Origin of the sequence: Cohnella soli (assembly GCF_042655525.1) — a bacterium.
Classification (GTDB): Bacteria; Bacillota; Bacilli; order Paenibacillales; family Paenibacillaceae; genus Cohnella; species Cohnella soli.
This window is the reverse complement of record NZ_JBHSMI010000001.1, coordinates 1-57671: the sequence shown is the minus strand read 5'-3', so window position 1 is coordinate 57671 and position 57671 is coordinate 1. Positions and strand designations below refer to the sequence as shown.

Here is a 57671-nt window from a genome sequence, read left to right as displayed (position 1 = left end):
ACATTGATAAACAAAAAAGCGGTTATCTAGTGTATGGGTATTCGCATTTGACCAATTTTTTGATTAAATGAATTCAAGCCAAAGTGGAACCATCAACAAGCCACCCGTGCAAAGTCGCGGGTGGCCTTGATTTCTTTGGCGTGGTGGAAATGTAGATACTTACAACTCCTCGACTGATAACAGTGTGTCAGCAATATGTAGAGAAATAAAAACTCCAAATTGGAGGATTTCCATGAGAGATGAAACAGTAAAAACATATACGATCGCCGTAGGATGGAAGGCATTGATCTTTGGTGGAGTTCTCCTGTTTATTGCGTTGTCCGTATATATAGGCTGCGTGCCCTTTCTGGATCATCTTAAAATCGTACCGACGGTTTTGTGTCTTCTGGTTTCTACTGCATTATTGATTTTATTTATATTCGCGATGGTGTATTTGTTTAAATACAAAGTCACCATATGCGAAGACGCCTTGGTTATTAGGAAACTACGTGGGGAATTGCGCGTGAGTTTGGCATCGATCACAGGATACCGGTATGTATACAAGAGCGGTTATTGGATTTATTTAACGGAACGCAAGAAAAAGATTGTGATTACGGAGTATTTGAGCAAACTGGACAATTTTGAGCAATGGCTTGCTGTTGGATACAAAAACTTGGATTATGAGGAGGCGAAGGTGGAGTCAGAAAAATTTCTACAAGGGCTCGAGGGTACACAGGACCGCGATTATACATTGCATTTCATTCATAAAGTAAAATCCTTTTCCAAAGTGCTCAATATCCTTGGTGTGATATCTTTTACATGGATCTTTATCTATCCAATTTATTATGAAATGGCTATATGCATTAATGCTATTATCGTTTTATTTGCAATACTAACTGCCCTTATATATTACAGATATATTGATATTGATTCTAAATCTAATAGCTTCGTAAAATCTAACGTTGCGCTGGCACTTATTTTTCCTTCCCTAGGTTTAGCTATTAGATCGCTTCTAGACTACAATCTTATCTACTCGCCAAATGTTTGGATTTACGCGGCTACTCCAACTATGGTTGTGATCATATTGTTTTTTGTCAGAAGCAAAGAAGGCATTAAGAACAAACTTCAATTGCTTTTATTTGTTCCAGTCTTTTTCGCTTACAGTTATGGAGTTGTGATTCAAGCGAATTGCTTACTGGATCGTGCCGAACCCGAGCAGTACTCTGTGGTTGTCATCGATAAGAGGATTAGTTCCGCCAAAGTAACGGAATATTACTTAAAGGTCGGGCCGTGGGGACCTTTTACGAAGGATAATGAGATAAGCGTAAGTAGGGATGTGTACGATAGTGTTGAAGCAAACGAGCAAGTCGGAACGTACATCATGCCTGGACGACTAAAAATTCCATGGTTCGGTACGTGGTGAAGACGAGACAGCTAAAAAAGGCAGCTAAGCGGGTAAGCGCTAGCTGCCTTCTTCAATATGTTTTATTTGATGCCGAGTGTCTGCAGCGTTCTCCCGAATTGCGCGCGTGTTGTTAGGCCTTTCGGGTCGAATGCATTCGTGGCGTTACCGGTCATGATTCAGAGCTTGACCATCAACCGAAACTCCTCGAGATAAGCGTAATGGATGTCTGCGAGGTCCCCATAGCTCTATCGACACATAGCTCCAACACAGCGTTGACATAAAGGGCCTTCAAAATTATAATTTATTACACACTGTGTGTAATTAATAAACTCGATGTAACATAAAATGAATGAGAAAGGATGCCGAACCGTATGACGACCTCGGAACAGCCTACAGCTCGCCCATGGATAAAGTGGGTGGTCATGCCTATATTTGTGCTGCTTATGTATGTGCTTAAATTACGCGAGCGGTTATACCGCTATCGACCGGAGCCGCTGGAGCGGTTGTATCGCGAATCGGGGCCTTACCGAAGCGCCAGCGTTGTCGTTCATGACGAACAGGGACGCCCGCTCTATCGGATCGATTATCCGGAAGATCGGATGGATGCCTGTCCGGTTGTCATATGGGGCAACGGCTCGGATGCTCAGCCGGAGAATTATGGAGATTTGCTGGCTCATCTTGCGACGTGGGGGTTTGTCATTGTCGGCAATTATTGCCGCAATACGGGAACCGGCAAGGAGATTGCGGACACCATCGGTTATGTGTTGCGTGAGAATGACAAGCCGACAAGTCTGTTCTACGGCAAGATCCGGACGGATCGAATGGGCGCGGTTGGTCAATCTCAAGGCGCGACAGGGGTTCTGAACGCCGACAAATATTTGGAGAAGCCGCTTCAGACGGTGGTTACGATTGCTCTGCCGGCGCTGAAATGGTGCGATGCGAAGGATGTGTATGACATCGAGAGCCAGTCTGCCGACTTGTTCTTCATGGCCGGAACGCACGATTTCATTATTTCTCCGACAGCATCCAATTCGGAAGCCTATCATGCGGCTCGTCCGGGGCAAGCGGCAGCGATGGCGATGACGAAATGCGCAGACCATCTGGAAAGCATGGGGGACGGGGGCATGCATAGAGGCTATCTGACCGCGTGGCTGCGTTATCGATTGGCAGAGGACGGGCAAGCCGCTGCAGCCTTTGCGGGCAAGAGCCCCGAGATCCATCGCAATAAAGGCTGGAAGCATGTTCGCACGCAGAATCTGAAGGGGGAATCGACCAATGAAAACGATTAAGCGCGTTCTATTTTATTCCATTGTCTCCGCTTTGCTGTCCATTGTGTACTTTAACCGCAAAGTTCTCAAGAGACCGAGCAGCAAAACCAGCTTTGAGCAGACGAAGCCCGGCAAGTGGAATAAAGTGAAGCTGGGCGACGCAACAACGGCAGCCGACGGCTCGAAGTATTTTTTGTACACGCGCAAAGGCACTAGCCGCAATTTGATGGTTTATTTTTGCGGAGGCGGATGCTGCTGGGACGGAGAGACGGCGCATATTCCGTTGTCCCTGCGCTCTTATCTTAAGCATGGTCAATTCGGCTATTACTTCGCGCAAATTCCTTTCTATATCCTTAGCATGCATAAGGGAATTTTCGACCAACGTCCCGACAATCCGTTCTCGGAATGGAACGTCGTGTTTATTCCTTATGCATCCGGCGATTTTCATATCGGCCAGACGACGGCCCGTTATGAGAGCCCGAACGGCTCGAAATCCCGAACGGTCAGGCATAACGGTAGAAATAACGTAAAGGAAGCGTTACAGTGGATTTACCGGAATTTCGAAACGCCGGATAAGCTGCTTATCGCAGGCTCTAGCGCCGGAGGCTTCGGTTCCGCCTTCTGGGCGAGCGAAATCGCGAATCATTACGCAAGTGCCGAAATCTATCATCTTTCGGACAGTTCTTTTCTCGTTACCGAGCAGTGGACGACGATTGTCGACAACAGTTGGAAGGCCGACTTCCAGCGGACGTTCTCCTATCCGATGGAAGCGGATATGATTGGAGCCGCATTCCGACATAACGGTACGGCTATGCCTGCGCATTCGGTCCTGCTTCATGCCTGTACCGTCCACGATAAAGTGCTGACTTCGTTTCAGAATAGGCTGAACGGCAGAGGGGACGAAATCAATCGGCAAAGCACGGAGGAATGGAGCCGTCAATTCCGGGCGACCACTCGTCGGCTTGACGAGCAATTGCCGAATTTCTACTATTTTCTCACCGACCATGAATACGATGCGGCAACGCATACAACTCCGCATACGCTGCTGCCTATGAAAGCTTTCTACGAGGCGGAGGAAGAAGGCACGAAATTAGTCGCGTGGCTAGACGGCGTGATTCACAAAAACAATCGCGTCTCGCTCGGCTCCCGCTTTCTTCACAACAAGGAAGCCGACCCTACGGATGCGGAGAAACCAAGAATGCAAGCCTAGAATTAGGGGGATGCGTAATGAGGCTTAGAGAGAAGCAGCTTCAGCTTACGAGGGAAATGATCAAGGAGGCTGCGTTGGCAACGTTCTGCGAGAAGGGGATCGAAGGCTCGGATCTCGTTCTCGTCGCTGCCCGATCAGGGACGTCCAGACGAACGCTGTATCACCACTTCAAGGACAAGGAGCAGCTTGCGACCGAGGTGTACGTGGACAATCTTAAAACCATGTTCGGGAGGCTGCTCCTCGAATTCGACTTCCAATCGCCTCGCGCTTCGATAGAGGCCATTCTGAATAAATATTTGTTCCTGAGGGAGAACCACCCGGATTTGCTGTATTACGATTCGCTCTTCAGCGTGTATTTTGCCAGCATGGGCAAAAATCCGGCGGAGCTGCCGGCATTCAAAGAGCTGATTAACGAGGAAACTCATCTATCCATGAGCGCGTTCTCGCTGGACGTGCAAACGGAGGAAACGGGGCAGAAGCTCGTGTGGATCGAGCGCACGCGGATGGTGACGCATCTTTACTTCATTTATTTGCAGAAGTCCGTGTTAATTTCCCGCCAGAATCAAGATGCGACGAAAGCCGAAGAAATCGAGCAAAACATTCGTTATAAGGAATTTCTGCTCAGCTTGTGGGACAGGCAATGATTGGGGTCCGCCGTCGTGGGCTAAGGCACACGATGCGCTTCAAACTGGCGGCGGGCGTAGCCGCGATTCTCGTGCCGCTGATCGCCCTGCTTAATTTCAACCAGTATTATGCCGCGCAAGTCGTCCGAAAGCAGGTCGCCGAGAGCAATCAAACTTATATTTCGCTTTATATGAATCAAATAGACGGCATTTTGGAAGAGATCGACAGCTTCCTCATCGGCATGATCGTCTCCGATTCGAGTTTGCCGTTGCTCGATAAGCTGCAGTCCGAGGAAGAGGCGGCCCTGCTAAAGGTGCAGCTCTCCAAGCAGCTGACTAACGAAATCGTCCGTTACGGAACGATGGACGAGTTTTTTATTTATTCGGCTATCGACAACAGTCTGATTGAATCGTTTAGCTTGCATCCGTCTTACTCCGAGCGAGTTGCGGTAGGAGAAGAAATCGTCCGCTTGCTAAGCTTATCTTCCACGAAGTCCCCGCTTAAGGAAAGAAATTGGATCATTCGCGAGATCGATGGCAGCTACTATATTATGCGGCTGCTTCAAGCGGAACGAAACACCTACGTCGGCGCTTGGGTGAAGGCGGACAGCCTGCTTGTTCCGCTTAAGCTGATCGACTTGGGAGAAAGCGGTCTTTCCTTGTTCGCCACGACAGAAGGAAAGCCGATGATGCATACCGCATTCATTCGCGACAATGAAATCGATCTTAGCTTCGCCGATGGAGGCTACAGCTTATCCGGGAAGCCAGAACGTTATTTAACCGTAGGGGCATTATCGAAGCATGGAGATTTTCGCCTCGCGGCGCTTATACCGGAGCAAAAAATCTTAAAAGGCTTGTTTAATCTCCGGGAATGGAACACGGTCGTTTCGGTCGGCTCGATTCTGCTGTTGCCGCTGAGCCTGCTGCTGCTTCGCCGTACGATTCTGCTGCCGATCCGGAGGCTTCTCGCCGCGATGAAGCGAATCGGGGAAGGCCATATGCAAGGCATTCCCGAATCCAGCTCCTCGACGGAAGAGTTCCGCGTGGTGAACGACAACTTTAACCACATGCTTTCCCAGATTAGAGAGCTGAAAATCCATGTGTACGAGGAACAGTTAAGCAAGCAACAAGCGGAGCTGAGACAGCTCCAAACGACGATTAACCCTCACTTTTATTTGAACTCCTTGAACATTATGCACAGCCTGGCCACCGTTGGCGACTATGAGCTGATTCAGGAAATGTCCCGCTGTCTGGCGGACTATTTCCGGTATATTTTTCGCAGCAGCGCTTCATTCGTCTCCCTCGGAGATGAGCTTATGCATACGCGGAATTACATTCGAATTCAAGAGCTGCGGTTTCCCGGCCAACTGAGCAGCGAGATCGAGGTCCCGTCTTATTTGTTAGAACTGGCCGTTCCATCGCTCGTTATTCAAACGTTCGTGGAGAATGCCGTCAAGCACGCCTTTTCGTTGGAAAAGCCTTTCCGTCTGACTCTTAGAGGAAAGCTGGAATCGGATGGAAGCGAGCCCCGGTTGGTTCTCGTTATTGAGGATACAGGGAGCGGTTTCCCCCAAGAGGTGCTGGAAAGTCTGGCAGAGGGGAGGAGCTTGGAGCGCAAGGACGGAAGCAGGCATGGCTTGTGGAATGCGCGGCGCAGGTTGGAGCTGCTGTATGAAAGGCATGCCGACTTGAAGTTAGCTAACCGGGATTCAGGAGGAGCAAGGGTTGAGATTCGTCTGCCGATAAAGCCGTTCCCCAAAGGAGAGGACGACAACGATGCTGAACGTGTTAATCGTCGATGACGAGATTCATTTTGTGGAAGCGGTTAAGCGTATGGTAGATTGGGCGGGGTTAGACGTAGCCAACGTTTATGTCGCTTATAGTTCATCTGCCGCAGAGCAGGCTTTTCAGGCACATGACATTCATGTGCTTCTTTGCGATATTGAAATGCCGCAGAGGACCGGGCTGGAACTGCTGGAGTGGATGAGGCAGAAGAAACTGCGGACGGTGCCGGTTCTCATGACCTGCCACGCCGATTTTCGGTTCGCGCAGGAAGCCGTCCGTCTGGGCTGCTCCGATTATTTGCTCAAGCCGCTGTCCAAGGAGGAACTGGAGACGGCTATCCATAAAGCGGCTCAAACCGCGATTCGGGAGCAAGAGAGGATGGAGGCGCAGCGAAATAAGCTGTTGTGGTCGCATCAGCAGATCTTGAATCTGGAGAGATTTTGGACGGATCTGCTCAGCGAGGCGATTCCGGCTAATCGTGGAGATTTTCTTCGCGAAGCGGCTGCACGGCAAATCTCAGCTTGCAGGGATGCCGAAGTGCTCCCGATATTAATGGTCGTTCGACATTGGCATCAGGATTTTCGGGTTAGAGATAGAAAGCTGTTGGAGTACGCGCTGAAAAATGCGGGCAAAGAGCTGATCGGAAGGCTTAAGCCGGGGAGTGTATTCGTGCCGGTTGACAGCGAGGCTTGGTTGCTCATGATGTCCGTTGATCCTGATCAGCGCATAGGGGAGAACGAACTTGCGATCATGTGCCGTCGCTTGGTCGAATTTTGCCAAACCAACCTCTATTGCGATTTAACTTGTTACGGGGGGCAAGCGATACCCGGACACGAGGTTTCATCGATGCTGCGTAGATTGCTGAGATTGGATCGGAACAACGTGAATGGGGTCGGATATGTCAGCCTTGCCGCGGAGAACCGTTCCGTCGATGCTTCAATGGCTTTGCCCGATATGAGCGGGTGGGCGGCGTTGCTCCGGCAGGGCGTTAAGGAAAGACTGCTGGAGGAAGCGGCAGCATTCATTGGCAAGCTGAGGCATCGGCCGGACGTCGATAGCCGGTATTTGCTCGCATTCAAAGAGAATTTCCTGCAGATGACGCACGCGGTGTTGCAGCAGCAAGGCGTCCAGGCGCATCTTATGTTTTGCGATGAGGGCAGCGTGCGTCTGGCGGAAGCGGCGTCGCGATCTTTGGCTGACCTTGAGCGCTGGCTTGCGCATGTCATTGCGAACGCCGCCGGGTATGCGCAGGCGTCATCCATGGGAGATGTCGTCGAACGCGCAACCCGTTTCATTTTGTCCAATCTGGACCAGAACCTGTCCAGGGAGGCGATAGCCGGTCACGTTTATTTGCATCCGGATTATTTGACGCGCTTATTCAAGAAGGAGCTCGGCTGCACGATTCCGGAGTTTATTATGGGCGAACGAATAAAGCTGGCCAAGCAGCTGCTTACCCATTCGGAGCTTCCCGTAAGCGCCGTATCGATGGCCATCGGCTATGCGAACTTCTCCCATTTTTCCAAACTCTTCAAGCAGCAGACGGGCTTGACCCCGGTAGAATTTCGGCAAAGCGAGCGCGGAGGCGCAAATGGCAAAGTCGAAATCACGTCAGGCTAAGGTCGAAGCTGAAGCAGAGGAAAGCGACGGCCCCCGGCTACAATGGCAAGAGAAAGCCAAATGACGAGACCAGGGGGAAATACAATGAGCAAGAAGATATGGTTGTCCATTAGTTTAGTAGTCGCATTACTATTATTGTCGGCGTGCAGTTCCAATAGCTCTAATGGAGGCTCGGGCGAATCGGCGAAGCCGAGCAACGCATCCACCGGGACGGAAGCGCCGTCAAGCAGCGGCAAGCCGGAGAAAACCGCCGAGCTGAACGTCGCCTTTCTGAGCGTAACGGGAACGCCGCCCGATCTGAAGGCGGTGGAAGCGGAAATCAACAAAATCACGACAGCTAAAATCAATGTATCCGTTAATTTGATGCCGATTAATTACGGAGCATACGCTCAGCAGGTTAATCTGATGCTAACGAGCAACGAGAAGCTGGATCTCATCGTTGTCGGCTCGCCGTTCGGATTCAGCTCCCAAGTGTCCCGAGGACAATTGCTTCCGTTGGACGAATTGCTCGACAAGTATGGAAGCAATATTCGCAAGGCGCTTGACCCCGCTTATTTGAATGCCAGCAAGGTGGACGGCAAAATCTACGGCGTAACGCCGGTAAGAGATTTGGCGAGCGCCAACGGTTTCACAATGCGCAAAGACCTTGCAGACAAGTACGGCATCGATGCAAGCAAAATCAAATCTTTGGACGACGTAGAAGCCGCGCTTAAGATCATTAAAGAGAAAGAACCGGGGATAACGCCGTTAATTCCAAGCGGCGCAGGGTTTTCTTTCTTAACGAGCTATGGCTGGTACGACGGATTAGGCAATGGCATGGGCGTCCTGCCTGGCTATGACAACGGCTTGAAGCTTGTCAACAGCTATGAGTCGACGGAATATGCGGAGCTTCTGAAACGGATGAGAAGCTGGTATGAGGCGGGTTACTTGCTGAAAGATGCTTCTACGAACAAGGCGAGCCAGATCGAATTAATAAAGGCGGATCGGGCTTTCGGCTACTTCTCGAAGCTGAAGCCGGGCTTTGACGCGCAGGAATCCCGCTCGATCGGTAAGCAGATGGTCAGTGCAGAGCTATCGACTCCGGTATCGATGACGGATCATGTGTTGAACATTATGTGGGGGATTCCGCGGCAAGCGGACGATCCGGAAGCATCGATGAAATTTCTGGACTTGATGTACGGAGACGCGGATCTCGTCAATCTGCTGGACTGGGGCATTGAAGGCAAGCATTATGTCAAAGTGTCCGACAAAGTGATCAAGTACCCGGAAGGCGTAACGATGCTGACGAACGGCTATAACTTGAATATGAGCTGGCTGTTCGGCAATCAATTCCTCGCTTACGTGTTTGAAGGGGAAGACCCTGATATTTGGCAGAAAATGAAAGAGTTCAACGAACAAGCGGTTAAGTCGAAAGCGATGGGCTTTACGATGGACCCCGAGTCCGTGAAGACGGAAATCGCCGCAGTCTCCAACGTCATCGCGCAATACTACCTCGTGCTCGAGACCGGCACCGTCGACCCGGATAAAGTGCTACCTCAATTTAATCAGAAGCTGAAAGCCGCCGGTCTGGATAAAGTCATTGCGGAGAAACAACGCCAACTGGATGCATGGGCTAAAGCCGGTGGCAAGTGATGAGCGGCAATAGCAAATTGCAGGAATTGCTCGCCGGAGAGGAACGGAACTATATTCTTCCGTTCCTCTGGCAGCGCGGGGAAGAGGAAGCTGTCATTCGAGAGGAGCTTGCGCGTATCAGGGAAGCGGGGATACGGGCGGTATGCGTCGAATCCAGGCCGCATCCCGATATGCTTGGTCCAAAGTGGTGGAGAGACATGGACATCATTATGGACGAGGCTCGGACTCACGGCATGAAGATTTGGGTGTTCGATGACGACCACTTTCCGACCGGCCATGCCGCAGGCAAGGTGAAGGAAGCGCCGCTGGAGCATCAGCGGCAGTTCCTGTCGGAGCGGCGAATCGATGCGAGAGGCCCGGATCCCGAAGCCTCTTTCCTGCTGCGCCCTTGGTCCGTTCTGGATGGAGCAAGGCCTGTAGGGGCTGCTGCCGCCAGACGCGATCCGGTCACGGGAAAGCTGGACGGCGAGTTCATTCCGATCGACCTTAAAGCCTCCGTGCAGGATGGCGTGCTGTATTGGCCCGTGCCAGAAGGCTTCTGGACGATCTGTCTGTTCGTCGTCACCCGCGAAGGAGGAGACGAGCGCAGGAAAGATTATTTGAACCCCATCGTTCCGGAATCGACGCAAATCTTGATCGATACGATATATGAAGCTTATTATGCGCGATATAAGGACGACTTTGGCGCAGCGTTCGCGGGCTTTTTCTCCGACGAGCCGGGCTTCTACAACAGCAAAGCTTCATATGATTACGCATCGGGGCTGGGCGACGCCAAGATGGCTTTGCCGTGGAGAGACGATCTCTTAGAGCTGCTCGAAGCGGAATACGGTCCGAATCTTCGCCGGCATCTCCCGTTGCTGTGGCACGAAGGCGGTCCGCACACGTTTGCCCTCCGTTATGCATACATGAATGTCGTCAGCAAGCTGTATGCGGAACACTTTAGCGGCCGAATTGGGCGCTGGTGCGAAGAGCGCGGTGTTGCTTACATCGGGCACCTGATGGAGGACAACAACGTCCACGCCAGACTCGGCTGCGGGGCCGGACACTTCTTCCGCGCGCTGGAGGGCCAAGACATGTCGGGTCTTGACGTCGTGCTGTGGCAGATCGTGCCGGGCTTCGACGAAATGTCCTTCTCCTGGATGGGTGGCGAGACGGACAGCGTCTTTTTCCACTATGGAATGACCAAGATGGCAACATCGCTCGGACATATCGATCCCCGGAAGCGGGGGCGGACGTTTTGCGAAATTTTCGGAGCATACGGATGGGCGGAAGGCCTGAAGCTGATGAAATGGCTGACCGATCATATGCTGGTCAGAGGCGTCAACCATTTCGTTCCCCATGCCTTTTCCCAGAAGGATTTTCCCGATTGGGACTGTCCTCCGCACTTCTATGCGCGGGGATATAATCCGCAGTTCAGATATTACGGGCTGCTCAATGCCTATACCAACCGGCTTTGTCATCTATTGAACGATGGACAGCATGTGGCGACTGCGGCGGTCTTGTATCACGCGGAAGCGGAATGGTCCGGGGAAGCCATGCTGTTCCAAGAGCCCGTCAAGCAGCTCATGCAGCGTCAAATTGATTGCGATGTCCTGCCGGAGGATAAGTTGCTTTGCTCAAGCGTGATTCAGGGAGAGCTTGCCGTTCACGAAGAACGGTATCGCTGCTTGATCGTTCCTTGCGCAGAGGCGTTGCCTATTGAATTGATCGCAAAGCTGTCCGAATTGGCGGAATCCGGCTTGCAGATTGTCTTTGTCGACTCGCTGCCGCAACGGGCAAGTCAAGCCGTGCCCTATGCGGAGCCGCTCAGGAGATTGGAAGCTCAGGCCAAGGTCGTGGTTGTGCCCCTGCTTCGGCTTGCCGATACGTTGCGAGAGTGGGGCATGTACGAGCTGGAGACAAGCGAAAAACAGCCTTATCTTCGCGCGTACCAGTATCGACATGACCGTCTGGAAACCGTCATGCTGTTCAACGAGCATCCCGAGGAGAAGTTGAACACTCGCGTCATTCTTCCGGGAGAGGGAGTATGGCTGCGTTACGACGCCTTCGGCAATACGTTGGAACGAATCGGAGAAGGGCGGAAATATGCTCATGATCTCACGCTGAGCGCTTATGAATCGGCCGTCTTGCTGCGCATTCCGCACGACGAGGAGGCGAATTATCCGATTGGTCCGAGCCAGACGGTGCCAACGTCGGAATCGACTAGCCGTCTGATCGAGCCGACGGAGTGGCATGTTTCGTTGGTCTCGGCCCAGGAATACCCTGAGTTTAAGCCGTGGGGGACATTGACGAGCTTGCGGAACATCAGCGCTCGCGATTTGTTGCCGAGATTTTCCGGTACGATAAAGTACGAATGCCAAGTGCGGGACGAAGAAGCTGCCGGCTCTGTTTGGCTCGACTTGGGTCAAGTATACGAGACCGCGCAAGTTTGGGTAAACGGACGGGAAGCCGGAGTCCGGTTGTGCGCTCCCTATGTGTGGGATATTTCGGAGTTTTGGCAGCAAGGGATGAACGAGTTAACCGTCGAAGTGACGAATACGCTGGCGAAGGATCAGCAGGATTGGTTTTCCAAGTTCGTTCAGCAGGAGCCCTCCGGCCTGCTCGGTCCAGTTAAACTCCTTAGGCCATCAACGATAAGCGTCGGAAGCGCGGGAAGCGGGGAGTAATATGGAACAAACCTATCGGCCCCGCAGGAAGAACGGCATACGCAAATATAGTGTTCTGCTGCTCATGATGGTGCCGGGCTTGGCCTATTTGCTAATCAACAACTACTTGCCGATGTTCGGGCTGCTGATCGCCTTCAAGGATTACAATTTCGCGAAGGGATTGCTCGGCAGCGATTGGGTCGGCTTTAGAAACTTCGAATACTTGTTCAAGACGCAGGATGCCTACATCATCACAAGAAACACGATCCTTTATAATTTTTCTTTTATTATTCTGAATACGATCTTTGCCGTCGGCATCGCGATTGCGTTGAATGAAATTCGCAGCCGATTCATGTCGAGATTTTATCAGAGCGTGCTATTGCTGCCTCATCTCATCTCGATGGTTATCGTCAGCTATTTGGCCTACTCCCTGTTAAGTATGGACACTGGCTTTATGAACAAGACCGTGCTTCCGTTTCTCGGGATAGAGGAGATTTCGTGGTACAGCGAGTCCCGCTATTGGCCGTTCATTCTGACAATCATCAGCATGTGGAAGGGAGCCGGCTTCCTGTGCGTCATTTACTTGGCGGCGATTATCGGCATCGACCCGGAATATTACGAGGCGGCCACGCTGGACGGGGCTTCCAAGTGGCAACAAGTCCGCAGCATTACACTGCCGCTGTTGTACCCGATCATCATTATGATGACGTTGCTCGCGATCGGCAAAATTTTCTATTCGGATTTCGGGCTGTTCTATCAAGTTCCGCTTGGCTCGGGAGCGCTTAACGATACGACTCAGGTCATCGACACCTATGTGTACCGGGCTCTTATGAATCTCGGAGATATCGGGATGTCTTCCGCCGCAGGGCTGTACCAGTCCATCGTCGGTTTCGTGCTGGTGCTTCTATCGAATTACGCGGTACGCAAATTCAGCAAGGACAGCGCCTTGTTCTAAGGTCTGGGACTGGAGTGGAGAAGCATGAATACGATCAACAGGGGAAGACAAGTTTGGCTTCATCTCCCGATGTTTGCCCTAGCGGCGGCCTGCGTGCTGCCCTTCCTGCTGCTCGTCGTCTCGTCCGTATCGGATGAAAGCTCGATTCTGCGGCAGGGCTACACCTTTTTCCCCGATCAACTGGGGTTGGACGCTTACCGTTACTTATGGAATCATTCCGATCAACTCGTGCGGGCATACGGCGTAACGGTTTTTATCACGATTTTCGGCACGGCGGCAAGTTTGCTCATGACCGCGATGCTCGCTTACCCGATGTCCAGACAAGGCGTGCCATGGCGCGGGGGAATTGCGTTTTTCGTTTTTTTCACCTTGCTGTTCAACGGCGGGTTGACCCCGACTTATTTGATCTACGTGCAATATTTCGACATCAAAAATACGATTCTGGCGCTGATCGTGCCCGGATTGCTGATGAACGGCTTTAACGTGCTGCTGATGCGGACCTTTTTCATGACGACGATCCCTCCGGCTTTAATCGAAGCGGCGCAAATAGACGGAGCCGGAGAATTCAAAATTTTCTGGAGAATTATTTTGCCGCTGTCGATGCCGATCGTGGCCACCGTGGGCCTCATTCAGACGATCATCTACTGGAACGACTGGTTTAACGGCATGATCTACGTCACGGATTCCAAGCTGTTCAGTGTTCAGAACATTCTAAATCGAATGCTGACGGACATTCAGTTTCTGTCGGAAAGCAAGTTCAGCGCGCAGTTAGGCGACGCCGGGGCGAATTTGCCCAGCACGACCGTGAAGATGGCGATCGCCGTCGTCGGCGTTCTGCCGATTATCGCCATGTACCCGTTCTTTCAGAAGTATCTCATTAAAGGCATAGCGATCGGCGCGGTAAAAGGATAGGCGGGAGCGAGGAGGAACGGACGGATGGAGCCTGCAAAAGTAAAGGAATGGCTTTCCCTTATGACGTTGGAGGAGAAAGCGAGCTTGTGCTCGGGCAAGGATTATTGGAGAACGAACGCGCTGAAGAGATTGGGCATCCCGTCCGTCGTCATGATGAACGGCCCTCACGGGCTTAGGAAGCTTGACGAATACGAAGTCAACTTCGATGTGAGCGACAGCGCTCCGGCCACTTGCTTTCCGTCGGCATCCGCGCTGGCGTCCTCCTGGGACCGGGAGCTGCTGACGGAGATCGGCGTTGCGCTCGGGAAGGAGTGCCATGCGGCGGGAGTGGACATTCTGCTCGGGCCCGGCGTGAACCTGAAGCGCTCTCCCCTCAACGGGAGGAACTTCGAATATTTCTCGGAGGACCCTTATTTGGCGGGGGAGATGGCCAAAGCTTATATTAACGGCGTCCAGAGCCAGAATGTCGGCACCTCGTTGAAGCATTACGCTTGCAACAATAGGGAGTCGCGGCGGATGACGACCGATGCCGTCGTAGAGGAGAGAGCGCTGCGGGAGCTGTATTTGAACGCCTTCGAGATTGCGGTGAAGGGCAGTCAGCCTTGGACGATCATGAGCGCTTATAATCGGGTCAACGGAGCTTATTGCTCTGAGCATCCGCATTTATTGAATGAAATTCTGAAGGAAGAATGGGGCTTTGAAGGCGCGGTCGTCTCCGACTGGGGAGCGGTGAACGTGCTGTCGGAAGGCATTCGGACCGGGCTTGATTTGGAGATGCCTTCTAGCGATGGCTACGGCCCTGCAAATATTATTAAGGCGGTGCAAAGCGGGGCATTAACCGAAGAAGCGCTGGACCGTGCCGCCGAGCGGGTGCTGCAATTGGCCGTTCTATCTGCGAAGCGTTCCGGGCAGCCGATCGGGTGCGACTACGAGAGTCATCATCAGCTTGCCCGGAAGGCCGCAGCGGAAAGCATGGTGCTCCTTAAGAACGAGGCGGGCTTGCTCCCGTTGTCCAAGGAGGCGCAGCGTAAGATCGCGCTTATAGGAGCAATGGTCCGTGCGCCGAAAATCCAAGGCGGCGGAAGCTCGCATATGAAGCCGACGCAAGTGGACGATGTTGCAGCTGCGATTGCCGCCAAGCTGGGCGAAGGCGGAGAGCTTGTCTACGCGCAAGGCTACGATCTGGACAGTGAAGCCATCAATATGGCATGGGAAGAGGAGGCGAGAGCGGCAGCGGCTGAAGCCGAAGTAGCTATCGTTATCGTCGGACTGCCGGAGCGTTGCGAATCGGAAGCATATGATCGGGAGCATCTGCGGATTCCCTATAACCAAGCAGAGATTATTCGTGCCGTAGCGCAAGTTCAGGAGCGGGTCATTGTCGTCTTGTGCAATGGCTCTCCCGTGGAGATGCCTTGGGCGGATCATGCGGGCGGAATCGTTGAAGCCTACTTGGGAGGCCAAGCTTTCGGAGGCGCGCTTGCGGACATTCTGTTCGGGGATGCGAATCCGTGCGGCAAGCTGGCGGAGACGTTCCCGGTTGATCTGCCAAGCACGCCGGTCTATCTCGGTTATCCGGGTGAAGGAGACCGCTGCGAATATCGCGAAGGCCTCTTCATCGGCTATCGCTACTATGACAGCCGCAATATCGAGCCGCTTTATCCGTTCGGCTTCGGCTTAAGCTATACGTCGTTCGAATACAGCGATTTGCGTCTCGATAAGCAAGATTTCAGCGATCAAGAAACGCTCGCCGTGCGTCTTCGGGTTCGGAATACCGGCGATCGAACGGGCAAGGAAACGATCCAATTGTATGTAAAGGATAAGGTAAGCCGATTGGTTCGGCCGGAGAAGGAACTGAAGGCATTCGCTAAGGTCGAGCTTCATGCCGGGGAAGCCAAAGAAGTCGCTTTTACGTTGGAGAAGAGGGCGTTCGCTTATTATGATCCGGAGCTTAAAGATTGGCACGCGGAGACGGGGGAGTTCGATATTCTGATCGGCCAGTCCTCTCGGCATATTTTGCTGGAAGAGACGGTTACCCTCCGCTCGACGACTACGATCGCAAGGCAATACGACCGCCAGTCGTCCCTATCGGATTTGCTCGCCGATCCTCGAGTTGAGCCGATCATCCGCCAATTTACGCAAGGAATGTCTGATTCCCAGGACAAACACAGCTCGGAGATGATGGCCGTGTTTATCCGGGAAATGCCGCTTCGCTCGCTAGTCGCATTCAGTAAAGGGGCGTTCACCGACGAGATGCTGGACGGGCTTCTGCACCATGCGAATACGGTAGGGGCCGGACGCGTTTAAATTGAAAGAGTCCGACACGCGATAACATACGGAAGAACCACCGAAGGATGAAAAATCCGATGCGGTGGTTCTTTTGTTTTTCCCGACTTCTATGCCATCATAATAACTGGGGGGCGATCAAGGATGTATCAGGATTTCAAGCTCGCCGGCGACCGTCCGGTCATGATCCAAGTGAAAGACTACGTCAAACGTTTGATTATGAAAGGTGCTCTTCAAGCAGATCAGAAACTGCCCTCCACTCGGGAAATGAGCGATCTGCTTCAAGTGAGCCGCAATACGGTCATTGCAGCCTATGAAGGCTTGGCGGATGACGGATTTACGTATGCGGTTCCCGGCAAGGGCAGCTACGTTGCCGATATGGCGGGCCAATCTGCCGCTGATAACGGGGAATCCGACGCCTCTGTCTTCTTCCAGATCGACTGGAAGGCAAAAATGAACGAGTATGCCGTATCGGCCGTCGAACTGGATTTGATGAAGCAAGGCATACGCGCCCCCAAAGGAACCATTTCGTTCACAAGCATCGCACCGGATGAGCAATTGTTCGATCTGGGTGACGTAAAGCGAGCCTTTATGGACCGAATGGCAATCGAAGGCCAGATGCTGCTCAACTACGGCTATGCCAAAGGCTACAAACCGCTCATCGATTACTTGATGCGCTATATGGAAAACAAGGGCGTCGATATAAGCGGCAAGGATATGTTGATAACAAACGGGTTTACGGAAGGCTTTGACATCGTGCTGTCGGCATTGCGTCCTTCCGAACGCCGCGGAGCTGCAATATGCGAAAATCCGACCCATCATACGGCGATCAAAATGATGAAGCTGCATGGATTCGAGATTACCGGAATTCCGATGGAGCGCGACGGTATTGACGTGGAACGGCTAGAGGCGGCACTACAGAGCAGCAACTGCGATCTGGCCTATTTGACGCCGTCCTATCACAATCCGACGGGTATCGTTATGTCTCCGGCTAAGCGCAGTGCCGTTATGAAATTAATGGCGCGCTATCGGATACCGGTGATCGAGGATGGATTCAATGAGGAGCTACGTTATTCGGGATCGCATGTCGCGCCATTAATCGCTACGGCGGGACAAGGGAACGGCGTCATCTATATCGGCAGTTTCTCCAAGGTGTTGTTCCCCGGTTTGCGAGTCGGTTGGGTGTTAGGAGATCGATCGTTGATCGACGCTTTGGAAAGCATCAAACGTGCGCGAACCATTCATACATCGACAATCGATCAATCGATTTTATATCAATATTTGTTGAACGGAAACTTCGATAAATGTGTAAAAAAAGCACGTGCGGAGTATAAGCGCAAATACGAGCTGACAAAAGCAAGCTGTATAACGCATCTTCCCGAGGCGCAAGTATCCGGCGACGGGGGCTTGCATTTATTCCTTGCCTTCCCGTCAGACGTAAATACGCGACGGCTGCTGGAAGCATGCGCGGTAAAGGGCGTTATTTTCACGCCGGGAGACAAGTTTTTCATACAAGAAGGCGAAGGGACGAATACGTTGCGGCTTGGTTTTTCGCGAGTCACCGATGACAATATCGAACGGGGCATTCGAATCATCGGCGAACAAGTGCGCAGCTATCGCCTGCTCGCTCCATGAACGAAAACAGGAATGGGGATGGCGCAAGATGTTTAACGAAGTGAGTTCAAGGAGCCTGCTATCCTCCCGCGTGCGGGAAATTCGCCCGTCGGGCATTCGCGCATTTTTCGATCTAAATACGTCAGGCGGAGATACGATCGCTCTCGGTGTAGGGGAGCCTGATTTTGTTACGCCGGCAAATGTACGCGAAGCTTGCATTCGGGCATTACGTGCAGGGACGACGAAATATACTTCCAATGCCGGCTTAATGGAACTGAGGAAGGAGATTTCGACCTATTTATCCGGCAGTTTCGGGCTTTCTTACGACCCCGAGCAGGAAATCGTTGTGACGGTGGGAAGCAGCGAAGCCGTCGATCTGGCACTGCGGGCAGTGATCGATCCGGGCGACGAGGTGCTGATTCCGTCACCAAGCTATATTGCCTATGAGCCGATTACCCATCTGCATGGCGGTAAAGTCGTAGAGGTGGCGACGACGGCTGTGGACCAGTTCAAGCTGACCCCACAAGCGCTTCAAGCGGCAATTACCCCGCTTTCCAAGGTTTTGATGATCAATTATCCGTCCAATCCGACCGGAGCAGTCATGACAGAGCAGGATTGGCGGCCGATCGCGGAGCTTGCGATCAAATATAACCTGGTCGTCATTTCCGATGAAGTCTATGCCGAATTGACTTACGGGAGAAAGCATGTCAGCATCGCTTCTTTGCCGGGCATGAAAGAGCGTACGATCGTCATCGGCGGATTTTCCAAAGCCTTTGCGATGACGGGGTGGCGGATCGGTTATGCGTGCGGTCCGCGCGAGCTGGTTGCCGGCATGCTGAAAATCCATCAGTACACGGCCATGTGCGCTCCGACCATTGCTCAGATTGCCGCGATCGAATCATTGCGTCATGGCATTGCTGCCAAGGATGAGATGATGGCGAGCTATAATGAACGACGCAAGCTGTTCGTGGCCGGCCTAAATGCAATCGGGCTGACCTGCCACGAGCCGGAGGGAGCTTTTTATGCCTTCCCTTCCATTCGCTCGACCGGTATGACGTCCGAGCAGTTCGTTCTTCGGCTGCTGAAAGAAGCGAAGGTGGCGGTCGTACCGGGTCACGTATTCGGATCGGGCGGAGAAGGATTTATACGCTGCTCGTATGCAACCTCTCTCGTCGATTTGGAAAAGGCTGTGGAGCGGATGGGAAGGTTTATGAAAGCGGCGCAGCCGGCATGACGATCAATTGTAAAATTGCGGGTCACTTTTCTCATGATTTAACAGCCATTCTTTGCGTACAACTCCGCCGCCATACCCGCCGAGTTTACCATCGGTGTTGATGACACGGTGGCAGGGAACGACAATCGCCAGCTGATTGGCGCCGTTGGCTTGCGCTACCGCGCGATAAGCGGTAGGTTTTTCAAGCGCTAGTGCGATGTCGGCGTAGGAACGGGTCTCCCCCAAAGGAATCTGCTGTAGCTGCTCCCAGACGCTTCGCTGAAAAGGAGATCCAATAAAATGAAGCGGGGTCCTGAACTCGGTTAACGTACCCTCGAAGTACTGAGTCAGTTCTTGCTCAATCGATTGAATGGGTTTGGTTTGTCCGGGAATTATGGCTGCTTTCCATCTTGTTCTCAGTCGTTCAACCTCGCGTTCCAGACCTCGACGGTCCACGAATTCCAGCAGAAACAGTGCATTCTCGTCCGCTATGGCGATCATAGGGCCAAGCCGCGTGTCCACCCACGCTGCCTTAAGAATACGGCTATCATCCAGAAGCGTAGGAGGCGCGCCCATGATGCGAGAGAATGCATCTCTGAATCCGCTGCTGGAATCGTAACCTGAAGCTAATTGCGTATCGATAATTTTCTCCCCCGATCGGATACTCTTTAGGGCCAACCCCATTCGACGTGCCCGGGCGTATTCCACGAATGTCATGCCAAAGCGCTTTTTGAACTGACGGCGGGCAGTGGATTCATCGATGGATAAAGCCTTGAAATCGTACCCCTTCCAACGTTTCTCCGGGTTTTGCTCAACGGCTTCGATAAGTAGCCGGACGATATCCGACACTTGATTGGGATGCGACAAGGGGCGGCAGCGCTGACAGGGACGGAAGGAGGCCAGAAGCGCTTGTTGGGCAGTCTCGTAGAACTCGCAGTTTTCGTACTTCGGTTTTCTGGCAGGACAAGTTGGTCGGCAGAACACGCCCGTGGACTTGACGCCAACGTAGAAGACTCCTTCATAGTCAGTTCTTTTCTCGACAAGCGCATGGTAATATTCGATTTTTCGTTCCTCGATTTGGATCATATTTGCCGCCCCTACACTTGAAGAATAAGTGTATTATACCCTGCGCATAAGATAGCTGTAGCCGAAAATCAGGCATTCATTTTACGTCCCTCGCTAACCTGCGTTCAGCGAGTCATGCCCGACCGGTTAACCAACTGCTGAAATTTGATAAACGAAACGATTCTCCATGGAACCAGGTATCCGAATGCTACCGTTACGAACAACGCCATTTGATCCTGAGGATTCATATCGGACAGTTCCAAGCGAAGTACGAATCGAACGATCATAAAACCTAGGAAGGCTACGAAAAAGCCCCAGTTTTTCTTCGCGTAAATTTGATTGTCTTCCCGTACCTCGAAATTAGTCGTCCAGATCATCGGGATCGAGAACGCAACGCCAAGTCCGAATGCAGCGCCGAAAGCCCACTCCGATTGATTCACGTTAGAGTCAAACAGCAACGACAAGCCGGGAAGGATGAACAGGAGCGGGAATAACAATCGGGTTCCGTTGCCCTTTATTGGACGAAACATGCTTTTCGTTCTTTTCCACAAGATCAGAGCTGCGATAGCCACCATCAGTGCGTATACTGTGCTTTCGTTCATTATCGATCACCTCGTCATTTGATACTTTTATCTTAAAGGGTTCGGCATGCATGAGGGTAGTGAGCAATTCCATGTTTGGGGTATGAAGAAAATCATATTATCTGATATGAAAAAAATCCGACGAGGTTAGGTTGATGAAAGATTGGTCGGGAATTACGTGGCAAGGCTGTGCGAGATCAGAAGTTCATTGATTTTGTTTATGACGCTTTGCTCGTCACACGCTACGCTTTCGCTCGCCAATCTTCTAAGCTCGGCATGCTCTCCAACGCAAACGGAATGCAGTGCGTGTTGAAACATCGGGACGTCATTAGCGTCATTGCCAAATGCGATGTACCGATAGGATTCAACATCCAAAGACTGAAGCCCATTCCACTTGTCTATACTGGCCGGGCTAATGTCTATAATGTCTTCAGTTCCATGAGTGTACATCCGGATAGGAAGATGCTTTAATTCATTTAATAGGCTTTGTTGGTCCATACTATTCAGCACAACGATTTTCACGATTTCTTCTAAATCCTCGACTGGAACATTCTGGGCCCGGATTTCGGGATCCAGATTTTTGCGGATAGGGTGTTCGGGATCGCCAGAGTAGGAGTAGTTCCACAAGCTATCGATTAAATATTTCGCCTTGTACCGAACTAGCAGACCTACAATTTGATCGGCTACCGAAGGTTCGAAGCGAGAGGAAGAGACGTGAAGCCCATTTTTATAGACAAAGCTTCCGTTTCCCCCTACCATGGGGATTTGATGCATATGAATAGGTAGTATAGGTAACAAGTCGCGGATGGGTCTTGCGGAAGCGACGATGACTTCGTGGCCTTCATTCGCGATGCGGTCCAACATGCATACCATATCATTGCTTAAAGGCTTTCCTTGATAGCAGATCGTCCCGTCTAGATCAAATACGAATTTCATTTTAATTCCTCCCTCGGGTTCAATTTAAGCTTAGCAGAATGAGATGAAATAAAAAGGACAGGCGTCCAATTGGAGATAAATAATGAAAGTTTCCCTGGAGTACGACGAGATTCACTCCTATATCACTCAATTCGATTTAAAACGGGTGTTCTCGGAATGGGATACGATCCCCTTTCAGCTTCGCATCTATGAGAAAGACGAAGTGGTCCTGCGCGAAGGAGATGAACTGGATGGGATCTATCTGCTAGTGGAGGGCCAGACGAAAGTGACGACTAGCGTAGAGACTGGAAAATCGCTCTTGCTGCGGTTCTGTCATCCGCTGTCCATATTCGGCGATATTGAGCTCATCCAGAAGGTGGCCATTCAATCTCAAGTTGAGGCAGTAGCAGATACTCGGCTCTTGTTCGTAGCGAAACAGACGGTCGAGAAACGACTGATGCAGGATTATCGATTCCTAAATGAACTATTAAAGCATTTGTCCTTTAAGCTTCAAACATGTACGTCATCTTCAAAAATCAATCTGCTAGCCACTGTTGAAGAGAGATTCGCCATCTACCTCGTAACCACGCGTTTGTCCAGCGGGTTCAGCAAGGAAATTCATACGCTGAATATACCGGAAATCGCATCCCTATTGGGAACGACGACAAGGCATCTGAACCGCGTTATTGATAAGTTGTCTGAGGCGGGGATTTTATCCAGAAAACGGGGAGGTTTTGTCGTAATCGAAGGGGATAAATTGAATGATATCTCGGCAGGATTGCGATATGAATAACTCATACCACAAGTTTGATGATACGGTAACCGAAGGACAAACGTTAGGGTTCTGTCCATTGCTGACCGCGGCGGCGACATTTGTTACAATAGAAAGACACGGGAGGTGAAACGGGAATGGGACGGAAGCAAGCGTACACGCAAGCGGAACTGTTGGACACGACGAAAAGGCTGCTATTGGACCACGGCTATGACGGCTTTCATCTGAAGCTGCTGTCTCAACACTTACATGGAGCACGGAGCACGATTTATCAGTATTATGGCAATAAAGAACAAATCGTTGCGGCTTGCATGAAACGCGTGATGTTGAACATGCTGGACAGCGCGTCATTGGTAGACGAATCGGATTGCATGAAGGCGCTGGAGCAGGTACTGTACATCTATATCCAAGAGTCCGCGTTTCATCAGCTTCTTGGGGATATGCACAAAATCAATACGGTGGATTCCCCGTCCGCGGCGGAAGATCTGGCGTTCGTAGAGCAGTCGCATATCACGCTGAAAGACCAACTTGGCCGATTGTTCGCCCACGCGCAGCAACAAGGCGCGCTTCGTAAGGATGTTCCGCTTCCTATTCTGATCGGCGTTTTCTTTAACCTCATCAACACGCCCAACATGCTGAACATTCCGACCGCGCAGTGGAGCAAGCATCTATTCGACATTTGGCTGAATGGGGCACGACCATAAGATTTCTTATTTTTATTTTATTTGACACAAGTGTCATTTAAGTGGTTTAATAGGGGATGCACATGCTGCGCGGCATGAATATACATCAAATTCGACACAGGTGTCAAATAAAAAGGGAGAGGTAAAGAGATGTTTTTAGCGATTAGGGAGCTTATGCACAACAAAACGAGATTCCTTATGCTGGCGATCATTTTCGTGCTGATTTCCTGGCTGGTCTTCATTTTATCCGGATTAGGAAACGGGCTGGCCTCGCTTTCGGCTTCTACAATCAAGCACATGAAGGTCGAATACGTCGTCTTCGAACAAGGCTCGCAGTCTTCATTGAGCAAATCATTGCTATCGGAGCAACTGGTTGAGGTGGCCGCGCAGCAACCGAACGTGAAAGCCGCCGCGCCGCTTGGCACCACGATGGCGACTGCGTTGAAAGGCCAAAGCGAGAAGGACGAGGATAAGCTTGACATTGCCATTATCGGAATCGCTCCCGGCAGTTTTTTGGAGCCAAAGATTGTGGAAGGGAAAGGGCTTTCCCGCGATAAGCCAACCGGAGTGCTGGTCAATATTTCGATGAAGGACGAAGGGTTCGCGATCGGCGATACGTTTAAGCTGGATGGGTCTACGGAGTCGCTCACGATTGTCGGTTACGTGAAGGGAGAAACGTATAACCACGTTGCTTCCGTGTTTACTCCGATCGAGGAATGGCGCAAAATCGCGTACGCCGCACCGGGATCGGACAACGGTGTCGCGGAGCCGATTAATGCGGTTATGCTGCAAGGGAGCGGGATTGATCCGAGCGATCTGAACGGGAAGCTGCCGAACACGAATACGGTTAATCGCGAGGCGGCCATACAAGGAATGCCGGGGTACAAAGAAGAGAGCGGCTCCATTACGATGATGCTCGCCTTTCTGCTGACGATTTCCGCCTTCGTCCTTGGCGTATTCTTCTACGTGCTGACCCTGCAGAAGTCGAACCAGTTCGGCATTATGAAGGCGATCGGGGCGAGAAACGGATTTTTGGCGAAAGCGATCGTTTCCCAAGTGCTGCTGCTTTCCATTGGCAGCATTTTCATTGGCGTCCTCCTGACGTATGCGGCGGCGACAGTGCTGCCTCAAGCAATGCCGTTCATTCTGAGCACGAGGCTAGTCGTGATTTATGCCATCGTTCTGGTTATTATTGCGTTGCTCAGTTCGCTCGTATCCGTTCGGAAAATAACAAATGTGGATCCGCTCAAGGCACTGGGGAGGGTTGAATAATGACGACGGGATTGCACATGAGCAAGGTGACGAAATATTATGCCGAAGGAAGCAATAGAATTGCCGCACTGGATCGGGTGTCTATCACGGTGAGTCCGGGGGAGTTCGTCGCTGTCGTTGGGCCTTCCGGTTCCGGCAAAAGCACGTTCCTATCGGTTGCAGGCGCGCTGCTGAAGGCTTCCGAAGGGGAAGTGAACCTGAGCGGGCAAGAGCTCTCCGTACTTTCCGACCGAGAGTTATCTACGATCCGGCTGAATGAAATCGGGTTTATTATGCAGTCGTCCAACCTCGTTCCTTATTTGAACGTGCTGGATCAGCTATTGGTCGTGAAACGGATGTCGGGAAAAGTGAAATCGGCGGATAAAGAGGCTGCGAAGAAGCTACTGGAGGAATTGGGGCTCGGATCGAAGCTGAAGAGTTTTCCCGAGGCGTTATCCGGAGGCGAGAAACAACGAACGGCGATCGCTCGCGCGTTGATCAACGATCCTAACGTCATTTTGGCGGATGAGCCCACGGCTAGCCTGGATACGAAACGCGCGCATGAAGTCGTGAGCTTGATCGCGCAAGAGGTGAAATCGCGGAAAAAAGCGGCGATCATGGTCACCCATGATGAGCGGATGCTGGAGTACTGCGATAAGGTATATCGGATGGAGGACGGTAAATTAACGGCCGTGTAGCCTCGATTCTTCGTCGTTAAAAGCCGTTTGAGGGATGTCCCAAAAGTGTTCGCAGGACTGACGAACGTCCCTTATTCACACGTGAAAGGACCTCAATTTCCACTAATTCAATGTGGGGGCTGGGGTCCTTTCTACGACGGTACAACCGACGATGGCTTCGAATGAGCCTCGAACGATTAACAACTGAACGTGCGTATGTGTATGAAAATTCGTACAAAATCGGGAGGATCGGCGACCGGACGAGCGTATGTGTATGAAAATTCGTACAAAATCGGGCAGAACGGCAACCGAACGGGGTATGTGGACGAGTTACGACAAATAAATCCCGCGCGCACCCAAACCCCGCAGCCCTTGCGCTGCATGGGTTTGGGCGGTTTGGCGTTGATTTCTTTCATTATTCTTTTATTCCGTTTTGTTACCCTTAATGTAACTGCGTTTTGTCTGGAGAGGGGTAACTACTATGATGTTGGCTACGAGGATGAATAAGGTATTATTAGTAAAGCTCTCCATGATTTTAGCCGGAATCGCGTTTTTCTCCGTGCTTTCGATTTCGTCACCGTCATTGCCGCGCGCTTCGGCAGCGCTGACATGGGCAGTATGCGGCCTTGAAGGGACCTATTGTAGTTTTACCGGGACAAGGACTGTGGGATATGGCACCGATTACGTGAATAATAGCAAACGCATAGCCGCAAGAACTTATAACTTGCCTAATGGTTCGGCGGAGGGCGTTGGCTGCTTCGGCGCCGAGTTTGGCAGCGAAGCCCGACAATTTACAACTTGTTATATGCTCATCGACCCTGATGCCGAGCTGGACACCGCCTGGTCCACGTCATCTAGCGAGGACAATAAGACGGTTTCCGTTTCGTTTGCCGTTAAAGAAACGCAGGTGGGCACGATTGCCGACCTAAAGAGCAAGATCAAGATAAAGAGAACGGACGATACGGACTTTCAAGAGCTTGATCCGGAGGATGTCGTCAGCAATGTAACAACCGTGCAGGGCTTAATGTCTCTGGAGACGAGCAAAATCCAAATCACGTTTAAAAACCCGCTCATGGGGTCCGGTAACCAATTGCTTATTCAAGCAGGGGCGCTTGCCAATAGACAAGGAGTAATTCTGGATAGGCCGATTGCAATCGACGTGAATGAGAATGTTCTCGGCAGCTGGCAGCTAGTGGGCAACCGGGGGTTATCGGACGGCATGTCGACGAGAGGTCTGGGGATGGCCGTTCTGAACGGCACCCCTTATGTCGCCTATACAGACGATGCCCATGGGATGAGACTATTCGTTAAAAAATACGATGGAATCAGTTGGGTACCGGTTGACGGAGGAGGCTTATCTGCGGGGTTTGCTACGGCATTTTCCATGGTTTCCGCCGGTGACAGCTTGTACGTTGCTTATTATGATTACAGCGATTCCCTGCTGCACATCAAGAAATACAATGGCAGCAACTGGTCGTCCATAGACAGCGGAAGCAACATTCAAATCCCGCTGGACGGAACGGGCTTATTTTCCTTAGCGATCTATAATCATACGCCCTACATCGCTTATTCGGACAAGGCAAACGGCAATCGATTGACGGTGAAATCTTACAACGGGACCGGCTGGGACTTGTTAGGCGTTAGCGGAATATCGCAAGACGCGGTTTCGCACATCTCTTTGGCGATTTCCGAAGGCATCCCCTATGTCGCTTATCGTAATGAATTTCCGATTTTCGTGAACGGCCTTGGCTGGACTTACAGGCCTACGGGTTGGGCGAAGAAATTCGATCAAGCAAGCAATAGTTGGTCCGACCTGGGCAAATTCACGAACGACCAGTTAGAGAAGACGACGATGGTCGTGAAGGACGGTGTCCCCTATGTAGCTTATGTCGATATGTTAAGCGGACGAACCGGGACTACGATCGCGGTGAAGAAGCGCGAGGCCAACGGGTGGACGGTGGTAGACGGTTACGGCTCGATCAGCAATGGGACGGCCTATTCCTTCGATGTCTCCGGGGGAGAGCTTTACTTAACTTACATCGGCACGAATGGCAAGACTGCCGTCAAGAAACTGATCGGAAGCCAATGGACCGGCGTAGGCGACTCGGGAATGACGGTGATCGGGAAGGCAAATTCTTCCTTATACGCTGAGAACGAGGTTCCCTATCTCGTAACATCATCGACAAGCCTCGGCAATAGCGATAGCAGCGCTAAAAACTTTAGTCCGGACGTGTATAAATTTCTGCTGGATACGCCTGTCTTAACTGCGGACTTGACGAACAATAACACGGTGAGCCCTGTCGTGGTTACCTTCCCGGATTCGGCGGCATGGCGAAGCGCGATTACGGCGGTAAAGGATGGAGCGGTTACGCTGGCTCCCGAGACGTATACAATTAGCGCAGGGAAAATTACCTTCAACGCTGGCACGCTGGGACTAGGCAGTCATGCGATCACGGTGTCGGCGTCGCCGCGATATAAAGAGACATCGGTAAGCTTGATCGTTTATTTGCGGAAGCCGATCGTTACGGCGGATACATCGAATAACGATGTCGGACATCCGATCGAGCTCACGTTCCCGGATGACGCCGCGTGGCGCGGAGCGATAACGGGCGTGAAGGACGGGGCGTCGGCGATATCGGGCTATTCCGTCAGCCCCGGGAAAATTACATTTCCGGCGGGCGTTCTCGCGGAAGGCAATCATACGCTCACGATTAAGGCAACCGATTATGTGGACATCACCGTGAATCAGGCCGTTACGCTCATCCCTTCGCCGGCGTTAACGGCCGACGCGACGGATAACGATGCGGCTAGTGCGTTAGAGATCACGTTCCCGGACGACGAAGGCTGGCGCAATGCGATTACGGCGGTGAAGGACGGTACGACGACGCTGCCGTTATCCAAATACAGGATAGACGCAGGGGTCATCACGTTCAAAGCAGGTGCTTTGGCGGCAGGCAATCATACGATTACGATACTGGCGGATAATTATAAGGATGCGACGGTCATCCAGAACGTTGGAATGAAGCCTCCGACCTTAACGGCGGATACGACGAATAACGATGTTATGAACGCAATAGAGATCGAGTTCCCGGACGACCCGAGCTGGCGCGGAGCGATTACGGCGGTGAAAGATGGTGCGACAACGTTGCCGGCGGAGGCTTACGCCGTCACTTCCGGGAAAATTACGTTTAACGCCGGCGTGCTCTCCGAGGGTAGTCATACACTCACGATAACGGCAACGAATTATTCGGATGCGACGATTCATCAAGATATCGAAGGTATCAGGGCCAGCGATGACGCGTTGCTTTCCGACATGGCCGTGGATCAAGGCTCTTTAACGTTTGTACCGTCGCAGCTGGAGTACAGCGTGAACGTGCTTAACGGTACGACGAGCATCGGTTTCTACGTAACCAAAGCGAATTCAAATCAAACTTTAGCGGTTACGGGAGCAGATGAAGTCTCGGTAACAGGCAACGTTTATGCGTATAGCGCTACTCATTTGGCTGAGGGGCCGAACGTGATTGCCATTAACGTAACGGCGCAGGATGGAACGACCATCAATCCGTATCGCCTTCTTGTCAATCGTGCTCCGGCAGCAAGCGGCAATGCGGATCTGAGAGGGATCACGCTATTGGGCGGGACTCTGTCTCCTGCTTTTGCATCCGGAACGACGGACTATACCTCTCGCGTGGACTACACTGTATCTAATCTCACTCTTACGGCTAGTTTGGATGACAGCAAGGCGACGATGACCGTGAAAGGGAATCCTGCAGCAAGCGGTCAACCAAGCGGGGTGATCGGTCTTGACGTAGGCCCCAACGTCATTCCGATCGTCGTGACGGCCGAGGATGGTACAAGCAAGAAGACGTATACGGTTACCGTGACGCGTGATGAACAGTCAAGGTCACCGGGCGATGGCGGTTCCGGAGGACCAGGAAGCGGCCCCACTGCGCCAGGCTCCACGCCTGTTACATCGGATAATGGGCAGCTATCCATTCCGAAGGGCGGGGCAGGCGAGGTAAGCTTGCGGAATGAAGTTAAAGTGTCCATACCCGCGGATGCTACCGCCAAAGATTTGAATATTACGATAGACAAACTATTGGATGCCCAAAACCTGATTAGCCCGAAGGAAGTTCTAGTCAGTCCGATTTTCGAGATACTGAAAAACTTCTCGGAGAACTTCAATCAGCCCGTAACGTTAACCTTCGTATTCGATCCGTCAAGCTTGACCGGCGACCAGAAGCCGTCGGTGTTCTACTATGACGAAATGAAAAAAGAATGGGTAGAAGTCGGTGGCGTAGTAGACGGTACACACATCGTCGTGAAGGTTAACCATTTTACGAAATACGCGGTGTTCGCCGTCGAAGGGACTCCGGAAGTGCCAACCGATACGGACTTGAAAATAAGCGATATTTTCGGTCACTGGGCGGAATCCGATATTCGAGCTTTGGTCCAAACAGGGGCAATCAACGGATACCCTGATCAGACCTTTAAACCGAATAACTCGATTACAAGGGCTGAGTTTGTCTCTATCCTGGTAAAGGCCCTCAAGCTGAAAGCGTCGGATAGCCTTAGCTTTGACGATACAACCGTCCATTGGGCGAAAGATTCGATCGGGGTTGCTGCGGCGCTGGGGTTGGTCTCCGGCTTCGAAGATCATACGTTCCGTCCGAACGAGCTGATCACTCGCGAGCAGATGGCGACGATCGCAGTCCGTGCGTTGGGGCTGAATGCTTCGGGTAAATCTATCGGCTTTGCGGACAATTCGGTGATTTCCAGTTGGGCCATTGAAGGGGTAGCTGCTGCTGCCGACAACGGACTAATTAACGGCTATAAGGACGGTACGTTTAGGGCGAAAAACAATACCACCCGTGCAGAAGCCGTTACGGTTATTGTTAAAGCGATGGCCCTTAAATCACGCTCATAACGAGTGCAAAGACGCCTCCAAACCACTGCGACAGTGGAAATGGAGGCGTCTTTTGTTCTGCCGATTGTGTAAAAGGAATTAAATCAAACCAGCTTGTTTGAGCAGGCGCTCTAAAATGGCTGCAACCTCGGCTCTTGTCATATTGGCTTTCGGTGCGAGCAACCATTTGCTTCTGCCGGATATAATACCCGCATTAATGCTGCTGGCTATACCGCTGCGTGCCCAGGCGGATGCTTCGGACGCGTCCGTAAAGGAACGCAACGTCTCTTCTGTTACCTCATCAGTCATCGTTGCTTCTGCCGATCCATTCGTAATTTGCATCGCTTTGGCGAGGATCGCCATCGCTTGCTCGCGCGTGAGCTTGTCATTCGGTCGGAACGTTCCGTCTTCGAATCCGTCGATCAGGTGAAGAGCATATGCCGTATGAACGGCTCCGCTGTACCAATCGGCCGAGCTCACATCGGAGAACTCATTCTGATAAGAGCCGGGGTTCAATCCCAGACCGCGAACGATAATCGCCGCGAATTCCGCACGCGTAATCTCGGTATCGGGATTGAATTGCCCGTTTCCTATCCCGTCGATGACCAGCCTAGAACCCATATCGTTGACGGCCTCTTTCGCCCAATGGTTCGCCACATCGATAAATTCGAGCGGATGCCATACGACCGCATATGTGCTGTTCGTCAAGCTGCTGATATGCGCGGTATATTTTCCATTGTTGACTTCAATCCGGGTCGGAACATGACGTACGGTTCCATCCGGCTCAATGACGACTGCCGTCGTTACTTTGCTCGGATCTACGCCGTCCGGCAGAACGATGGTCCGTTTAACGTAAGCACTGAACGTGGAAATTTCCGTGCTCGTCCCCGCATGCAGCGCTCTTATCGTAAAGCTTACCGGGGAAGCAACAACGGTAAACGATCCTGCCTCTGCGGCCCGCGTCAGCAGCTGCGACATATCTTCAGACGGAGCTGCAATCTCAACCTGTATGGCGATATCGCGCAGGTTAATCTGACTTCCAAGCTGTTTGGACAGGGCGTCGATGTTAAATTGCTTAGCAGATAGCGTATACGTAGCGTTTTTGGTTTTGAACTCCACTACCGCGTTCATCTGCTCCAGATCTTTAATCATTTGAGCGTTCAATTGTCCGATTAGAACGCCAGAGTCCGTATTCATCGGAATAGTGAGCACTGCGCCTTTCCCGGCTCCAGTAAGCATACGCGCCAGTTCGCGCTCGTCCACCGTGAGCGTGGTAACGGACTGGCCGTTTTTCCAGCTGGTTGTCAGCTTTCCGATCTTGAACGGTTTTCCGTTGATCAGAACATCCACTGAGTTAGCAGATTCATTGGATTGCGTGTAAATATAGAGGACGAGCTCAGCTTGAACTTCACTGCTGTTCCCGGCAGGGTCTATCGCGCCGACTGTGATGGTATACTTACCGTCGCTCAAGTCGTTTTCCGGCGTGAACTGCCATTTGCCGTTGCTGTCCGCTGGCACATGGCTTTCTGCGCCGTTGATGGTAATCGTAACCGTACTTCCAGGCTCTACTGTTCCTTTGATGTCCGGACGTCTGTTGGTCAAATACGCGTTGTTGTCTGGACTTACAATGACCGGCTCCGGAGGTGTCTTGTCAAAAACAACAGAGCTGTCATCCGTCGTATCAACGACGGCTATGCCCGCATTCCCAGCTAAATCGCTAAATTCGATCCGCAGCGGGATTGCGCCTTCCGTATCGCCATTAGTCAACGTATAGACAGCCGTGTATACGCCGTTAGCTTCAGCGGTCGTTACTGCATGCCCCGCAATGGTTACTGCAAGCGAGTGTTGCAGCATTTTGCTAGCGCTGAACGTTATCGTAACCGTGTCTCCGACTTTGGCAAGGGAAGGAGTCGCGTTATCGCTGGCAATGCTCACTTCTGTCAGGACAGGAGCCGTAGCGTCATAGACCGTGCTGAAAGGCGTCGCCGCAGTGTTTCCGTTGCCCGCCGCGTCGGCTGCCTTGCCGGAGGGGAGCGACACCGCAACCGTGCCATTTTCCGTTGGTGCAATGTCTGCGGTGTATGTCCGATTGTCGGACGTGATCAGGTTGCTTGCGGTTCCGTTCGTTACCGAGAGATCGCCGATATCGAAACCGTTGACCGCTTCGCTGAACGTGATCGTTACGCCAAACGGTGACTGGTTCGTCGGATTCGTTGCAGACGATGTGATGATGACCGTCGGCGAGGTGCTGTCATAGACCGTTTCATAAGGCGTCGCCGCGAGGTTTCCGTTGCCTGCCGCGTCGGCTACCTTGCCGGAGGGGAGCGACACCTTGACTTCGCCTTCTTCCGCTGGCGTAATATTTGCAGTGTATGTCCGACTGTCGGACGTGCTCAGGATGCTTGCGGTTCCGTTCGTTACCGAGAGATCACCGATGGTAAATCCGGTAACCGCTTCGCTGAACGTGATCGTGACGCCAAACGTGGACTGGTTGGTCGGATTCCCCGCAGACGATGTGATGGTTGCCGTCGGCGGCGTACCGTCATAGACCGTACTGACCGAAGTTGCTGCAGCAGTGTTCACGTTGCCTGCCAAGTCGTTTATTTCGCCTGCAGCCATATCGACGGTAACTGGTCCGTCTGCCGTCGGTGTGATGACAGCGGTGTACGTCAAACCGTCTGCGGACTGCAATTGGCTTGCGGTCCCGTTCGTCACTGCAATGCTATCAGCAGAGAAGTTTTGCGGAGGTTCGTTAAACTCCAACGTAACAACGAACGACGACTGATTCGTCGGATTCGCAACCGACGACGAAATATTCACTGTAGGTCCAATTGTGTCATAGGTGACGACATGCGGTGTTGCCGCCGTATTCAAATTGCCATAGCTGTCCGCTGCCACTGCGGCAGGAACATTAATGGTAACCGGGCCGTTTGCTGCTGCAGTAATGTCTGCGGTGTACATTTGACTGTTTACTGCCTGAAAATTACTAACGGTGCCGTTAGTGATGGTGATGTCTGCCCCCGTGAATCCCGTTACCGGCTCGCTGAATAGAATCGTGATGCCAAAAGTATGTTGAGCGGTCGGCCAATAGATTCCCGATGAGATCGTTACTGATGGCGATGTAACATCGTTAACTTTCACGTGAGCGGTGTTGCTCGTAATACTTGATGCTTTCTGCCCCGTGACAGTGTTCGTTACGACGACATAGTAATACGAATCATGGGCTGCACCTGTTGGCACCGTATAGGTGGGACCGGTTTGGTTGGGAAGCGCAGAGGCGCCCGAGTAGCTGTCCATCGTGTTGCGATACCATTGGTAGCTTAATGTACCGGTTCCCGTCGCCGCAACGCTTAGATTCGGAATCGTTGCTCCCTCGTTTACATCCGTGTTGGGCGTTGGCTGCGTGTCGATCGACGGCGCAGGAGCACTCGGCAGTGCGTTCACTAATACGTGAGCGGTGTTGCTACTGATGCTTGCAGGCTGCTGCCCTGCGACAGTGTTCGTAACGACTACATAGTAATACGAATCAAGGGCTGCTCCAGTCGGCAGCGTTAAGGTGGGGCCGGTTTGGTTAAAAACCGCAGAGCCACCCGAGTAGCTGTCCGTCGTGTTGCGGTACCACTGGTAGCTGAGCGTCCCGCTCCCGCCGCCCGTGATGTGCGCCTCAACGCTTAGAATAACCGGGCTCGGTGCTCCTTCGCTCACTTCAGTGTAGGGTGTTGGCTGCGTGTCGATCGACGGCGTCGGAGCACTTGGTAGCGAGCTCACTTTCACATGAGCGGTGTTGCTTTTGATGCTAGCCGTCTTCTGGCCTGCGACTGTGTTATCCGTGTTCGTTACGATTACATAGTAGTACGAATCAAGGTCAGCACCTGTCAGCACCGTTAAGGAGGGGCCGGTTTGGCCATCCAGTATAAAGCCGCCGTTATTGCTGTCCGCGGGGTTGTGATACCACTGGTAGCTGAGCGTCCCGCTTCCCGTGACGTTCGCCCCAACGGTTAGAACCATCGGATCGCCCACATTCAACGTTTCGTTGCCCACAGGCTGCGCTGTGATCGACGGCTCCGGAGCTCCCGGCTGCGCGCTTACTTTAAGGTGAGCTGTCCGACTTGTTACACTGGTTACATCGTCAGTAACCGTAACATAGTAGTCGGATTCAAAGGGTTCCCAGGTTGGAACGACTAAGGAAGAGCTCTGTGTTAAAGCGATAGTGTTTCCTCCGGAAGAGCGATACCATTGATAGTGCACTGTGCCGACACCGCCTGTCACCACAACAGAAAGCGTTTGCGACCAGAAGTTGCCTTCATCCAGTATAATATCCTGTGGTTCCGTGGTAATTTCCAAGCCCGAAGACGCATGCACATTCCCTACTGCGGATGAAGTACCCCAAATGACGATAAAGAAGACTAACATTATAGCTATTACTCGCCGCGTAAATCGACTCTTGCTGCTAAATCCGGCTGCTTCTCCCGATGTCATGAACTTCGTACTCCTTTCTCTGTTTATACAGAATTTTGACTCGAACTTTGACGACTCTTTTATTTTAGCGTATTACTTTGGTAATGAATAGAAAATAATCCATTGTAACTTTATGACTATTTATGAGGAATGGCAGACTGGTTCGAAGGCCGAATTCTTTCATTTTGTTAATGTCCCGACGCCCGTTATCATAGAGAGGTTGAGCCAATATGCAGGCCCTCGCCTGCGCGCAGACTGCTCGTGGGATCCGCCGGTGGACAAGGTGGGGCTGTAAGCGGGGAGTTGGAGTGATTGGATTTCTTATAGCGAGAATCCGATTGCGACGGGGGAAGAGTAAGAGCCGAGAGGCCGCGTCGGACGCGGGTTTGGGGGCTGTGAAAAGTTTCCGGGAGGCAGGCTGTTGCGGCCCTTTTTGGGCTTCTCGTTCAACAGCTTGCCAACATGAAGTCGAGGAAAGTGGCTGCAGGAAGCCCGGAGTCAGCCACAGCAGGGCGGTCGGGACAGGTTGTTCTTGAATGCTTGTCCCCCTTGTCTCAGTCCGTCCAGAACAGGAACGGTGAATCCTTTCGTGTGGAGCAAGTGCAAGATCTTCATGCGGAACGATTCGATTGCATTTGGAGACGTTTCCGGCAATTGGTTTCTTCTGGTAACAACGCAGCAAAACTTGCTCCACCAAACTTTCGTCACGACTTCCGTTCGCTGCCATCGCTATGACAAGCGGCAATCAACCGGAGCAAAGATGCACCCAAGTGACTGCCACGATGGTATAATTTTTCGGTTTAAGGTGTCCGTCAGGCATAAAAGCCTAGCTCTTCGGACAGGTTTTCGGAGGTTAATTTACAGATGAGATCCGCCACTTGCATCAATTAATTGACCAGTGACCCAACGGCTGTCCGACGAGGCCAGAAAGGCAGCAATATCTGCAACATCTTCAGGCTCCCCCCACCTTTTAAAGGTTGAAAGACCAGCGGCAGATTTCTGTCCATTGGGATCTTGCAACGTCCCGGCATTCATCTCTGTATTAATGATGCCAGGCTGGATGGCGTTCACCGTAATCTTACGGCTCCCAAGCTGTTGAGCCAAGACGTGCGTAAGCGTGTCGACTGCCCCCTTCGACATGCTGTAGGCGAAAACACTGGGGGAGGCCACACGTGTTACAAACGAAGAGATATTGATAATATGGCCTCCATCTCTCAGACGCGGTAAAGCTTGTTGGGTAACAAAAAGCGGTGCTTTGACATTGATGTTCATGACCTCGTTGAAAGATTCTTCCGTCGTCTCTTCAAAGGTTACAATTTGTCCGATTCCAGCGTTATTCACAAGAATGTCAAAACGATTATCGCCTGTACGTTTCCGAAGGGCTTCATCCAAAGCCGCATATAAATCATGAATGCCGTTAAGGGTACTTAACTCAGCACCGATCGCGAATGCGGCACCTCCATTTTGCTCTATCTGATGAACAACTTCCTCTGCTTCGTTTTGTCTTTTTCCATAGTGTACTGCAACCACTGCGCCCTCCTGCGCCAGACGCAACGCAATGCCACGACCAATCCCCCGGCTTGCACCGGTTACTAAAGCGATTTTACCCTTCAACTTACTCATGCCTTCATCTCCTTGTTTGGAATTCATGGTCAATTATATTGCAAGGTGACGTTTGAAATGTTGCTCTCTCATTCGGAATTCATTCATGTTTATCGTCATTAGCCTACGGGGAGCTAAACTAACGGAACAAGATAGCGTTCAATTGTGATGGCTTGCAAACAACCATTCAACAACCTGCAAACAATAACGTTGCAGACAAAGGAAACTCGTACCATTTGTCGAATAGTGTAAAAGTGATTTGAACGGAAAGAATTTTATAGGATTAGGCGAGTTATGATCTGGGATAGTGAACAATCACTTGTCGAACATTATGTAAACCCGGGTCCTGCGCGATCGGGTTTACAAAGCCCATTTGCGCTATGTTTAACAATGTAACGGAAGGAGAATATATTAAATGTCACTAGAGAACACTGACCCAAAAGTTACACAGTACATCGAAAACTCTGAGGATTTTGCCAAACCAATCCTCAATCATCTTAGAGAGCAGATACACAAAAACTGCCCTAATGTAGTGGAATCAATTAAGTGGGCCATCCCGCATTTTGATTACAAAAACGATTTCATGTGCGTTTTAGCCTCAACTAAAAACCACTGTTCGCTCACATTCATAAAATCTGAGTTCATGAGCGATCCCCGATTTGCTGGTGGCAAGAAGGTAAAGCCAGGCCAGCGATTTATGAGCAGAATCACGAGTATGTCTGAGCTGCCATCAGATGAAGAACTCGCAGGCTTTATCAAAGAAGCGATGGATTTAAATGACCGAGGCGTGAAACTTGACAAGACAGCCAAAGCAGCGCCGGGCAGCAACCCAGTGGAAACTCCGGCATATTTCCTAGAAGCACTATCGAAAAATCCTACTGCTCAACAAGTTTTTGAGAACCAATCACCGTCATTCCGCAAGAACTACATCGTATGGCTTGAAAGTGCAAAGACCGATGCCACAAAACAACAGCGAATAGATGAAGCACTGGAATGGATCGCCGAAGGCAAAGGCCGATTCTGGAAATACGAAAAGTAAAAGGGCGCCTAACCTCGCGATCGGGGTTCATTTAACGACAATTCAATAGCGACCGGAGACGAAGAAGAACGGAAAAACGGATAACAGTACTTAATGAATACATCGCCATGTGGTCTACACGCCTTGGGGATGTATTTTTTATGCCCCCAAGTCAACACGGAGTCAACAAACGATCCAAGAAGTTGATGGCAAACGCCCGGCGTGGATGCTGGGAAATGCCCCGAAACATAAACAAGCCTCAACCGCTCCTACTGGAGCAACCAAGGGCTGTTTAGCCTAACTATTCGTTATCTTGAGATCTACTAGATTATTTTTTAACCACAGGCACCAAAAATTCGCCGCAGAAAGTGCCGTCGCCATTATCTTTGCGATAAGTCGCATTCGGACCGCCAATGTAGGCATAGTCAGGGACTTGGCCCAAGACTTCGCCAAAAGCACGGTAAGTCAGTTGATCAAACAATCGCGATCGTCTTTTGCGGCGTTTGTAATCTGCCATGTGAGTGCTCCTCATTTAGCGAGTTTTTAGCCTTCGACTCTTTTTGCACGAAGCCACATTTCGCCGTAGAATTCACCATTATCAGCAGCTTTGACGAATGTGGAGTTACCAGGACCAACGTATTTGTAATCTTTGATTTCTTCCAACAAGCCGCTGAAAACTTTTCCCGTGATTTCGTCGGCAAGGCGGTTTTTGTCAGCGCCAGTTCCTGGCACGACGATGTAGTCGCCTGCGAGGAAATTGAGGACGATCGCGCCTTCCGCTTCGAATTCACCCATAACGCCGAAGCCGCGCCAAGCCTTCCCTCCGAGGACGTAGTTGATTTGATATTCTTGCCCGTCAGCGAGCGCTAGAAGTTCAGCAAGTTTGCCGTTTTCAGTGATTTCAGCTTTTTTCGCTGCCGTTTTTGCTGCATTACCTGCCCAGTCGTTGTAGTCTTCAAGTTCAACACCGAAAGCCGTCATTTTGTAGTTTTCCGAGATTGTTTTGATGGAGTAGTTAGACATTTTTTTTCGCTCCTTGAGGATTAATTTTCTACAAGGTTGATTGTATTGGCCTAATGTATCAAAAAATGATACTCTTTATCGTCTATAAAATCGCCAGACTTTTGGTCGGGCCGTGCTCTTTGGATTTGGTGACTGTTGGTTGCTCGGTGTGATTTGATACCCCACGAATTAGTGATCATTTGCGTGTATACAAAAAAGGGCCGGGTAAGCCCACCTGCAAGGTGGGCCCCCGGTCCCCTTTTAATCTATCCATCCAGCCACTTGCAGCAACCTGATGAATACGACTGCTGCCTGTGCTCGTGTCGTTGCACCTTTCGGATCGAACGTATCCGCACCTGTCCCTGTCATGATTTTAAGCTTGATCATAAGGCGAACGTTCTCCAAAAAGGCTGCGTCAACGTTTCCGATATCCTTGTACCCGTTCAAATTAATGAATTCCTTTGTGATCGGCAGCTTTTCCAGGGTAATTACAGCCGCCAACATGCTCGCCATTTCCTCGCGGGTCAGCGGTTGATCGGGCATGAAACGTTTGTCACTGGCAAACCCCAGCAGTCCAAGCTCCTTCGCTTGCACGACTACGTCGAAATACCACGCGCCTGGTTGAACGTCTTCATAGGGCGTTACGCTGCCGGTCGGTATGCCGCGGCCCAGCGCCCTGACCAGCATGGCTGTGAATTCCGCTCTCGTCACCGCTTTGTTGGGATTGTATTTACCGTCTCCAACGCCTTCCACAAGCCCTTTGGCCGCGGCAAGCTGGACAAACGATTGACTCCAATGCTTTTGCACATCGGTGAAGTTTACAGCATGATCTGCCACAAGGTATGCACTGTTCGAATAAGAGCTAATGATCACATTCCACACACCGTTGATCTGTACTTTCTTGGAGGCAACAAACTCAAATTTCTTGGTCGTTTCGTTGTAGCGGAATGCGCCCCATTGTTCAGGCATACTTCCCATATTTTTCGGCATCGGAATAATCCTTGTAATCGCCTTGCTGAACTTATCGGCCTATCCGATTGTTTTTCCTGTCGAGGTATTAATGATATCAATGTGAAAATCAACAATCGGGCCAATCACTTTACCATTGGGCAGGCTCTGACCGAACGCAGCCTTTATATCCTTGCTGTCGGACTTGTCTGTCAGCGTGATCTTGAACCGAATATCCTCGGCCTTAAGGTTGTTTCCAGCAAGCAAGTCCTTTAGCTCTGGTATTAGTGAAGCCAGATCGACCGGTATTTGATAGCTGCCGAAAGGTGCCTTAACTTCAATAATGAAGGTTGCGTTTTTCTCTTCAAAGCTTGCAAAAATGCTTGCCGGTATGCTGACGTAGGCTGCACCGTCCTTTGGGTTAGCTTCAAGCGTGACGGATGGCTTCGTCGTGTCGACTGTATTCGGGTCAAGCGCTGCGCCATTTTGGTCGATTTGTTGGGATGGCGTCGTCGGTATTGTCGTCGTTGGTTCAACAGACGTGCCTTTTACTGTAACTGTCGCCGATTTACCCACAATCGCTACGCCATCTACATAAACTGTTAAGCTGTGGCTAACATCGCTTGTTGTGGTGTTATGCGGAATAACGACTGTTGCTGTGGCACTAGTGGCGCTGTTTACAATAGCCGTGGCCGCTGCCGCTCCATCAAGATATACTTCTACCCTATGCCCGGTAAGATTAGTGCCTACAATTGTAGCAGTCGTGCTTCCGCCAATGCTCATAAAGTTTGTTGGATTAACAGATATACTGGTAACTATAGGTGCCGCAATTGGACTCACCATAGTAAGAGATGAGTTATTGCCAGTATCCGGGTCAAATTGATCCGAGTGCGCCACTGTTATAGTGAACGTATTTGCATTAGGTGAGGCGACTGTCGCCGTGATTGTGAGCGTAGGTGGGGTTCCTGTCGTAACAGTCCCGACCGTCCATACACCTGTCGCCGAATTATACGTGCCCTGAGAAGGATTGGCACTAACAAAGGTTACGCCTGCGGGAAGTAAGGCACTGACGGACACATTCGTCGCTGTATCAGGACCCGAATTCTTAATTGTTGCTGTATAAGTAATCGTGTCGCCCACATTTGGCGATGAATTGCTCACTGCTAAAGTCGCTCTTAAGTCAGCTTGCTGCGGAGTTATTGTGCTGGAAGCGGAGTTATTCGTTTGATCCGGGTCAAATTGATTCGAGTGCGCCACTGTTATAGTGGACGTATTTGCATTAGGTGAGACGACTGTCGCCGTGATTGTGAGCGTAGGTGGGGTTCCTGTCGTAATAGTTCCTACCGTCCATACACCTGTCGCCGAATTATACGTGCCCTGAGAAGGAGTGGCGCTAACAAAGGTTACGCCTGCGGGAAATAAGGTATTAACGGATACATTTGTCGCTGACGCAGGGCCTGAGTTCGAAATGGTTGCTGTATAAGTAATCGTGTCGCCCACATTTGGCGATGAATTGCTCACTGTCAAAGTCGCTCCTAAGTCAGCTTGCTTAGGTGTTATTGTGCTGGAAGCGGAGTTATTCGTATGATTCGGGTCAATTTGATCCGAGTGCGCCAGTGTTGTTGTAAATGTATTTGCATTAGGTGAGACGACTTTCGTCGTGATTGTAAGCTTAGGCGGGTCTCCTGCTGTAACGGTTCCCACCGTCCATACCCCTGTAACCGAATTATATGTGCCCTGTGAAGGAGTCGCGCTATCAAAGGTTACGCCCGCGGGAAGTAAGGCATTGACGGATACATTTGTCGCCACATCGGGGCCTGAATTCGAAATGGTTGCTGTATAAGTAATCACGTCGCCTACATCTGGCGTCGGATTGCTCACAATTAATTGCATACCTAAGTCATCGCTCGGATTTATTGTGCTGGAGGTGGAGTTATTCGTTTGATCCAGGTCAAATTGATCCGAGTGCGCCACTGTTATAGTGGACGTATTTGCATTAAGCGAGACGACTTTCGCAGCAATTCCAAGCGTAGGTTGGTTTCCTGTCATAATAGTACCTACCGTCCATACACCTGTCGCCGAATTATACGTGCCCTGTGAAGGAGTCGCGCTATCAAAGGTTACGCCTGCGGGGAGTAAGGCATTGACGGATACATTCGTCGCTGTATCAGGACCCGAATTCGTAATTGTTGCTGTATAAGTAATCGTGTCGCCTACGTTTGGCGTCGGATTGTTTACTGCTAATTGCACGCCTAAGTCAGCCTGCTGTAGAGTTATTGTACTAGAAGCAATGTTATTGGCTGGATTCGGGTCAATTACAATTTGATCGAAGTACGCTGATATTGAAAATGTAGAAGGATAGAGAAAGCTGACTCTCGCCGTAATTGTAAGTGTATACTGACTACCTGATGTAACGTTCCCTACCCACCACATCCCTGATCCCGAATTATACGTACCCTGTGAAGGAACTGCGTTTACCAAGGTTAACTCTAAGGGAAGTACGGCAAAGATGGATACATTAGTCGCTGTATCAGGGCCTAGATTCTTTACTGTTGCCGTATAGGTAACCGTGTCGCCTATGTTTACCGTTGGTTTGTCCACTGTTAATTTCAAATCTAAATCAGCCTGCTGTAGAGTTATTGTGCTAGAAGCGATATTATTGGCTGGATTCGGGTCATTGTCCATTTGATCGAAGTACGAGTATATTGAAAATGGAGTTGGATTGAGAAAGCTGACTTTCGCCGTAATTGTAAGTGTAGACGAATTACCTGATGTAACGTCCCCTAGCCGCCACACCCCTGATCCATAATAATACATGCCCTGTGAAGGAGTATCGTGTACATAGGTTAACGATAAGGGGAGTTCGGCTAAGATGGATACATTAGTCGCTGTATCAGGGCCTAAATTTTTTACTGTTGCCGTAAAGGTAACAGTATCGCCCATGTTTACCTTTGGTTTGTCCACTGTTAATTTCACATCTAAGTCAGCTGTTGTTGCGGCATAGGCTATGTTGGTTGGCCTTAAAACGAACAGCCCTGTTAGGATGGATAAAACCAGAAAAAGCGTTCCTATTTTCTTCGTAACATACATATGTATCTCCCACTTCTTTCAGCTAATAAATGGTTAGAATGATTCATAGAAAAAGACGTAGTTTCGAAAAAAACTCATCGAATAATGTCGAATATCGACGTGAATCATTATAACATTAATACCAATAATTCTCATTATTCAATTCATATCTAATAGTTTTTTTCAAGTGTTCCGGCCGAGTGCTGGTTACACTCGGCCTATACGATTGGCTTGGATGGGATTGTCCACGAAACGTTCCCGCATTCAAATTTGTAGTTTTCTTGCCTTAATTACGAAAGTTACAGGAAACATCTTTGCTCTATATGCCAAATCGCTTTTGTCTTCCATCGATTGCATCATTTCACCGTCATTCTGTTCAATCATTTGCTCAACTACAAACCCCGCTTTCGCCAACGCGTTCACATAGGTTGATAGCTTACGGTCCGCTAGTAATAGCTCACCTTCAACAGCTACCGGATACCATGCTTCATCGAAATAACTCTTCTTAAAAACAAACCTACCATTATCTTCAGTAACACATCTATGTATAGGATGAGACCAACTGAAGATAAATACACCGTCTTTTTTGAGGTAAGAAGCGATCCGGCAAAAAGTACCCTCAAGATCGGTTGTCCAACCGATGGCATAAATCGAATAAACATAGTCAAAGTATTCCTCCGGTATGCCGCATTCTTCTTCCATGGCGGAACAGATCAACTTCGCGGAAACACCGGATAACTCCAAATGCTGTGCTGCCTTTTCGATTTGTCTTTCTGAAATATCAACAGCCCATAGTTCAGATGCATTTCGCTCCGCTTGATATTGTAAGGACTGACCGTTGCCACAACCTATCTCCAATAACTTTTTCCCTGAAATATCACCAAAGAGCTGGTATTTCTCTTCTGAGATAAACGCTCCATAATAAGGAAGAACGATTGCTCTTAAGAAGTCATTGCCTTTTGTATCCCAATAGAAGCTGTTTGTCTTATGAATAGCATTCTTATCTTCCATGAAGGCACCTTTTTCCGGATACGTTTTGTTGTTTCAAACCAATCCTAGTATAACGTTCTATTTTCGAAATTCTCAAATCTTTTTGGGATTACTATAAGCTGAATATATCACTCTGTCTTTGTGTCTGATGGATTTTGTTCTTTCCGCAACGTACGAATAAAGATGTTATATTGATAACAGCGGGAAGCGGCGGTTGACCATTTAATAAGATTGCGAGGGGTCCCCGAAAATGTCCGAGGAAATCAAAGTCGCAGGAAGAAGGACCAAATTTCATTTCGATAATGTCTATTACAATAGTCCCCGATCCTACGACGCCATCCTTCTGTACCAGGTGGGGGATCTCAGCAGCGGTTCCGGATTTTCGATCGGGAGCCATCATCAATTTTGCTACGAAATCAGTTATATCCTGTCCGGAAGCGGCTATTACTGTACCGACGACAAGAGCTATCCGGTCCAGGCTGGCGATCTCTACTTAAGCTTGCCGGGAGAACGGCACGATGGCCATGCGGATGCCAAGGATCCGTTCCGGTACTTCTATATCGGCTTCGACTTCAATCCTTCGGGCAGCGATTACGGCAGCTTCGCCCGCGTGCAGCGAATGTTCGATCAAGTGGATCTGCCGGTAACCCCGGATAAATTCAGAATCGAAACTCCGTTTTTGGGTATTTTCAACGAGCTGGTCAACCTGAAGGAATATTCGGACGTGCTCATTAAATCGTATATTTTTCAAATTATTTTACTCGCTTACCGGAATTATTTCGATAGCTGGGAGAAGCGGTACTCCGATCGGAACGAAGCCGACGCCAATCGCGGAATCGCATACGAAATCATCCAATATATCGACAGCAATCTGGAGAACGGGGCCATCATTCAGTTGCCAGATCTGGGAGAGGCGCTAGGGTATAGTTATTCCCACCTCTCTCACTGCTTTTCCCAAGAGACGGGGTTCACCATCAAGCAATACTTTAATCGCAGACGCTTCGAAAAGGCGGTGGAATGGCTGAAGGAGTCGGCCTACAGTATTACGGAAATCGCCGAAAGGCTGGGCTATCAATCCATTCATACGTTCAGCAAAGCGTTTCGCAAAAGCTACGGATTATCCCCGACGGATTACCAACGGATGATCGACAATCGCATAAAAGGAACAATAGATTAGCCGCAAAGGTCAAAGACGCTGTCTGTTCCTTCCTGTTACGATTTGGTTAATGAACATTCGGTAGCATAACGGCATAAAGCACGCGAGAATGGCTGTGAGATCACGTCAACTGTCGACCCTGATCTCACAGCCATTGTTTTCTGTGCCCATTTTCGCTTATACCCGAACATAGCGAAAGGTTTTACAAACAATCTGTCCGTGCACATTCTCAGTCTCTGAGTGCACATTTCCTGACAGAGAGGCATGGTATATTTAGTCCGAGAAAACGCTACCATTACTTCGGAAGGGAGTCATCACGTGTCTCTGCCTTATCGAAAAAAGACATTATGGATGAGAATCGTTCAGCACCGCACCTTGTATTTGTTGTTCTTACCTATTGTCGCTTATTATATCGTCCTTCGTTATTGGCCGATTGGACTGGCCTGGGTCGTCGCCTTCAAAGATCTGCAGCTAGGAAGCGGCACATTTGCAAGTCCGTGGGTCGGACTAGACAATTTCCGAATGATGTATACCGATCCCGTCTTACCGACAGTCATCAGAAACACGGTGGAAATCAGTCTGCTGCGTATTGTATTCGGTTTCTTTCCGCCTATCATTTTGGCTATCGTTTTCCATGACTTGGCCACAAAGCGATTCAAAAAATGGATGCAGACTCTTGTGTACATCCCCCACTTTTTCTCGTGGGTTATCGTGTTCGGAATCGTCTTCGGTTTTTTCTCGGTAGGATCCGGCTTCATCAACAATACGCTCGATTTTTTCGGATTCGACCGCCATGAGTTTTTACTGGATGAAAGCTGGTTTCGTCCCATATTAATCAGTTCCGGTATATGGAAGGAAGTAGGCTGGGGTACCATCATCTACTTGGCCGCATTAGCGACGGTTGATCCTATGCTTTACGAAGCGGCCGTTATGGACGGTGCAGGACCGATGCGGCGGTTATGGCATATAACGCTTCCAGGAATAACGCCCGTCATTACTTTTGTGTTGTGCTTAAGCCTTGGGAATATTCTCAATGCAGGCGGCGAACAGATTCTATTGTTCTACAATCAAGCCGTACTAGCTGTCGCGGACGTGATCGATACTTGGGTATATCGTGAGGGACTGGCAAGTCTACAGCTCAGCTTAGGCGTTGCGATGGGATTATTCCAATCGTTGATCGGGATGATTCTTGTGCTGGTCAGCAACTATTTATCCAAGAGATTTACCGACCGTGGAATCTGGTAGGAGGCAAACTTATGTATGTTAGATCTAGATCGGAAACCATGTATCAAGTCATCTTGCACGTCATGGTTATTATTGTAGCCATCGCTTCCGTATTTCCGCTCATTTATGTTCTTGGCATGTCGCTAACGACACAGCCCGAGCTGATCGCGCGCCATTATTTCGTCATCATTCCACACGAACCTACGCTCGAAGCGTATAGGCGGATTATTACCTCTCCGTTAATATGGAATTCTTTCCTTATATCCGTGATCCGCAGCGTAGTCGGTCCGCTTCTAACCTTGGTGTTTACGCTGATCGGCGCGTACGTGTTGTCCCATAGAACGTTGCCTGGACGGAACGCAATGCTGTTCTTTATTCTTGCGACAATCCTGTTTGGCGGCGGGTTGATCCCGACCTACCTGGTCGTGAAAGACTTGCATTTAATCGACTCGCTATGGTCGCTCATCATTCCTGGGCTAGTTGATAGTTTCGGCCTGCTCGTTATTAAAATTTTCATCGAGAATCTGCCGGATGGCTTAATGGATTCCGCTAAAATTGACGGCGCCGGTGAAATCCAGACTCTAGTCCATGTAGTCATTCCGCTTGCCGCCCCAGCCTTGGCCGCGATTGGCCTGTTCGGCGTCGTAAGCCACTGGAACAGCTGGTTCGATGCGCTCATTTACTTGAACGATGCCAACAAGTATCCCCTACAGCTTGTATTGAAGAATATGCTGACCGGGCAGGTAATCGGTGACCAATTCAGGCAAACGATGATTCAGGATTCGGCGCGAATCACGCCGGAATCGATGAAGATGGCGACTGTCATTTTCGGTATCCTCCCTATTTTGTGCGTGTACCCGTTTCTGCAAAAGCATTTTATTAAAGGGATGTATTTGGGCGCGGTAAAAGGGTAGGTTGTGATGAGATTTCCTCCGGGGAATCTCCTACAATATATTAAATATGAAAAGGGGTCGTCCAATGAGGAGCAAAGGATTAAAAGTCTCACTTGCTATGGTATTGCTGTTATCGCTGTTATTAAGCGCATGCAGCAAGGGCAACAACGAAGCAACCGGCAGCATGACGGGTAATTCCACAAACGGTACAGAGCCAAAGAAGGAACTGACGTTTCCCGATGCTTTTCCGGAGGTGCCGAAGGCGGTTGATCCGGGGAGCTACGATTATGACGACATGAGCAAGCACTATGACATCGAGGTCGCACTGGTCGGCAATACGAATACGCCGGCATCGGAGGACCCAATCGCCGACTATTTGAACAAACAATTGAACGTTTCGCTCAAGCTAACGAATATGGCTTCCGGTGATCTGATCAACAAAATAACGGTTCGTTTCGCATCGGCGCAAGCGCCGGACTTGACTTATATCGGCGATAAAGATGTAGCCTTCTCGCTCTATAAACAAGGCCAATTGGTCGACGCGCTGGAAGTTCTCCCTTACATGCCGCAGATGATGAACTATGTCACGAAGGATTTCAAGAACTGGTCAACGCTAGATGGCCATATGGTCGGCATTCCGCGTTATTCCACATTTCCTTCGAGCTGGGGCCTGTTCATCCGACAAGACTGGCTCAAGCAGTTTGGCATGAGTATGCCAACGACCGAGGATGAGCTGTTTGCTTATGCGAAGGCTGTCGTGGAGAAAGACCCTAATAAAAATAACAAAGCCGATACTTACTTTATGGGGACCGGCGCGAATGGCCAAGGCTTCGGCATGATGGATGCTTTAAGAGCCATGTATGGCCATGCGAGTTGGAATGTCGTAGACGGGACGCTCAATCATCCTATGCTTGACGGTTCGACCAAACGATACCTGGAATTCGTCAAAAAATTGAATGATAACAAGCTGTTATCGCCTGACTGGTACACGATCGGCTGGGAACAATTCAAATCCTACACGCTGAATGACCAGATCGGTATGGTCAATTATCCAGGTTATAACCTGCTGAGTGAACAATACACGGCCAAGAAGAATGATAAGGCAACACTGGATTACTGGGCCCCGATTCAACCTTTAAAATCAAACGACGGTAAGGGCGGCATGAACTTACCTACTGGGGCTCCGGAAGGCTTGTACCTGATTTCCAAAGAAGCAGCAAAAGATCCGGGTAAATTAAAACGGATCGCACATTTCCTTGATTCGGTTATCTATCCTAACGTTAATTATTGGGCTCCTGTGCAGGGCGGCGGACCGGAAATTTATCCGGATCTGGTAAAGGTCGAGAAACATGACAACGGCACTTATACGATTATCAAGGATCCCAAAAACACACCGATCGATAATAAACCGGAATTGAAAGGAGCCGGCGACTGGCAAAATCTCGCTTACTCCCTGATTTGGGAAGTACACCAGCATTCCGATCTCGTTCCCTATAATGAACTCGGGGACAAATATACCCTGGACGTTATGGCGATGCCGCGGTATAAAAACTATGACATGTTCCTCACTTTGGATGGCCCAACCACGAAGCGGTTAGGGGAGTTTGTAAAGAAAAATGAGATTGCTTTCGTCCTCGGCAAGAGAAGCTTTGACGAGTGGGATAAATATGTCGATGAATGGAAGCGCTCAGGCGGCGATGCATTAATGAAGCAGGCGGCTGAACAACTGAAAGTGTCCCTGCCGAAATAACCATTTATATACTTACTGGATTTAGCGCATCTTGTAGATGCTCTTATCCGGTAAGTATACTTTTGTTAAGGGGCAACATTCGTTAACCGAATGGAGAGGAATGGATGATAATCGGGAAGAAGATCAGTTCGCGGATGAAGCTAATCCTGCTGTTAATCATCCCGAGTACGCTTCTCGTAGCTGTCGTCATTTATGTCGCGCAGCATCAAACTGTTCGCTACCTGCACCAAACGCAGGTCGAAGCGTTAAGCGGGATGAGTCGTCAGGTTGCATACCTAATCGAGAAGCAAATGGACGATGTTGTACTTAACATGCTTGAGATCGAACAAACGGCCAGTAAAGATAATGCGCCGGACAAGCTGCTGGAATCGATGAATACGCTTATTCGGATTCGCGGCGATTTGATTCGTGGGGTCGTATATATCGATCAGCGCGGTTCTATAACCGGATATCCCGAGTATTTCTGGGGATATTTCTCCGAACAGGAACAGAAGCTGATCCAAGAGCAGTCCGGGGAAGGCGGCCCCGCCATCGTCTGGTCCGAACCGTTTCGCTCCGGCATAGGCCGTTTGAATGCTTTTAGCCCGGTCAGCATCATTAGCAAAAACGTATATGATGAGAACGGCGTTTCCATCGGCAAGTTGGCGTTTGTTGTGGATTTGACATACTTTCTACAGGGTAGTGCCGCCTTCACAGGCAATTACGATACGCAGACCCTGTTGTTCGACCGCAACAACCAGCTAATCGATACATTAACCATAAGCAGAGATAATCCTTCTCAGCCGACCAGCTACAAAGACAAGCATATCCAAACGCTCCCGGAAGCGCTTAAGTACTTCTCCGGCAATAGCAAGTACTACGCGATAACGATATTATCGGATCAACCGAACTGGAAAATCGTGATTGTCGGAGATGTACAAAAGCTAGAGCAGCAATTCGATCCGTTCATCCAATTAGCTATCCTCGTTTGTGCAAGCGGTATCGCTGGACTCGCGCTCATCTATATTATTGTCTCCTGGTGGTTTACGCGGCCGATCCTAGTTATTTCTCGTGGTATCCGAACTGTCGCTAAAGGGAATTTGGACTATACATTTCCCATCAACCGCAAGGATGAATTTGGCGAATTGGCGCTTGAGATCAACCGGATGATGCGAACGATCAAACAGTTAATCATTGATTTGACGACGACGGAAGAGAAGAAGCGGCAGGCGGATTTTCAAGTTCTGCTGTCACAGATCAACCCTCATTTTTTATACAACACGCTGAATACGATCGATATCCTGATCGATTTCGGAGAGAAAAGCGAGCTTCATCAAGTGATGTCCGGACTGACAAGGCTTCTGAAATATGGCTTGGACCGTTCGACGGATTTGCGTACGCTTCACGAAGAATTGCTTAACGTTAAAGATTATTTATACATTTTATCAATCCGCTACGGCAACCGATTCACATTCAATGTGGTCGATCCGGGTGAACTGACCAATAGCATGGTATTAAAGCTTATCCTGCAGCCGATTGTGGAGAACGCCGTGTTCCACGGTCTCCATCCGCTCGCAGATCGCGTAGGAAGACTATTGGTGACAGCAGTGGCAGAAGGAAACGATATCCGAATTGTTGTGGAAGATAATGGCGTTGGGATGTCGAAGAGCAAAGTCCGCGAGTTACGGACAGCGTTTGAGCTGGAAGGAATGCCGCAGGAGAATAGCATAGGATTACAAAATGTAAATAGGCGAATTCGGCTGTATTATGGCTTGAACTACGGCCTGCAGATTGACAGCGAGGAGGATGTCGGTACGACCGTAACGGTTAGGCTCAAGATCCTGAGGGAGAAGGAGTGAGAGCGGGATGCAAAAAGCGATCACGCTGATGGTCGTTGATGATGAGCCGTTGACTAGGCGCAAATTGCGCAGCTTTGGGCTTGCCGAGCATGGCTATGAAATTATCGGAGAAGCTGAAAATGGCGTTCAGGCGCTTGAACGGATAGACAGGCTTAAGCCGGATATTATACTCGCGGATATCGGGATGCCGGTCATGGATGGGTTAGAGCTTTTAATGCAAATTCAGAAGCGGAACGAGCCGCCAAAGGTTATCATGCTAACCTGTTATGAAGACTTTACCAAAGCTCAGACAGCTATCCGTTTAGGGGCTTTCGATTATTTAACAAAGCTTCTGCTCAGCGAGGAGGACCTTCTTAGCGGTTTGGACAAAGCAGCATGCCAATTACGCAAGGAAAGAAATGCTTCTGAACAAACGATCCGCTTCATGCTGCAAGAGCTAACCTTATTTCCATCGGAGCGTACACTATTGCAACTTCAGCAGAGTCCATTTAAGCCGCGCCAATTCGCGTTGGCGACGATCCGTGCCGATATGACAGCCGATCAATGGCTAATTGCCACACATCCCTCATTGGAAACGGTGTGCGAGCCGTATCGCTCCATCGTCATACGCATGCCGGACCGCCTATGGAGCATCCTATTTGTTTCATTCGCGGAAAACGACACATGCGATTTTCACGGCTGGTGCACCCAGCAATGCTCTTCGATTAGCGCTATTATGAGTGATTCGCTGGAACGGAATCATTATTTGATGTCATTCATCCCGATCCGACGCCGTTTAATGGAATTATTCAGGGCATATAAGGATAGCGTCGAACTGTTCGACACCGGCTTTTATTTAGATCAAGGGAAGCTGTTACAGGAGCACGATAACAGGGTGTTTGCCGCTGACAGTACGGAGCCGATTGAGGCAGAAACCGAAAGCATCCGGAAAGCGGTAGCAGAACGGGATTATAAAGAGGCAGCAAACGGTATTCGCGAATGGTTGGAGCTGACCAAGCAATTACAACCGCATCCAGATCGCGTCAAGGAGCTAGGCAAGGAAATCGTTCATATTGTTGCTGGACATGTCGGAATGGTTGGCAGCCACTACGAACCACTTCCTGAACTCAAGTTTTCGCTAATGGGAAGGTTAACTGCGGCTTTGCATCTTTCCGAGGTATACGATATTATGCAAACGCTTATCCAATTCGTTCATTCGTTGAACAGTTCCCCCCTAACGATGCGTACGGAAATCAAGAAGGTAATCCACTACATTCATAAACATTATCGCGATGTTGATATCGCTTCTGCGGCTGAATACGTCAATCTAAGCCCTAGCTGGTTCAAAACATTGTTTCGCAAGGAAACGGGGGTAAGTTTTCACGAGTTTGTTCAATCCTATCAATTGGAAATGGCTAAGCAGCTCATGGTAACGACGGACATGAAGGTATACGAGGTGGCCCAGGCTGTCGGCATCACGAATACCCGTTACTTTTCACGGTTGTTTACCAGAAGCTTCTCCATGCCGCCCCTCGACTACCGCAAACAAAATGGCCCCCTCTTCATCCCTTGAAGCGGAGGCTATTTTGTTGTTGTTTCAAAAAATCTATCTGTGCACATTTTCAGTCCCTGAGTGTACATTTCCAGGCAGCAAGGCATGGTATATTACTTGATGAAAACGCTATCATTTCTTAAGGAGTGATCGAAGAAGTTGGTTTGCTAGCTCAAATGAATGTAGAGGAGAGAGGTAAAAACATGAAGAAGAACACAAGTATGCTGCTCATTGCTGCATTGGCTGCAACGTTTCTTTTTGCGCAGAATGAGTCTGAAGCGAAGAACGGGTCGATTCCCCCAAGGCCCAACGGTCCCGTGCAGAAAATGGATGTGCCATTCCCCATTGGGGTGTTCTGGATTCAACCTGCCGGCGAAATTACCGATGCCAGTATGGAAGATATCAAGAATATGAATGTTAATTTCCTAGTCCCTCATAATGGCACGAATAGCTTCTCTACGAATGATCGAGTCATGGATTTTGCTGAAGCTCATGATTTGAAAGTAATGGCTTTCGATGAACGCTTCAATTATCAATTCACCAACAAAAGCGAGCCCCTATCCGCTGAAGTACTCGCAGCTCCTCAAGATAATGTAGATCATTACAATGGGAGACCGGGATTGTTAGGTTACAACATTGTTGACGAACCAACCGGCTATGAGTCAATCGATAATGTAGCTCAAGTACAGGACTTATTCAGAGCGCATGATCCTGATCATATGACCTTCGTCAATCTGAATGGTTACTGGGATAATTATAATCATACGGGGTATTCGAAAGACGTATCTGGGGAATTTGCAACGCCAAATTCTCCGCTAGGTCAAAGCTTCCGGACAATGCCGGACGAGAAGAAAATAACGTCCATTCAAGTATGGCTCGACTACAATCAATTCAAGGATGACGAGAAGTTAACGATGAACATCTGGGATTCTCCCCAAAAGAAGAAGCTTATCGATAGCAGCACACTCACTCCGGAATCGGCCAGATTATTCACAACGTTTAATTTTGATGCGAAGGTCAAGGGAAATACCGATTATTACTGGGAGATCGTCCATGAAGGCGGGGGCGACAACAGTGTCGGTTGGATCATACGGTCGAAGGATGGCGAGAACTGGTATCCGCAGGGAACAGGTTATGTGAAAGGGACACCAATAAATTCGGACTTCTTCTTCTTTGTCAATTCTTCTTTCTATGAGAACTACGTATCTCAATGGGCAAGTAAAAACCCGGATATGTTAAGCTTCGATTATTATCCTTTCGGGCATAACAGCGGTATCTATGAACACACCTATAGAACATTGGAAATCGTGCGGCGTCAATCTTTGAAGCATAATCTGGACCTATGGTCTTATATGCAATCCGTTGGAACCGAATCGATGCGGGTGCCGAATGAAGGCGAGATGAGATATAATCTCTACACGAATTTGGCTTATGGTGTCAAAGGAATCATCTACTTCACCTATGGTACGCCGCAGATTCCGGGTTTCCAAGATGGGTTGCTTAATTCGAATGGTGAAAAAACAAACAAATATTACTATGCGCAGCAGAATAACGCGGAGTTGTTACAGTTGGGGGGAACCCTGAAACAATTAACTTCGCTAGCGGTATATCATACAGGCAGCACAATACCCGCGGCAACGAACCGACTTCCGGCCAAATCGGCCGTTCAACCTGCGGATAGCAACGAGCCCTATATTATTTCTTATTTCGAACATCAGAATGGGGATCCCTATGTGATGATTGTGAATCGGGATTTCGATCATGCGAGAGTGGGTACGTTTACGTTGAAACATAAGCCTAAATGGATCAAAGAAATATCGAAAGTTAACGGGACAGCCATTGATACGAACTATGACAAGAAAACCGGACAACTGACGCTTTCCTTCAAACAAGGCGAGGGCATCCTTCTGAAGCTTCCCGCAGGTTATGATTTAGACTAATTCTGGTTGGAAGAATGTTAAACCCCGAAGTCAAAGCCGAGACGGTCACCATTCTGGTGGTTGCCCCGGCTTTTTTATTCAATCTGAGTAGCTATGAATGGCGGGTTTCTGCGGCGGCAAGGCGGGTATCTTTGGCAGACAGTACTTGTTTCGTTCCCTTAGCTTCGGTTGGTTTTATATTGAGGGGGATAATGTTCGTCGGTCGGCATTGGTGAACGACTTCGCGCCAATTAAATTCACCTCGTTGAAGGGAGTGCACGAGTAACTCTGCAGTTGCCATATTCGTGGCTACGGGGATACCGTACACATCGCATAGGCGGAGCAATGCTGTAATATCAGGTTCATGCGGCTGCGAAACCAAGGGATCCCGGAAAAAAATCAACAAGTCCAGTTCATTATGGGCCACCATAGCTCCAATTTGTTGATCGCCGCCAAGGGGGCCTGACATGAATCTCAAAATATTCAAAGTTGTATTCTCCATAATCAAGCCACCCGTTGTGCCGGTTGCGAATAAGTTATGATCTTCGAATAATGCTTGATAAGCAATGACGAATTGAACCATATCTTCTTTCTTCTGATCATGAGCGATAAAAGCCACATTCATAGCGAAGGTAACCTCCTTGAATATTTCAATGTAATGATATGTAACATAAAAGTACCATAATAATTTGATATAGACAACAAAATTCAAATTTAAACTACAAATCTCGATTTTATGTAACGTTATATAACAAAATAGTAACATAAAATTGAAGGGTGAACTTGTGTGTGGACCAATGGCCCTCTTTACAGGTACCATGATTTATGATTAACGTTAATCTTTCAAATGAGGTGACCTCAAGAAAGGTGGATTTTTGCCATGAATGAAAAAGAATATCGAGACTTTTATGATAGAGTTGGGCAATTGAACGGATGGGATTTCAGTAAGTTGAAGTGTCGAGTTGAGGAAACACAAGCAAACTTGTATGAAGAAGTTAAGAAATGTTGTAAACGTTCAGATCTATTGCTCGACATCGGTACCGGTGGTGGTGAGGCCATTCTTGCACTCCGCGAGGCAGCGCTAATCTTGGTTGGAATCGACCTCTCGTCAGGCATGATTCAAACCGCGAATGCTAATTTAAGAAATTCCGGAGCAACAAACGTACGCTTTATTCAAATGGGTGCCGAAAGGCTTGATTTTCCTGAACAGTTCTTTGACGTAATCTCTTGCCGACATTCGGATTTTAGCGCACATCAAGTGGCAAAAGTTTTATCCAACGGTGGAACATTTTTCACCCAGCAGGTGAGTGAGGGGGATAAAATAAATCTGAAACAAGCGTTTGGAAGAGGCCAGAGTTATGGTGAATCAGACGGTAATTTGATGAAGAAGTATATTAATGACTTATCAGAAGCAGGATTTATTGAAATACAGTCGTTTGAATATGATTCGGCGGAATATTATGAGACGCCTGAAGACTTCATGTTTCTCCTTAAACACACACCGATTATCCCTGGTTTTGGACAAAATCAGGATGATTTTGAGATTCTTCGCGCATTTATTGGTGACAATCAAACTGAAAAGGGGATTCGAACAAATTCAAAGCGATTTATAATAAAGGCACGTAGATAAAGGTAAATAGGTTTCCGAGGATTAAAAAAGGCTTAGCAGATGCTTGCCGATAAAAGCATATATGAGCATCCCCGGAATTTTGCCTATTGCCGATGCAAATGCATAGACTGGGAAAGGAATACAAGCGGCTCCGGCATAAATGGAAACGACCGATTGCGGAAGCACGGGGATAAGACGCGCCAATAAGATGGAAACAAACGGATTTTTCTTCACTTTTGCATGAAAGGAAACAATACGTTCGTTGGTCGACAGCCATTTATTCGCTTGATCACTATAAAAAATTCTAGTGTAGGCGTACATGAGAAGGGAAGATATCCAAGCACCGGTCCAACACAGTAAGGCCCCTGGGAGAGTGCCGTACATAAATGCCATGATCCCGATGACAACGCTATAAGGGAGAATAGGAAAAAAGGTGAAGCAAATCGTTATCAACAGCATGAGGAAGACGGAATGGGAGCCGTGTTGCATCCAAGCCAGAAGCTCGGACTTATAAACGATAAGCATGCTTATCGTTAATGCGTAAAAAAGCAAAGCAAGCCATCTTTTTATTTTCGCGTTACTTGACGGAGCATATCTATTTCTCATGAATCGATTATACAGAAATACTGAGGAGAAATCATTTGCACGTTATCGTAACACCCAGAACGCCCCTGTATCATCTAGGCGAATTCATGCATAGGTTAATCTCACCGCTATAACTGCATTGGGGGCAAAGTGATGCACTGGTTTTCTATTCTCATTATCGGGATTGCTGCCAACATAGACAATTTAGGAATCGGCGTAACTTTTGGAGCCCGTTCAATTAAAGTGCCACTGCTATCTAACATTCTTATTGCGTTGTTATCCATGGCAGCTACGTATCTGGCAATGTCCGCAGGATTGTATTTATCTCACTTAATCTCTCCGTTTTGGGGCAACTTAACCGGAGGTTTTGTTATCATTTTTCTCGGCATTTGGGGGATTCGCGCTGCCTTGGCATCAGGTAAAAACTCTGGTGGGAATACCGAATATAATGACCCTAATCATGTATCTGACAGTTTGGTTGATAGAACCGATAAAAATAATGACCGAGTTATATCATGGGGCGAATCGATTTCACTAGGCTTCGCACTCGCTATCAACTGCATTGCGAGTAGTTTAGGTGCCGGTGCCAGCGGGGTTTCTCCCATACTTACTGCGGTTTCGGTCGGCCTTTTCTCTCTATTATCTGTTGATGTTGGGATTCGGCTGGGGAGTAGAGTTGCGAAATCGTGGATTGGTAAGTACTCTAATTTCCTGGGATGTATCCTGTTAATTATCATTGGGTGCTATGAAATAATCGTGTAACGCGTTATAAGAAAAACCGTCAGTGAAGCTGACGGTCCTTTTGGGTTTGGCGGTTATTTGCGATCTTGTGCAGTTGCACAAAGAGCATCTCTTTCAAGGTTTTTTCCGAAACTGGGCCCTTTAATTGCATGAATAACATTTGATTAATCCACTTCACCCCAATTGTGAGCAACTGGGCTGAAACAAGTGACTTTTCTGCAATTACTTCGCCAAAATCGGGTAAATACTGAAATGAGGTGATCATTATACACTTAGACAACTATAAGGAATTACAGATGAGATCCTCCGCTTGTATCGATGCATTGACCGGTGATCCAACGGCTTTCCGGGGAGGCTAGAAATGCTGCAACATCAGCGATATCTAGTGGTTCTCCCCATCTTCCGAAGATCGAATAATCGGCCCCAAATTTCCGCGCAGAAGGATCTTGCATCATTGCGAGATTCATATCCGTGGCAACGAATCCGGGTTGAATGGCATTGATGGTAATCCCGCGAGGGCCTAGTTGGTTGGATAGTGTTAGCGTAAGTGTATTAATGGCCCCCTTGGTCATACTGTACGCCGCAATGACAGGGAGGGAGATTCTTGTCACCGCCGAGGACAGATTAATAATTCGGCCTTCGTCCCGTAAACGCGGAAGAGCCTGTTGAATCAGAAAGAACGGTGCTTTCACGTTAATATTCATGATTTCGTTAAAGGCTTCTTCGGTCGTTTCTTCAATGGATGCTTGTAGGGCGATTCCAGCGTTGTTGACAAGAATATCAAAGCGATTGTCCCCCGTGCGTTTGTTTAAGGCTTTGTCTAATGCTTCATAGAGAGCTGTTACGCCATTAGAAGATCCAAGATCGCTTCCTAGTGTGAATGCCTGCCCTCCATCCCGCTCAATCTCGCGAACGACTTCATCTGCGGAAGCTTGATTTTTGCCATAATGGACGGCTACAATAGCACCTTCTTGCGCCAGGCGCAGCGCAATAGCACGTCCAATCCCCCGGCTCGCACCTGTAACGAGAGCCACTTTTCCATGCAATTTTTTCATATCCTTTTCATCTCCTCCGTTTTTCATTTCAGTTATACCACGGGAGCGGTTTTGTAATGTTGCCCTTATATTCGGCTAACGACAAGCGGAGTAAATCGCCCGTGCGAGACTGTACTCCTTTCTTGTTTTAAGAAAAATTTTAAGTTTGCCCCTATTTCTTTTTTAACAGTTTTCTTTATTCTTCAAGGAGAGTAAAGGAGCCATTCCTGTAATGAATGAATTCGAGGTTTGAATGAAAAAAGCACCTTCTGTATACTGGGGAACGTTCCGACCAAAGAACAAATCCCAGCGC

Annotated in this window: 41 protein-coding genes and 1 pseudogene (1 of these 42 running past the window's edge); 29 read left to right on the top strand and 13 right to left on the bottom strand. The window is 49.6% G+C overall.

Features of this window, described 5'->3' with window-relative positions:
* From ACFPOF_RS00210 to ACFPOF_RS00145, 14 genes are all read left to right on the top strand, one after another.
* A protein-coding gene (locus ACFPOF_RS00210) for a hypothetical protein (RefSeq protein WP_378128443.1) crosses the window boundary here: on the top strand, window positions 1–71 show its 3' portion. It extends 856 nt beyond the left edge of the window; only the last 71 of its 927 coding nucleotides appear in the window; the start codon falls outside the window, past its left edge; its stop codon occupies window positions 69–71.
* Window positions 72–232: 161 nt separating this feature from the next.
* A complete protein-coding gene (locus ACFPOF_RS00205) occupies window positions 233–1402 on the top strand; it encodes a hypothetical protein (RefSeq protein ID WP_378128441.1) in 1170 nt (389 codons plus the stop codon).
* A gap of 404 nt (window positions 1403–1806) precedes the next feature.
* Entirely contained in the window at window positions 1807–2673 is an 867-nt protein-coding gene (locus ACFPOF_RS00200) for a poly(ethylene terephthalate) hydrolase family protein (protein WP_378128439.1), read from the top strand.
* Complete coding sequence (locus tag ACFPOF_RS00195) at window positions 2660–3862, top strand: pectin acetylesterase-family hydrolase (protein ID WP_378128437.1); 1203 nt, start codon at window positions 2660–2662, stop codon at window positions 3860–3862. The genes ACFPOF_RS00200 and ACFPOF_RS00195 overlap by 14 nt, the downstream gene beginning before the upstream one ends.
* A gap of 17 nt (window positions 3863–3879) precedes the next feature.
* Window positions 3880–4506, top strand: coding sequence for a TetR/AcrR family transcriptional regulator (locus tag ACFPOF_RS00190; RefSeq protein ID WP_378128435.1), 627 nt, complete (start codon window positions 3880–3882; stop codon window positions 4504–4506).
* A gap of 32 nt (window positions 4507–4538) precedes the next feature.
* A complete protein-coding gene (locus ACFPOF_RS00185; RefSeq protein ID WP_378128433.1) occupies window positions 4539–6287 on the top strand; it encodes a sensor histidine kinase in 1749 nt (582 codons plus the stop codon).
* Window positions 6262–7887, top strand: coding sequence for a response regulator (locus ACFPOF_RS00180; protein ID WP_378128431.1), 1626 nt, complete (start codon window positions 6262–6264; stop codon window positions 7885–7887). The genes ACFPOF_RS00185 and ACFPOF_RS00180 overlap by 26 nt, the downstream gene beginning before the upstream one ends.
* Window positions 7888–7971: 84 nt before the next feature.
* Entirely contained in the window at window positions 7972–9519 is a 1548-nt protein-coding gene (locus tag ACFPOF_RS00175; RefSeq protein WP_378128429.1) for an ABC transporter substrate-binding protein, read from the top strand.
* On the top strand, window positions 9519–12185 hold the full coding sequence (locus tag ACFPOF_RS00170; RefSeq protein WP_378128427.1) for a glycosylhydrolase-like jelly roll fold domain-containing protein: 2667 nt from the start codon (window positions 9519–9521) through the stop codon (window positions 12183–12185). Before ACFPOF_RS00175 ends, ACFPOF_RS00170 begins: the two co-directional genes overlap by 1 nt.
* A 1-nt stretch (window position 12186) precedes the next feature.
* Window positions 12187–13119 carry an ABC transporter permease gene (locus ACFPOF_RS00165; protein WP_378128425.1) on the top strand — a complete coding sequence of 311 codons (933 nt, stop codon included), beginning with the start codon at window positions 12187–12189 and terminating at the stop codon, window positions 13117–13119.
* A gap of 24 nt (window positions 13120–13143) precedes the next feature.
* The gene (locus ACFPOF_RS00160) at window positions 13144–14031 is read left to right on the top strand and encodes a carbohydrate ABC transporter permease (protein WP_378128423.1); all 888 of its coding nucleotides are present in this window, start codon (window positions 13144–13146) and stop codon (window positions 14029–14031) included.
* A gap of 24 nt (window positions 14032–14055) precedes the next feature.
* Window positions 14056–16335, top strand: coding sequence for a glycoside hydrolase family 3 C-terminal domain-containing protein (locus ACFPOF_RS00155; RefSeq protein ID WP_378128421.1), 2280 nt, complete (start codon window positions 14056–14058; stop codon window positions 16333–16335).
* 123 nt (window positions 16336–16458) lie between these two features.
* Entirely contained in the window at window positions 16459–17949 is a 1491-nt protein-coding gene (locus ACFPOF_RS00150) for an aminotransferase-like domain-containing protein (RefSeq protein ID WP_378128419.1), read from the top strand.
* Between the two features lie 28 nt (window positions 17950–17977).
* Window positions 17978–19162 carry an aminotransferase class I/II-fold pyridoxal phosphate-dependent enzyme gene (locus ACFPOF_RS00145; RefSeq protein WP_378128417.1) on the top strand — a complete coding sequence of 395 codons (1185 nt, stop codon included), beginning with the start codon at window positions 17978–17980 and terminating at the stop codon, window positions 19160–19162.
* A 3-nt stretch (window positions 19163–19165) separates the two neighbouring features.
* Here ACFPOF_RS00145 and ACFPOF_RS00140 read toward each other — a convergent pair whose 3' ends face one another.
* The 3 genes from ACFPOF_RS00140 to ACFPOF_RS00130 all read right to left on the bottom strand — a co-directional run bounded on the left by ACFPOF_RS00140 (window position 19166) and on the right by ACFPOF_RS00130 (window position 21723).
* Complete coding sequence (locus ACFPOF_RS00140; protein ID WP_378128415.1) at window positions 19166–20227, bottom strand: bifunctional transcriptional activator/DNA repair enzyme AdaA; 1062 nt, start codon at window positions 20225–20227, stop codon at window positions 19166–19168.
* Window positions 20228–20331: 104 nt separating this feature from the next.
* Entirely contained in the window at window positions 20332–20808 is a 477-nt protein-coding gene (locus ACFPOF_RS00135; RefSeq protein ID WP_378128413.1) for a CcdC protein domain-containing protein, read from the bottom strand.
* Window positions 20809–20961: 153 nt separating this feature from the next.
* Entirely contained in the window at window positions 20962–21723 is a 762-nt protein-coding gene (locus ACFPOF_RS00130; RefSeq protein ID WP_378128411.1) for an HAD-IIB family hydrolase, read from the bottom strand.
* Between the two features lie 82 nt (window positions 21724–21805).
* Between ACFPOF_RS00130 and ACFPOF_RS00125 the strand changes: the two genes are divergently transcribed.
* From ACFPOF_RS00125 to ACFPOF_RS00105, 5 genes are all read left to right on the top strand, one after another.
* Window positions 21806–22495, top strand: coding sequence for a Crp/Fnr family transcriptional regulator (locus ACFPOF_RS00125; RefSeq protein WP_378128409.1), 690 nt, complete (start codon window positions 21806–21808; stop codon window positions 22493–22495).
* Between the two features lie 116 nt (window positions 22496–22611).
* Complete coding sequence (locus ACFPOF_RS00120) at window positions 22612–23178, top strand: TetR/AcrR family transcriptional regulator (protein WP_378128407.1); 567 nt, start codon at window positions 22612–22614, stop codon at window positions 23176–23178.
* A gap of 129 nt (window positions 23179–23307) precedes the next feature.
* Window positions 23308–24429, top strand: a complete 1122-nt coding sequence (locus ACFPOF_RS00115; protein ID WP_378128405.1) for an ABC transporter permease — start codon at window positions 23308–23310, stop codon at window positions 24427–24429.
* On the top strand, window positions 24429–25106 hold the full coding sequence (locus tag ACFPOF_RS00110; protein ID WP_378128403.1) for an ABC transporter ATP-binding protein: 678 nt from the start codon (window positions 24429–24431) through the stop codon (window positions 25104–25106). Before ACFPOF_RS00115 ends, ACFPOF_RS00110 begins: the two co-directional genes overlap by 1 nt.
* A 460-nt stretch (window positions 25107–25566) precedes the next feature.
* Window positions 25567–30012 carry a hemoblobin-interacting domain-containing protein gene (locus ACFPOF_RS00105; protein ID WP_378128401.1) on the top strand — a complete coding sequence of 1482 codons (4446 nt, stop codon included), beginning with the start codon at window positions 25567–25569 and terminating at the stop codon, window positions 30010–30012.
* Between the two features lie 78 nt (window positions 30013–30090).
* Here ACFPOF_RS00105 and ACFPOF_RS00100 read toward each other — a convergent pair whose 3' ends face one another.
* On the bottom strand, window positions 30091–34470 hold the full coding sequence (locus ACFPOF_RS00100; RefSeq protein WP_378128399.1) for an Ig-like domain-containing protein: 4380 nt from the start codon (window positions 34468–34470) through the stop codon (window positions 30091–30093).
* 837 nt (window positions 34471–35307) lie between these two features.
* A complete protein-coding gene (locus ACFPOF_RS00095) occupies window positions 35308–36072 on the bottom strand; it encodes an SDR family oxidoreductase (RefSeq protein ID WP_378128397.1) in 765 nt (254 codons plus the stop codon).
* A gap of 394 nt (window positions 36073–36466) precedes the next feature.
* Between ACFPOF_RS00095 and ACFPOF_RS00090 the strand changes: the two genes are divergently transcribed.
* The gene (locus ACFPOF_RS00090; RefSeq protein WP_378128395.1) at window positions 36467–37090 is read left to right on the top strand and encodes a YdeI/OmpD-associated family protein; all 624 of its coding nucleotides are present in this window, start codon (window positions 36467–36469) and stop codon (window positions 37088–37090) included.
* 307 nt (window positions 37091–37397) lie between these two features.
* On the opposite strand, the gene ACFPOF_RS00085 is transcribed toward ACFPOF_RS00090, so the two are convergent.
* The 5 genes from ACFPOF_RS00085 to ACFPOF_RS00065 all read right to left on the bottom strand — a co-directional run bounded on the left by ACFPOF_RS00085 (window position 37398) and on the right by ACFPOF_RS00065 (window position 43099).
* On the bottom strand, window positions 37398–37586 hold the full coding sequence (locus ACFPOF_RS00085) for a hypothetical protein (protein ID WP_378128394.1): 189 nt from the start codon (window positions 37584–37586) through the stop codon (window positions 37398–37400).
* Window positions 37587–37612: 26 nt separating this feature from the next.
* Entirely contained in the window at window positions 37613–38092 is a 480-nt protein-coding gene (locus ACFPOF_RS00080; RefSeq protein ID WP_378128392.1) for a hypothetical protein, read from the bottom strand.
* A gap of 240 nt (window positions 38093–38332) precedes the next feature.
* The gene (locus tag ACFPOF_RS00075) at window positions 38333–39061 is read right to left on the bottom strand and encodes an S-layer homology domain-containing protein (RefSeq protein ID WP_378128390.1); all 729 of its coding nucleotides are present in this window, start codon (window positions 39059–39061) and stop codon (window positions 38333–38335) included.
* A 39-nt stretch (window positions 39062–39100) separates the two neighbouring features.
* The gene (locus ACFPOF_RS00070) at window positions 39101–42109 is read right to left on the bottom strand and encodes a DUF11 domain-containing protein (protein WP_378128388.1); all 3009 of its coding nucleotides are present in this window, start codon (window positions 42107–42109) and stop codon (window positions 39101–39103) included.
* Window positions 42110–42352: 243 nt separating this feature from the next.
* Entirely contained in the window at window positions 42353–43099 is a 747-nt protein-coding gene (locus ACFPOF_RS00065; RefSeq protein WP_378128386.1) for a class I SAM-dependent methyltransferase, read from the bottom strand.
* Between the two features lie 229 nt (window positions 43100–43328).
* On the opposite strand from ACFPOF_RS00065, the gene ACFPOF_RS00060 reads away from it, so the two are divergent.
* The 7 genes from ACFPOF_RS00060 (at window position 43329) to ACFPOF_RS00030 (ending at window position 53410) form a co-directional block, all read left to right on the top strand.
* The gene (locus ACFPOF_RS00060) at window positions 43329–44255 is read left to right on the top strand and encodes an AraC family transcriptional regulator (protein ID WP_378128384.1); all 927 of its coding nucleotides are present in this window, start codon (window positions 43329–43331) and stop codon (window positions 44253–44255) included.
* Window positions 44256–44585: 330 nt separating this feature from the next.
* Complete coding sequence (locus tag ACFPOF_RS00055) at window positions 44586–45479, top strand: ABC transporter permease (RefSeq protein ID WP_378128382.1); 894 nt, start codon at window positions 44586–44588, stop codon at window positions 45477–45479.
* 11 nt (window positions 45480–45490) lie between these two features.
* Window positions 45491–46372, top strand: coding sequence for a carbohydrate ABC transporter permease (locus ACFPOF_RS00050; RefSeq protein WP_378128380.1), 882 nt, complete (start codon window positions 45491–45493; stop codon window positions 46370–46372).
* 64 nt (window positions 46373–46436) lie between these two features.
* Window positions 46437–48101 (top strand): extracellular solute-binding protein, encoded by a 1665-nt coding sequence (locus tag ACFPOF_RS00045; RefSeq protein ID WP_378128378.1) that lies wholly within the window; start codon window positions 46437–46439, stop codon window positions 48099–48101.
* A 104-nt stretch (window positions 48102–48205) separates the two neighbouring features.
* The gene (locus ACFPOF_RS00040) at window positions 48206–49939 is read left to right on the top strand and encodes a cache domain-containing sensor histidine kinase (RefSeq protein ID WP_378128376.1); all 1734 of its coding nucleotides are present in this window, start codon (window positions 48206–48208) and stop codon (window positions 49937–49939) included.
* Between the two features lie 7 nt (window positions 49940–49946).
* Window positions 49947–51491 (top strand): response regulator transcription factor, encoded by a 1545-nt coding sequence (locus tag ACFPOF_RS00035; protein WP_378128374.1) that lies wholly within the window; start codon window positions 49947–49949, stop codon window positions 51489–51491.
* A 182-nt stretch (window positions 51492–51673) separates the two neighbouring features.
* Complete coding sequence (locus ACFPOF_RS00030) at window positions 51674–53410, top strand: hypothetical protein (RefSeq protein WP_378128372.1); 1737 nt, start codon at window positions 51674–51676, stop codon at window positions 53408–53410.
* Between the two features lie 199 nt (window positions 53411–53609).
* On the opposite strand, the pseudogene ACFPOF_RS00025 reads toward ACFPOF_RS00030, so the two are convergent.
* A pseudogene (locus tag ACFPOF_RS00025) lies at window positions 53610–54014 on the bottom strand (methylglyoxal synthase); the annotation flags it as partial.
* Window positions 54015–54269: 255 nt separating this feature from the next.
* Between ACFPOF_RS00025 and ACFPOF_RS00020 the strand changes: the two are divergent.
* Window positions 54270–55019, top strand: a complete 750-nt coding sequence (locus ACFPOF_RS00020; RefSeq protein WP_378128370.1) for a class I SAM-dependent methyltransferase — start codon at window positions 54270–54272, stop codon at window positions 55017–55019.
* 21 nt (window positions 55020–55040) lie between these two features.
* Here ACFPOF_RS00020 and ACFPOF_RS00015 read toward each other — a convergent pair whose 3' ends face one another.
* On the bottom strand, window positions 55041–55523 hold the full coding sequence (locus ACFPOF_RS00015) for a TVP38/TMEM64 family protein (RefSeq protein ID WP_378128368.1): 483 nt from the start codon (window positions 55521–55523) through the stop codon (window positions 55041–55043).
* Between the two features lie 213 nt (window positions 55524–55736).
* Between ACFPOF_RS00015 and ACFPOF_RS00010 the strand changes: the two genes are divergently transcribed.
* Window positions 55737–56345: a manganese efflux pump gene (locus ACFPOF_RS00010; RefSeq protein WP_378128366.1), complete on the top strand. Its 609-nt coding sequence runs from the start codon at window positions 55737–55739 to the stop codon at window positions 56343–56345.
* Window positions 56346–56614: 269 nt separating this feature from the next.
* On the opposite strand, the gene ACFPOF_RS00005 is transcribed toward ACFPOF_RS00010, so the two are convergent.
* Window positions 56615–57379, bottom strand: coding sequence for an SDR family oxidoreductase (locus tag ACFPOF_RS00005; RefSeq protein ID WP_378128364.1), 765 nt, complete (start codon window positions 57377–57379; stop codon window positions 56615–56617).
* Window positions 57380–57671: the final 292 nt, after the last annotated feature.

Bases quoted from the DNA above. Each gene is read 5' to 3' on its own strand.
- ACFPOF_RS00130 (WP_378128411.1), bottom strand. From the start codon at position 21,723: ATGAAATTCGTATTTGATCTAGACGGGACGATCTGCTATCAAGGAAAG.
- ACFPOF_RS00070 (WP_378128388.1), bottom strand. From the start codon at position 42,109: ATGTATGTTACGAAGAAAATAGGAACGCTTTTTCTGGTTTTATCCATC.
- ACFPOF_RS00075 (WP_378128390.1), bottom strand. From the start codon at position 39,061: ATGCCGAAAAATATGGGAAGTATGCCTGAACAATGGGGCGCATTCCGC.
- ACFPOF_RS00030 (WP_378128372.1), top strand. From the start codon at position 51,674: ATGAAGAAGAACACAAGTATGCTGCTCATTGCTGCATTGGCTGCAACG.
- ACFPOF_RS00110 (WP_378128403.1), top strand. From the start codon at position 24,429: ATGACGACGGGATTGCACATGAGCAAGGTGACGAAATATTATGCCGAA.
- ACFPOF_RS00100 (WP_378128399.1), bottom strand. From the start codon at position 34,470: ATGACATCGGGAGAAGCAGCCGGATTTAGCAGCAAGAGTCGATTTACG.
- ACFPOF_RS00085 (WP_378128394.1), bottom strand. From the start codon at position 37,586: ATGGCAGATTACAAACGCCGCAAAAGACGATCGCGATTGTTTGATCAA.
- ACFPOF_RS00175 (WP_378128429.1), top strand. From the start codon at position 7,972: ATGAGCAAGAAGATATGGTTGTCCATTAGTTTAGTAGTCGCATTACTA.
- ACFPOF_RS00060 (WP_378128384.1), top strand. From the start codon at position 43,329: ATGTCCGAGGAAATCAAAGTCGCAGGAAGAAGGACCAAATTTCATTTC.
- ACFPOF_RS00165 (WP_378128425.1), top strand. From the start codon at position 12,187: ATGGAACAAACCTATCGGCCCCGCAGGAAGAACGGCATACGCAAATAT.
- ACFPOF_RS00050 (WP_378128380.1), top strand. From the start codon at position 45,491: ATGTATGTTAGATCTAGATCGGAAACCATGTATCAAGTCATCTTGCAC.
- ACFPOF_RS00170 (WP_378128427.1), top strand. From the start codon at position 9,519: ATGAGCGGCAATAGCAAATTGCAGGAATTGCTCGCCGGAGAGGAACGG.
- ACFPOF_RS00195 (WP_378128437.1), top strand. From the start codon at position 2,660: ATGAAAACGATTAAGCGCGTTCTATTTTATTCCATTGTCTCCGCTTTG.
- ACFPOF_RS00005 (WP_378128364.1), bottom strand. From the start codon at position 57,379: ATGAAAAAATTGCATGGAAAAGTGGCTCTCGTTACAGGTGCGAGCCGG.
- ACFPOF_RS00120 (WP_378128407.1), top strand. From the start codon at position 22,612: ATGGGACGGAAGCAAGCGTACACGCAAGCGGAACTGTTGGACACGACG.
- ACFPOF_RS00095 (WP_378128397.1), bottom strand. From the start codon at position 36,072: ATGAGTAAGTTGAAGGGTAAAATCGCTTTAGTAACCGGTGCAAGCCGG.
- ACFPOF_RS00155 (WP_378128421.1), top strand. From the start codon at position 14,056: ATGGAGCCTGCAAAAGTAAAGGAATGGCTTTCCCTTATGACGTTGGAG.
- ACFPOF_RS00145 (WP_378128417.1), top strand. From the start codon at position 17,978: ATGTTTAACGAAGTGAGTTCAAGGAGCCTGCTATCCTCCCGCGTGCGG.
- ACFPOF_RS00180 (WP_378128431.1), top strand. From the start codon at position 6,262: ATGCTGAACGTGTTAATCGTCGATGACGAGATTCATTTTGTGGAAGCG.
- ACFPOF_RS00125 (WP_378128409.1), top strand. From the start codon at position 21,806: ATGAAAGTTTCCCTGGAGTACGACGAGATTCACTCCTATATCACTCAA.
- ACFPOF_RS00105 (WP_378128401.1), top strand. From the start codon at position 25,567: ATGATGTTGGCTACGAGGATGAATAAGGTATTATTAGTAAAGCTCTCC.
- ACFPOF_RS00200 (WP_378128439.1), top strand. From the start codon at position 1,807: ATGCCTATATTTGTGCTGCTTATGTATGTGCTTAAATTACGCGAGCGG.
- ACFPOF_RS00010 (WP_378128366.1), top strand. From the start codon at position 55,737: ATGCACTGGTTTTCTATTCTCATTATCGGGATTGCTGCCAACATAGAC.
- ACFPOF_RS00140 (WP_378128415.1), bottom strand. From the start codon at position 20,227: ATGATCCAAATCGAGGAACGAAAAATCGAATATTACCATGCGCTTGTC.
- ACFPOF_RS00115 (WP_378128405.1), top strand. From the start codon at position 23,308: ATGTTTTTAGCGATTAGGGAGCTTATGCACAACAAAACGAGATTCCTT.
- ACFPOF_RS00135 (WP_378128413.1), bottom strand. From the start codon at position 20,808: ATGAACGAAAGCACAGTATACGCACTGATGGTGGCTATCGCAGCTCTG.
- ACFPOF_RS00080 (WP_378128392.1), bottom strand. From the start codon at position 38,092: ATGTCTAACTACTCCATCAAAACAATCTCGGAAAACTACAAAATGACG.
- ACFPOF_RS00045 (WP_378128378.1), top strand. From the start codon at position 46,437: ATGAGGAGCAAAGGATTAAAAGTCTCACTTGCTATGGTATTGCTGTTA.
- ACFPOF_RS00185 (WP_378128433.1), top strand. From the start codon at position 4,539: ATGCGCTTCAAACTGGCGGCGGGCGTAGCCGCGATTCTCGTGCCGCTG.
- ACFPOF_RS00160 (WP_378128423.1), top strand. From the start codon at position 13,144: ATGAATACGATCAACAGGGGAAGACAAGTTTGGCTTCATCTCCCGATG.
- ACFPOF_RS00190 (WP_378128435.1), top strand. From the start codon at position 3,880: ATGAGGCTTAGAGAGAAGCAGCTTCAGCTTACGAGGGAAATGATCAAG.
- ACFPOF_RS00090 (WP_378128395.1), top strand. From the start codon at position 36,467: ATGTCACTAGAGAACACTGACCCAAAAGTTACACAGTACATCGAAAAC.
- ACFPOF_RS00065 (WP_378128386.1), bottom strand. From the start codon at position 43,099: ATGGAAGATAAGAATGCTATTCATAAGACAAACAGCTTCTATTGGGAT.
- ACFPOF_RS00150 (WP_378128419.1), top strand. From the start codon at position 16,459: ATGTATCAGGATTTCAAGCTCGCCGGCGACCGTCCGGTCATGATCCAA.
- ACFPOF_RS00055 (WP_378128382.1), top strand. From the start codon at position 44,586: ATGAGAATCGTTCAGCACCGCACCTTGTATTTGTTGTTCTTACCTATT.
- ACFPOF_RS00205 (WP_378128441.1), top strand. From the start codon at position 233: ATGAGAGATGAAACAGTAAAAACATATACGATCGCCGTAGGATGGAAG.
- ACFPOF_RS00015 (WP_378128368.1), bottom strand. From the start codon at position 55,523: ATGCTTATCGTTTATAAGTCCGAGCTTCTGGCTTGGATGCAACACGGC.
- ACFPOF_RS00035 (WP_378128374.1), top strand. From the start codon at position 49,947: ATGCAAAAAGCGATCACGCTGATGGTCGTTGATGATGAGCCGTTGACT.
- ACFPOF_RS00020 (WP_378128370.1), top strand. From the start codon at position 54,270: ATGAATGAAAAAGAATATCGAGACTTTTATGATAGAGTTGGGCAATTG.
- ACFPOF_RS00040 (WP_378128376.1), top strand. From the start codon at position 48,206: ATGATAATCGGGAAGAAGATCAGTTCGCGGATGAAGCTAATCCTGCTG.